Here is a 57,671-nt window from a genome sequence, read left to right as displayed (position 1 = left end):
GGATAGAGATGGAAATTGGAACCTGCTGATTCGCGATCAAAACAATCAAAATATCATAGCCTATGTTCTGAACAAACGAAATGGTAGTTGGACTGAGAGAGCCCTTACAGATGCAGAGAAAAGGGCTAGATAAATAGCTAGTATACATCTAACAGGATGCGATCGCTCCCTCGAATCTACTATGCAATAGCCAAAAGGATGCGAGAGGGTGCAGGGGGCGATTCTTCTTCTTAATATCATTGATAATTTTAAATTGGAGTATAAATATGAGCGATATTAAGAAAAGATCCGTTCCGATTAGTCACATACTCGCAGCGTTTTTTTTCCCCCCGCTTGGCGTATTTTTGACGGTCGGGCTTGGCGCTCATTTTTGGATAAACCTGGTACTCACATTATTTTTTACCTGGATTCCGGGAGTTATCCACGCTTTTTGGCTGCTTTTTAATCACAATGCCTTAGTTAATAAAAATGAAGCTAAAACTTCTAGTCTTCCTAATCCTAATGAAATAAAATACCCGACTATTGACGAAAGTCAACTAAATGACGATCTAAGTTCAGCAGTAGGAATAGATTATCGAAACCTAAGAAATTTTCTAGCAGTTAAGGATTTTAAATCCGCTAATAAAGAAACTGAATCTATTTTCAAGGAGTTTTTCTTTATAGATATTGGAAGGGTTAGTGTTGACCCTGAGAGACCAAAAAGTATTCCTTGTACAGATATATGCACTATAGATAGACTCTGGGTAAAATATAGTAAAGGATATTTTGGTATTAGCGTTCAAGATGACATTTGGTCTGATATTTTCTTGAGTATGTACCTTAAGGAAAAAGATTTTGCTAATCGAGAAAAACTTGAAAAGACCGACGAACAACTTCGCCAACTTGCTTTGTTTGAAAGTTGGCGTAAATTCAATAACAAATTAGGGTGGAAATCAGACATAAAATATATTTATGATTTTTCAGCACCAAAAGGTCATTTACCAGTCCTATATCATCCTCATAGTAACAGTTGTTACTGTGCTATGACAGTCTTATTTGATCGACTTCGTAAATGTCTTGAGTAGAAAAAAGATACCTAGGCTCCGCAAACAAGTCGCCCAACTTAATCAAATGAATTCTATATAGCAATTTCTGCTCAAGAGTGAGGAAAATGCGATCGCCCTTCATTTTCCGAAGTGTGATCGCCCATCTTTCTTAAGCCTCAAACGGGTTAATTAATGTGAGTTCAGCAATCCACCGAAAATCGTCTATATTTCTTGTAACTAAAGTTATGCCATAAACCAAAGCTGTTGCCGCCATAATAGCATCCCCAAGAGTCATTCTCCTCATCTGTCGCAACGCCACTGCTTGATCAAGTACAGCGTTAGAAATCGGTAAAACCTCCACAACATCAAAAAACTCCTCAAAATACAATCTATAATCTTCAGTTAGTCGGTGATAGCCCAAGACTTCAACGTAACTTATTGCCGATACAACTATGTCATGTTCGCCAATAAACTGCCTAATTTGCGTGTTTTCTGATCGGGAAGCGTAGATAATAATATTACTATCAAGTAGCATTATCCATCCCTACTTGGAAGTGGACGATATCGCGCTTCACTTAATTTATCGACATCGACGCTTATTAGAAGCGGATAATCTCGATCGTGCATCGCGATCTCTGAAAACAAACATCAAATTCTCGAAAGAAGTTGGTTTGCCCAAGAATTAAGGGCATCTGAGAGGATTGTGCCCAGGCAAATGCTAGACGAACTGGTTCCAGATTCCCAATTTGAACATACACAAATACACCCCGCGCCTCAACCCTTGCAAGATTTCCAGTCAATGGCAAGCGGACAGTTTGTTCCTCCCAAATTGCACCCAATTGCACCCCTATGTCATAAGGTAATAGGTTGACCGCAGACCCAGTATCTAGCAGTGCATTCGCGGAGACAGAAAAGCCTGCATGACTCAGAGTGATGGGAATCGTGGGTAATGCTTCATCGTCAGAAAAGGGAAACTCGATTGTACTAGGCATGAGTAGATGCCTCTTGGTCATCCCGAATCATCTGCATCAGAATGTTTGCAGCTTCCGTTGCGTCGTAGGGCGACCAAACCGGATACTCTGATGCAGAAAAAATAACTTGTAATTCAGCCTTTGGGATTTGCACAGCTAGGAGTTTGAAGAGAGATAATTTGTCTGACTGGCTCAGATTGTTCACCAAAGGAATTAACTCAGCGAGAGACATGGTTTAAACTCCCAGACATACGATAATACATTTATCATAAGCGATTGAGCCTCTAGTGCAGCTTGGCAGAAATAACCCACCACTTGAAAAAAGGCAAAAAGCTGAATATACAAGGTTTCTTCCCTTCTGCCTTCTGCCTTATTGCACTGGGAGAGTAGCGATGTACAAAGACCCAATTTTGGAACAGATCCACAAGTACAGAGAAGAAGGCGATCGCACCAAGCGTCTTTAGTTAGTCGATGATAACCTAACACTTCAACGTAACTTATTGCCGATACAACTATGTCATGTTCGCCAATAAACTGCCTAATCTGTGCGTTTTCCAGTTGGGAAGCGTAAATAATAATATTACTATCCAGTAGCATTATTTATCCCTACTTGGAAGTGGACGATCTTGACGTAACTCTCGCTGCCATTTTACCGGATCGCTAATATCAGCACAGACATTACTTGCTGCAATTTTTTCCAATATTTCAACTGTTTTTTGGCGACGAAACTCAGCACTTAGACTCGATCTATCTTCTTGAAAAGTAACGTAAACTCTAATAGGGCGATCGCTCTGTTTGGGAACCTCCCGCGCCCATTCTAAAAGGTTGCCTTTCAATATAGCTTCATATATTCTCTGCATACCATCTCTCAACTATTTTTTTACTATTCTAACTCTTGAATGACTGTTTCGTCCCTGTCTTCCCCAAACGGTGATCGCACATTTCTATCTTCCCCAAAAATGTGATCGCACTCTGATCTTCTCCAAAATGCGATTAAACTTGACCAGGCAAATCCAACGCAATTAATAGAGCTTGATTCAGCAGAAGTATTGCTTCATCACTAAGTATTCCTCGTAAACTCAATAAACGAGATTTAGATAATACCCGTACTTGATCTGCCATAGCTATAGAATCGTTGGTTAATCCACCGTCGGGAGCTTTAATTAATACTTGAGTCGGATAAACTCGTTTACCAGTTTGATAAGTAGTGCAGGGAATAGCTAAAACTACAGGGCTATATGTATTGATTGTAGCTCGACTAACGATAATAACAGGACGGGTTCCTCCTTGTTCAGAACCCTCAACAGGTTCAAGTCGAGCATCATAGACTTCTCCCGGTGTTTATACTGAGGATTCCCCCAATTGCAACGCTTCCCAACTCGCTACCGCAAACTCAGCCTCCATCTGTAGCACTTGAGATTGATACTCTGGATCTTGTGTCATTTCAATCAGTGCTGCATCAATTTCTGATCGTTTATCCTGAGTTTGGGTTGTTACCCGATCGCGCATCAATGCTAACAATACTTCTAAAAGTTTTTGTTGCTCGTCAGGAGTGAGATTTTGAGCCTGACTCAGTACCTCGCTGTAAGTAGACATTATGCTTGATGTTGAGATTTTTTTTGTTGGTTGTTATTATAGCAATTTAGGATGGAGGGAAATGCGATCGCACTTCGTTTTCAAAAATGCGATCACCCTTCTTTTACCTAATCAAATGGATTTAATATACTTTTAAAAGGAAATACAAAAGTATGTTAGGATCTAAGAGGTATAAGTCCTGAAGATTTAACTCCATGACTCAATCACTACCAAAAAAAAGCCCACCTCGCGGCAGAATATTCCCAGAACACACCTTATCACCCGAAGCACTAGCTCGACGCAAAGCTGAACGCGAAGTATTTCATAAGCGTTGTCGAGCAATTTTTGAGCAAGTTCGCCCCGCTCTCATCGCAGAACACTATGGCTGGTATATTGCCATTGAACCTGACAGCGGCGACTATTTCATTGACAAAGATCAAGAAGTAGCTAGTCAAGAAGCACGTCATAAATACCCTGATGCCGTACATTGTATGTTTTGCTTAAATGAAAGTGGAGCTACTGGCAAAATATGATTCAGGGTACTTTTGGAAGTAGGGGTGAATTGTTTTTTGAAATTGATTTGATTACTGCTGATGGCTTAAATCTAACTGTGGAGGCAATGCTAGATACGGGATTTACAGAATTTCTGGCAATTAACAAACAAGATTTAGATGGTCTGGATTGGCAATTCATCCGGCAAAATGAAATGATCACAGCACAAGGAGAAAGCACTTTTGATGTTTATGCTGGCAAAATACTATTAGGTGAACAAGAATTCGAGATTCCAGTTTTTGCAGGTGATGAGATTCCTGAAGTTTTACTCGGTTCGAGATGGTTAACAATTTTGCCGTTAGCGGTGAATTTTTTGGCGGGAGTTCTCACATTGGGGTAATAACTGATTCTGTCAATCGATCTTGACGTAACTCTCGCTGCCATTTCACCGGATCACTAATATCAGCACAGACATTACTTGCTGCAATTTTTTCCAAGCATATCATCTCTCAACTATTTTTTTACTATTCTAACCCTTGAATAATTGTTTCGCCCCTTTCTTCCCCAAAGTGCGATCGCACATTTCTATCTTCCCCAAAATCTGGTAATGGTGCATCAAAATCATTACTTGTCCATATTTCTCCCCGGTGTAGTCCGGCTATTCGAGGTACATTTTGTTGAGAAATAGGAACTAGACGAGCCAACGGGTTATTACCATCTGTCAGTAAAATCTCTGTCCCTTCATTAACCAGGTGTAATAATTCTTGTACACTCATTTGTGCTACACTAATATCTACTATTTTTTGAACTGTGGTCATATTAAGTTACCATATTGTTACTATTATATCTCGATTGTAGTAAGCCCTTTAGGGCTAGGATGCGTGAACGCCTCACTACTTTAATATTTGCGTTCTTGGGGTTCAAATAGGGTAATTTTTACCGGACGATAGGCTAAATCAATACCCACCGGAGAATAATAAGCTAAAGTATGTTTTAGGAAGGTTTCATCATTGCGTTGAGGATAGTCTTCTCGACTATGGGCACCTCGACTTTCCTGACGATTTAAGGCAGAAGTTAAAATCATATTTCCCACGATCATCAGACTTTTTAACTCCAACGCTTCAATTAATTCCGTATTCCAACATTTGCCTTTATCATCTAAATAAATCCGTTGATAACGATTTTGCAATTCTTGAATTTGACTTAACCCTTCTTGCATAATATTATCAGTTCTAAACACACCACAATGAGCCGTCATGGCATCTTGGAACTCTTGGCGCAGTTTCCCAATTCTATAGTCTCCTGACTGATCTAATAACCCTTGTAATTGCGTTTGGGATTCTTTCAAATAACGCTGTTCATCAATTGTTGGTAACTTGCGATTTTGCACAAATTGGGCAATAGCCGCCCCGGTTCTTTTTCCATAAACCACACATTCTAATAAGGAATTACTGCCTAAACGATTGGCTCCATGTACCGACACACAGGCGGCTTCCCCTGCGGCAAATAAGCCATCCACAAAACTATCAATACCGCTTAAAACTTGCCCATTAATATTAGTCGGAATACCTCCCATAGAATAGTGAACTGTTGGACGCACAGGCATGGGTTCCACTGCCGCATCAATCCCTAATAAACGGTGGGCTTCTTCCCAACAAAAGGGAATCCGACTCATGATTTTTTCCCGTCCCAAATGTCGCAAATCTAAATAAACATAGGGCCCCCCCGCACTACCATCGGGGTGAATTCCCCGGCCTGCCCGCAGTTCTAAAGTAATCGCCCGAGAGGTAATATCTCTGGGTGCTAATTCCATCCGACTCGGGGCGTAGGTCGCCATGAACCGTTCCCCATTACTATTAATTAAATAGGCGCCTTCCCCCCGCACAGCCTCGGAAATTAATACCCCCACCGGATATAATCCCGTGGGATGGAACTGGACAAACTCCATATCTTGCAGGGGAACTCCCGCGATCGCCGACATTGCCAACCCGTCCCCCGTTGAAGCGTAATCATTGGAAGTGGTATTAAACGCCCGACCGTACCCCCCGGTGGCGAACATCACCGCCTTAGCCCGCACAACGGTTAACTGTCCGTCATTAATACGGAACATGACCACACCCTTCGCCTGTCCATCTTCTAAGATTAAGCGCAGGACGTACCATTCATCATAAATCTGCACACCATAGCGTCGCAGGTTGTTCACCAGTTCGTGTAAAATCGCATGACCAGTTTTATCGGCGGCGTAACAGGTGCGATTATGGGAATGGCCGCCGAAGGCGCGTTGAGCGATGCGACCATCGGGAAGACGGGAAAATAAGACGCCTAAATGTTCTAAATCAATAATGACATCCGGGGCTTCTTTGGCTAAAATTTCGACGGCATCTTGGTCAGCTAAATAGTCTGAACCCTTGACCGTATCAAAGGCGTGGGCTTCCCAACTATCACTTTCATCAATATTTTTTAAAGTAGCCGCAATACCCCCTTGGGCGGCCACGGAATGGGAGCGGATGGGGTGAGTTTTGGCAACAATGGCTATATTTAAGCTGGGGTTAGTCCGGGCAATTTCTACCGCCGCCCGACATCCTGCCAACCCGCCCCCAACAATAATCACATCATGTTCTAGCATCTTAATCAGTTATCAGTCATCAGTTAAGGAGTTATCAGTTAAGGAGTTATCAGTTAAGGAGTTATCAGTTAAGGAGTTATCAGCATAAGAGTTATCAGCATAAGAGTTAATCAATTAACTGTAAACTTCTTAACTATTAACTGATAACTGGTACGGGCGGGTTCTTTTAGATTTTTGTTAATCACCTAAATTTTGATGAACCCGCCCCTACACTGATAACTGATTTGTTTAGGAAGCCGGAAATTCAGCACGACTGGGTTCGTCTTCAATCAAGGGATCTACGGATAAAATTTCAATATGGTTAAATAAAGTGGTGACGAATGCAAAGAGCAGGAAAGGTAAAGACAGCACAACAATTAGGCCAACCGTCGCTAAAGCATAAATTTGACGGGTTGTACTCCACAGGGCTAGGGAAGTTGCTAAGGCGATAAAGATGACAATTAACCAAACGATGATTTGGCTATAGATATCGCCATAGGTTAGTGTGCATCGAATACGATACTTTTTCAGATCTTGCATTGGTTCTCTCTCGATAATATTACTTTAAACTTCCAGGTTAAAGGATTGATTCAATTTTGGAAAATTTCTCAACATTTTAATCACAGTTGTAATTTAACTTTACATTCTGTCAAACATTCGGCATCGAAAATACTCAATTCTTTATTCTTTCAGGGATTCTTAACATCTAACTTTAATTCTTATTGCTTAAGAGATATGAAATCACTTTACTTTCTTTGCTTTTTGACTTAGCAGAGCAAATTAAAATTTGTTATGGTAAACTCGATGAAGTATAAATCACAAGATTTAGAGAGCCTAGATTGGCAATTCATCAGACAAAATGAAATGAATGGGATTTAGGCTGAATATTATGGATGGGTTGGAATTATTGCAGCGAAAGGCAAAAGGAGAATGGAGTTTTAAAGGGGTGGATTTAAGAGGGGCAGATTTGCAAACTTGTGATCTAAGTAAGTTAGTCTTTATCGGGGCGGACTTGAGTGGGTCAAATCTCAGTTACGCAAATTTAAGTCGAGCTTCGTTGCGCGGGGCCAACTTAATGGGGGCGAATTTGAGTTATGCCATTTTGAAACAAACCAGTTTATATAGCACCCAAATGATGGGGGCAAATCTTTCCCATATTAATCTCAATGGAGCGAATTTAACTCAAGCTAATTTAAGTTATACTAATCTTTATCAAGCAGATTTAAGCGATGCAACTTTATATGAATGTAATTTAGAAAATGCCTGGTTAGTGGGGGCAGATTTACGGGATACCGATTTACACAAAGCCAATTTTAAAGCCGCTAATTTAACCGATGCTAACCTAACCGATGCCATCGGGTTTAATCATGAGGATGCCATGATTTACAATACGATTATGCCCAATGGTCAAGTCCTATTATCAATGTTTTGACACTCCCTGTGCCTAAAGGCGTGGGGATTCTTTGTTCATAGAGCCAACTTGCTCGAACAGGATTTCTCCAGCCCGAGTAGAGGTCGATTCTCCCAAAGCGTTGCTCATGTCTAGCATGAAAGTTCCCGTATGCCCTACGGTACTCAATCCTCGACTAAGGATATTTCTAGCTGCATTTTCATCTCTATCCATGACACAACCGCACCTACAAACATGGGTTCTAGTGGATAGCGTTTTCTTAACAATTTCACCGCAACTAGAGCAATATGAGCTGGTATATTGCGGATTTACCGCTACCGTGACTCTTTCAAATACTTTCCCAAAATATTCAATCCAGACCCGAAACTGATACCAAGATGCGTCATTAATAGACTTAGCTAAACAATGATTTTTTACCAGATTTTTAATTCTCAAATCTTCGTAGGCTATCAAGTCGTTAGACTGAACTACGCACCGTGCTAATTTCACAGCATGGTCTTTACGTTGCCTACTTATTTTGAGGTGGCGTTTCCCTAAAATCTGTCTAGCTTTGCCTCGATTTTTTGAACCTTTGACTTTTCGGGAAATCCGACGTTGTGAACGTTTAAGAACCTTTTGACCTTGACGGAGAAATTTAGGATTCTCAACCGTGACTCCATTTGAATCGGTGTAGTATTCCTTCAAGCCCACATCTAGTCCAATAGTATTTCCAGAAGGTTTTGTATTTTCTTTCCGGTCAACATCGACACAGAATTGAACATACACGCCGTCTGCACGTTTTACTAACCTCACCCGTTTTATTTGGCTAATTTGGTAAAAGTGTAAGTCGCGTGTGCCTTTTAACTTGAGTTCACCAATATTTTTTTTATCGGTAAACTTTATGGATTTTCTGTTATCTGCAAGTTTCCAACCCGTTGATTTATACTCAACAGAACGACAGTTTTTCTGGAATTGGGGATATCCTTTTTTACCAGGAATTGACTTTTTGCAGTTCTCGTAAAAACGACTAATAGCAGACCAGGCTCGTTCAGCACTAGATTGTCTGGCTTGAGAGTTGAGTTCATTAGCAAACGGAAAATTCTTAGCAAGCACGGCGCAATATTTGTTTAAATCGTACTTATCTATTTTTTTATGATCCATCCAATAGCGTAAACAGCTATTGCGGACAAATTGTGCTGTACGAATTGCTTCCTTTACTGCTTCAATCTGACTGGCTTTTCCGTAAGTTTTGAACTCAAACACTAACATTGCCTTACCTCTAGCCTGATTTCTTATCCTATATTTTTGGGCACAAGATTGGTTGATATTGCAACAAAGGTTTACAATAAAAAGCCTAAGTAGAACTTAGGGGTTTTAAACCCATTTTTCCGATAAATTAACCGTTAAGGTTTTTCCATTAACCAACACTTTATCCCCTGTGACTAACTTTCGTCCCCTGCGAGTTTCAACCTCACCATTGACTTCAACATCACCAAATTTAATTAGGATTTTGGCTTGTCCCCCGGTGGAGACTTCACCCATAAATTTTAGAAATTGATCGAGTTTAATGGTTTCAGACATAAATCAAAATCGGTAAACAGTAAACAGTTATAGCAAGAGGCAATAGGGAATAGGCAATCTCGCTATAGGTAAATACTTACTGTGAGCAGCTTTTAGCTTTCAAGAATGTCCTAATAGATGTAGAGACTGCTATATCAGTTATCAGTGTAAGATTTATCAGTGTTTACAGTTAATAAAAAATTAACTGTAAACTTCCTAACTGATAACTGTTTACTGATGACTGATAACTGATTTTATTCGTCTTCGTCCTCGTCGTCTTCGTATTCGTCATCAATTAACTCATCATCGAGGATAGCCGATAATAAAGGATCATCTTCACTATCTTCAAATAGGACTTTGCTGCCTTTGCCGAAACTAGAGGTTGCTGCTTTGGGTTCTGGGGGTAATTCCCGTTCAAAACTGTTATAGACCCGGGCGGTTTTATCATCCAAGACCACATCCCGCAGTTCGTCCTCGTCTTCCTCATCCAAATACAACGTCCCGTTATCGAAGCCATACTCGGCATTACCGGATTCCTCATAGGCATTGAATCCCGTTCCCGCCGGAATCAGGCGTCCGATAATCACGTTTTCCTTGAGACCGCGTAACCAGTCGGATTTGCCCTCAATCGCCGCTTCAGTCAAGACCCGGGTGGTTTCTTGGAAACTAGCCGCCGAGATAAAGCTATCGGTATTTAAGGACGCCTTGGTAATCCCCAATAACACGGGGGTATATTTGGCGGGGGCACTTCCAGTAATCGACATGGCATCATTCACCTGTTCCACCTGGCGCAGTTCCACCAATTCCCCAGGTAACATAGTCGTATCGCCCCCATCATCAATCCGCACCTTAGAGGTCATCTGACGGACAATCACCTCAATATGCTTATCGGAAATATCAATCCCCTGGGACTGATACACCGACTGCACCTCGTTGACCAGGAACGCTTGACACTGGCGGAAACTGCCCAAAGCCGCATCATACATTCCTTCCCCCTGTTCCAGATAATGGTCATAGAACACTTCTAGGATTTCATGGGGATTGCTAGGGCCATCGGTCAGGGTTTGTCCGGCTTCTACTTTGTGACCATCGGAGACAATTGGGGATTGACCCGAACCCAGGGGATAATCCGTAACCGTGCCATCATTTTCAATCACCCGTAGTTCGGTGACGTCATCATCCATCGTCACCTGGGCAGTTCCCGGACGTCGGGCTAAAACGCAGGCTTCCTTGGGTTTGCGGGCTTCTAATAATTCTTCAATTCGGGGCAACCCTTGAATAATATCTCCGGTTTTGGCCCGTTCAAACACCAGCAACACCAAGTTATCCCCCCGTTGTACCAAGTCTCCGTCCTTAACGTGGAGAATGGCACCGGAAGACACCCGATAGGGCCGACCCCGACGCAGGGTAATCTGATTTCCCGTGACCGGGATAGTCCCCTGACCCACGATTTTGTCACCAACGGCAATGACTTGACCGGACTCCGATAGCTTAATCCCTTCAGCAATTTCAATCCCTTCTACCAACAGTTGACCCAATTTCACCGTCGGTTTAACGCCTTCGGGCAACTCAATGGTCATTTGGTCAATATCTCGTACCACTAAACAACGGCGCAGAATTTCCGACCCCGACCGAATCCCCTGAATAATCCCGTCTTCCTTACACATGATTTCCGTGCGGGTGACCACGGCGCCTTTTTCTATTTCATCTCCATCCTTGACCAGTAACCGAGTGCGGGTACTACCCTGGGTGGCATCAGCAATTACATCCCGACGAATTACCAAGGATTCTAAAATCACTAACTGTAACTTCCTGACATCGGGGTCATTCTCATCGGGCAGTAACTCAATATCAGCCGCTAACTGCGGGGCTTCGATGCCAATACTAATCACTAACTGGGTTCGTAGCAGTTCCACCCCTTCCACAGACCGTACCCGTTCCCCATCTTTATAGGTTAAACGTTGCACGGCTCGCAGGACAATAGATTCGTTCAGAGATTCCTGAGAAGGTACAGTAGGATTTTCGGGAACGCTAAACTCCACCACAGGGCGCAACAGCAAGGCTGGGCCTTCGGGAGTTTCCACATATTCCACATAATGCAAGTCCTGAGACACAATTCCCGGAATCACCTCTTGGCCGGGATTGACAATCTGGCCATCAATCGCCATCACCATTTCCGGGTCATCCACCAGATGCAGTTCCCCGGGTTTGATGACGATTTCTCGCAGAATATCATTTTTCTGAGTAACTTCAATCACCCCATTACTCTGACAGAAGATATCCTTAACCACTTCCATCCCCGCTTCCACATACTGTCCATCCTCAGTTAACAGTAGGGAAATATCCTTATTCACCTCATGGCATTCTTCGGGAATCCATAATAAAGTGCCTCCCTGGGTGACTTCATAACCCTGTTTTCCCTTACCCCGTTTGGCGACTTCCACCCCGGCGTATTTAATAATCCCCCCGGTTTTGGTGCGGTAGCTATCATCCATCAGTTCCGCAATCACATCGTGGTTTTCCACTTTGGAACCCGGACTGACTTTGAGCATGAAGCGATGGTTACTATTGGTTTCAATAATATGTTGTTCCCGTCCCTGCATCTGTACTAAGCGAACTAAGGCTTGATCCAGCAATACCGAAGCGGTAATAATCTCAATTTCCCGAGGTAGCTCATCGGGAGCAAACTGTTCCCGAATTCGGACTAATCCCCCATGCTCAGAAACCAGTTTGGTTTGGGCGAGAACGCTTCCTGGATGCACCTGGTCACCATTTTTGACCAATGGTTCCGCCGCCGGGGGCAGGTTATACACTTCTCCTCCGAGAACCCAAATCAGCCCCCCCCGTTGGGCGATGCGGGTCATGTTCCCTTGACGGTCGGTTTTTTCTTCGGGAACCACATCAGCAAATTTGACTTCCCCAGCTAAGTCCGTGGCCACGTCCTTGGTGGCTTTTTCCGTGGTTTTCCGGGCTGTCCGACCCCCAGCGGCAATTTCCGCTAGGATTTCGTCAGCTTTGACCCTTTGGCCTTCTTGAACAATAATCGTTGTTCCTTGGGCGATACTGTGTTTTTCGGTGTTTTTTCCGCCACCTTCGACAATAATCTGGCCGGTGCTTTCCACGATAAAGGCATCATCCCCGTGACGGGTACGGAAGGGACGGACTCGCAGGGATTTGGAGAACTTGACTACCCCATCAATTCGAGCTCGGATCATTCCGGCGGCTTCGGCGGTGAATACCCCTCCAGTGTGGAATGTCCGCATGGTTAACTGGGTTCCGGGTTCGCCGATACTCTGGGCGGCAATAATTCCCACCGCTTCCCCCAGGTTAACGTTATGACCATGGGCTAAACTCCAGCCATAGCAATGTTGACAGACGGAACGATTGGCTTCACAGGTTAGAGGCGATCGCAATAGCACTTCCTCAACCCCGGCTTCCTGAATAGCTAGGGCTAACTCCTCACTCACGGAGTGATTTTTCACCGCCTGTTCTGACTGATATGTGACAATTTCTCCGGTTTCCGGGTGGCGAACATCTTCCCCTAACACCCGGCCCATTAACCGATCTTTGATCGGAATTAACACCCGTTCCCCATCGGTCATACTGCGAGTCCAAATCCCCTTGCTGGTTCCGCAGTCAATTTCCCGCAGGATCACATCCTGGGAAACGTCTACTAAACGGCGGGTTAAATACCCTGAGTCGGCGGTTCGTAGGGCCGTATCTACTAGACCTTTACGCGCCCCATAGGAGGAAATAATATATTCCGTAACGGTTAAGCCTTCCCGGAAGTTGGTTTTAATCGGTAAATCAATAATCTCCCCTTGGGGATCGGCCATTAATCCCCGCATTCCTACTAACTGACGGACTTGGGAAATATTCCCCCGGGCGCCGGAGAAGGCCATCATATAAACGGAGTTCAGGGGGTTACTGGCTTTAAAGTTTTCCACCACCCGATCTTTCAGGGCTTCGGACGTCCCATTCCAAGTATCAATAACTTTTTGGAACCGTTCAACTTCGGTAATTTCCCCTTTAATATAACGGCGTTCTGTATTTCTAATTTCTTCTTCCGCTTCTTCTAATAAGGCTTTTTTGGAAGGGGGAATCTGTAAGTCATCAACACTAATAGAAACCCCGGCTTTTGTGGCATAGGTAAACCCTAATTCCTTTAATTCATCGGCAATTTGGGCGGTACGAGCCGTGCCATAATTCATAAAAGCCCAGGACATGATTTTCTTTAATTGTCCTTTATCAATAACTTGATTCCGAAAGATTTTTTTGTTAGTCATGATGTAAATCAGTTATCAGTTATCAGTTATCAGTTACCAGTGCAAGATTAATCAATGTAGAGACGTTGCATGCAACGTCTCTACACTGATTACTGTATTAGTGTGTCTTGAACGGTTTTATTGAAAATGACACGTCCCGGGGTAGTACGGATATATTGAGCTAGAATATTACCCTCGGAATCTTCTCGAACTCGTCGCATTAGTTTCCCTGTTTTTTTGCCCACATAAGTTTTAGTGATCACTCCAGTTAAGTCGTCTGTATGTTCGACTCCTATCTGTTCTGTTTCATCCGATAAAATCTCCCCATCAAATCGCACCATAACATAGGAATGTAAACCCAAAGCACCCTGTTTATAGGCTAAGATTACGTCTTCTAAATCAGCAAAATAGCGGTGACTTTGATCCTCTAATTTGGGGTTTTCTGCGGTTAAATAATAACATCCCAACACCATATCCTGACTGGGTGTCACAATCGGTCTACCCGTGGCTGGGGATAGGATATTATTCGAGGCTAACATCAATAACCGAGCTTCAGCCTGGGATTCAATCGATAGGGGGACGTGAACAGCCATTTGGTCACCGTCAAAGTCAGCGTTAAAGGCGGGACAAACTAACGGATGCAGTTGAATCGCCCGACCATCGACTAAAATCGGTTCAAAGGCTTGAATCCCTAAACGGTGCAAGGTTGGGGCGCGGTTTAGCATCACCGGATGTCCTTGGATGACTTCTTGTAAGACTTCCCAAATGCTGGCATCATTCCGTTGAATCAGTTTTTTCGCCGCTTTAATATTGTTCACTAATCCTTGACGAATTAGGCGGTTAATTACAAAGGGTTGGAACAATTCAATTGCCATTTCCCGTGGTAAACCGCACTGGTGCATTCTTAATTTTGGCCCCACCACGATAACCGAACGTCCAGAATAATCGACCCGTTTTCCTAATAGGTTTTGACGGAATCGTCCTTGTTTTCCTTCGATAATATCGGAGAGGGATTTTAAGGGTCGATTATTCGCCCCCACCACCGTCCGACCCCGGCGACCGTTATCAATTAAGGCATCAACAGCTTCCTGTAACATCCGTTTTTCGTTACGGATAATAATTTCTGGGGCGAGAATTTCCTGCAACCGGGCTAACCGATTATTTCGGTTAATCACCCGACGATATAGGTCGTTTAAGTCGGAGGTGGCAAATCGACCCCCATCTAACTGCACCATTGGCCGTAAATCGGGAGGAATGACGGGAATCACATTCAAAACCATCCAATCTGGTTTGGAACCTGTCGCCACAAAGTTATCAATTACCCGCAATCGTTTAATTAATTTGGCGCGTTTTTGTCCCTTAGCAACGGCAATTTCTTCGCGTAATCTTTCGGCTTCTTCTTCTAAGGGAATATCTTCGAGCAAACGGGAAATGGCTTCGGCTCCAATTCCGACTTCAATTCCGGTTAAGGTGGAATCCTCACTATAAATTTGGTCTTCAATTTCTAACCAAGTATCTTCAGTTAATAACTGTTTATATGATAGGCCATCATAGTTACCCGGATTTAACACCACATAGGCGTTAAAATAAACAACCTGTTCTACATCCCGCAATGGCATATCTAATAAAATAGCCATATAACTGGGAATCCCTTTCAGATACCAAACATGGGTCACAGGAGCGGCTAGTTTAATAAAACCCATCCGGTGACGACGAACCCGGGATTCTGTTACCTCCACCCCGCAGCGTTCACAGACAATTCCACGATGTCTTACCCGTTTATATTTCCCACAATGACATTCCCAATCCTTTGCCGGGCCAAAAATTCGTTCACAAAATAACCCGTCCATCTCCGGTTTCAGGGTTCTGTAATTAATGGTTTCAGGTTTTGTGACCTCTCCAACCACCTGACCATTCGGTAGGGCTCTTTCTCCCCACTGGCGAATGCGTTCTGGAGAAGCGATTCCAATTTTAACGTAATCAAACCGTTGTTCAATTTTAGCCATTTTATTCAGGGAATAGGGAACAGGGAACGGGGAACAGGGAATAGTAAAGAATTCAACAGTTGGTTAACTTCTCAACTGATAACTCCTCAACTGTTAACTGTTAACTGATGACTGATAACTGATGACTGATAACTGATAACTGTTAACTGATGACTGATAACTGATTACTCGTCTTCTTCGACTGAACTACTTAAATCATAAGTAGGTTTAGCGGGGGCAAAGTTATTGGAGGTGTAGGTCATCCGGGTAGCTGGAATATCAGCCATCAGGTCTACTTCCACATCTCGGCTTCCACCTTCGTCGGTGGTTTCCACTTTATGCACCGCAATATCCAAACACAACGACTGCAACTCTCGCATCAACACCTTGAAGGACTCCGGTGTCCCAGGACGGGGAATGGCTTTACCCTTAACAATAGCGTTGAGGGCTTCGTTGCGTCCCTGCATATCGTCGGATTTGACCGTTAACAACTCCTGCAAGGTATAAGCGGCTCCGAAGGCTTCCAAGGCCCAAACCTCCATTTCTCCAAACCGTTGTCCTCCTTGTTGGGCTTTTCCTCCCAAGGGTTGCTGAGTTACCAAAGAGTAGGGGCCAGTAGACCGGGCGTGAATCTTATCATCAACCAAGTGAACTAGTTTCAACATATAGGCAATCCCCACGGTGACGGGTTGGTCAAAGGGTTCTCCGGTACGACCGTCATAAACAATGCTTTTCCCAGGATAATTTTCGTTAAATAACCAATCTTTCTTGGTTTTATCCCGGGCCTCTTTTAACTTCCCGTGCACGGTTTCCCGAGACATTTCTGGCCCGTGCATTTCATCAAAGGGAACCACTTTGAAGCGTTTTTTCAGGTTTTGACCCGCCCACCCTAATAAACATTCAAAGATTTGGCCGACGTTCATCCGACTGGGTACACCCAAGGGATTCAAGACAATATCCACAGCCCGACCATCGGGGAGATAGGGCATATCCTCAATCGGCAGAATCCGAGACACAATCCCTTTATTCCCGTGGCGTCCGGCCATTTTGTCCCCGACTTGGATTTTGCGTTTTTGCGCCACATAAACCCGCACCACCATATTCGCCCCCGGGGGTAACTCATCCCCCTGTTCCCGGGTGAAGACGCGGACATCCACAACCCGACCTTTTTCTCCATTGGGAACCCGCAGGGAGTTATCCCGTACATCCCGGGCTTTTTCTCCGAAAATTGCCCGCAGTAATTTTTCTTCCGGGGGTTGGTCGGATTCCCCTTTGGGGGTGACTTTCCCGACTAAAATATCCCCTGATTCCACCCAAGCCCCGACTCGAATAATCCCGTTTCCATCGAGTTGGCGTAGGGAGTCTTCCCCGACGTTGGGAATTTCCCGGGTAATTTCTTCCGGGCCGAGTTTGGTTTGTCGGGCTTCAATTTCGTATTTTTCAACGTGGATGGAGGTGTAAATATCCTCTTGGACTAAACGCTCACTAATTAAAATCGCGTCTTCGTAGTTATATCCCTCCCAAGGCATATAAGTCACTAGGATATTATGACCTAAAGCCAGTTCAGCCCCTTCGGTGGAGGAACCATCGGCTAACACCTGACCCGCCACCACCTGATCTCCTTCATAAACCAAGGGGCGCTGGTTTAAACAAGTATCTTGGTTAGAACGTTGATATTTTTGTAACTCATATTCATGTTCTTTGCCCGTGGTATCCATGACCCGGATACAAGACCCGTCAATATAGCTAACTTCCCCATCGGTACGGGAGACAATCACCATCCCGCTATCCCGGGCGGCTTGGGCTTCTAGTCCGGTTCCGACTAAGGGCCGTTGTGGACGGAGCAGGGGGACGGCTTGCCGTTGCATATTAGACCCCATCAAGGCCCGGTTGGCGTCGTCGTGTTCCAAGAAGGGAATCAAGGAGGTGGCGACGGAGACAATCTGTACCGGAGATACGGCGGCATAGTCCACCTGCATGGGAGTTGTGGTGGTGAACTCCTGGCGATAGCGCACCGGCACAATATCCCCTAAAATTGTCCCCTCGGCATCGGTTCTAATATCCCCTGGAGCAACCCGCAGGTCGTCTTCTTCGTCGGCGGTCATGTACACCGCAGGTAAGTCTCGACGGACTTTACCATTTTCGACTTTATTGTAGGGGGTGGCAATAAATCCGTAGGGGTTGACCCTGGCTAAGGTTGCCAAAGACCCAATTAATCCGGCGTTTGGCCCCTCTGGGGTTTCAATCGGACAAATCCGACCGTAGTGGCTGGGGTGAATATCTCGGACAGCAAAACCAGCGCGTTCCCGGGTTAGTCCCCCTGGGCCAAGGGCGGATAAACGGCGTTTATGGGTCAGTTCCGCTAGGGGATTGGTCTGATCCATAAACTGCGATAATTGGGAACTACCGAAGAATTCTTTAATGGCAGCCACTAGGGGTTTGGGGTTGACCAGGGAGGCCGGAGTTAAGGCGTCGGCGTCACTTACGGTCATCCGTTCTCGGATAATTCTTTCTAAGCGGTTTAAACCGACCCGAATTTGGTTTTGCAGCAGTTCGCCCACTGACCGTACCCGACGATTTCCTAAGTGGTCAATGTCATCGGTTTCGCCAATATCAAATTCTAGGTTAATCAAATAATCAATCGCCGAGAGAATATCAACGGAAGTTAACACCCGGGTAGTATCGGGAATGGTCAGCCGCAGTTTCTTATTCAGTTTATAACGTCCGACCCGTCCCAGGTCATAGCGTTTGGCATCAAAGAAGCGGTTATTAAGTAACTGTTCCCCACCAGCTACCGTCGGGGGTTCCCCGGGACGGAGTTTGCGGTACAGTTCCATTAAGGCGTCATCTTCGGTAAATTCCCCTTCCCGTTCAATGGTTTTTTCAAAGTATTCGGGGTGACGCAGGGCATCGAAAATTTCGTTATTGGTGAGTCCCAAGGCTTTTAATAAGACCTGGGCGGATAGTTTGCGGGTTTTATCAATTCTGACCCACACTAGGTCATTTTTATCGGTTTCAAATTTTAACCAGGCGCCTCGGTTGGGAATTAGGGACGCACTATATGTCCGTCGGCCGTTTTTATCAATTTCAGATTTATAATAAACCCCGGGACTTCTCACAATTTGGTTGACGATGACTCGTTCAGCCCCATTGATAATAAAAGTTCCCCGTTCTGTCATTAGGGGTAAGTCCCCAATAAAGACTTCTTGTTCTTTAATTTCTCCAGTTTCTTTATTAATTAAACGAGTCGGAACGTACATTTGAACGGCATAGGTACTATCCCGTCGTTTGGCTTCATCAACGTCATATTTAGGACGTTTAAGTTTATAGTCTTTAGCTAAAAAATGCAGTTCCAGTTTCCCTGTATAGTCGGTAATAGGGGAAAAACTTTCTAATTCTTCAATCAACCCGGCTTCTAAAAACCAACGGAAACTTGACCGTTGAATTTCAATTAAGTCAGGAAGTAAAAAAGTGGGTTCGTTATGGGTTAGACTTGCCATTTATCAGTTATCAGTAATCAGTTATCAGTAATCAGTGATTGAGTTAATTGTTATCAGTTATCAATAATCAGTTATCAGTCATCAGTCATCAGTTAATCGTTAAGAAGTTTACAGTTAATTTATTAACTCCTCAACTGATAACTCCTCAACTGATAACTGTTAACTGTTAACTGATAACTGAAAGAGTTGACAGGCGTTATCGGTGGTTTGTTGAGATAGGGTTTCTAGGGAAATGTCCCGTAGTCGGGCAACGGTTTCGGCAACATGGCGCACAAAGGCGGGTTCGTTCCGTTTTCCCCGTTGGGGAACAGGCGCTAGAAAAGGACAGTCCGTTTCGATTAAAATTCGATCAGACGGAACTAGACGGGCGCATTCCTGAATGGCGATCGCATTTTTAAAGGTCACGGTTCCGCTAAAGCTGATATACAGTCCCAATTCTAAAAACGACTGTTGTTCCTCGGGAGTGCCTCCCCAACAGTGCATGACCCCGGAAACTTTGCCCCGTTGTTGCCAAAATTGCCTTAGTAGAGGAATCATGCTTTCTGTCGCCTCCCGACAATGGATAATCACAGGTTTATGCAAACGATAGGCAATTTCTAGCTGTTCGGTAAAAACCTGGATTTGTTGATCTCGGTTATCGGCTTTATAGAAATCCAGCCCCATTTCCCCAATCGCAACGACTCTATCATCGGATTGGGCAAGTTGGGTAATGGTTTGGGCCGAGGTAGAATCCCAGAGTTTAGCATCCAAGGGATGCAACCCAACAGCAAAGCTGAGTTCCGGGACTTGATTGGCAATTTCCTGTATTTCCTGAAATTCTCCCGGGTGAACACAGGAATGCACCAAACGGACTACTCCCGCCTCTTGCCATCTCTGCCGAATTGCGTCTAAATCCGATGCCAAGGCTTTGAAGTTAATATGGACGTGGGTATCGATCAGTTGCATAGTCCCTTTACTCAGATTGATCAGCAATCAGTGATCAGGATCAAGACGTGCCGATATCGAGCCATGCTGTTAGGCGATTGGCGCGTCCGTAATCAGTTATTGGTTTTTTCGTGCCAGCGTCCTCGCCGACTCCTTTATATTCTTATTAGCTGTTTACTCATAACTGATTACTGATTACCGTTGACTGATCACTGATGAGCTAGGCTGCAACAGTTTGGTGGCGCTTTAAAGCTCTAGCCAAGCGAGATTTTTTCCGAGCACCATTGTTAGGATGCAGCACGCCCTTTTTCACGGCTTTGTCGATTTTACTAAAGGCAGCCGACATTTGTTGATTGACGGCGGTGAGATTATCGGTTGTAGGGTCAGTCCCGAATTTATCAACAGAGGTCAGACATTTTTTCATTAAAGTCTTGACGGCTGACTTGTAAGATTTATTACGCAACCGATTGCGCTCTGCGATTTCGACTCGTTTGACAGCAGATTTAATATTAGCCATAGGTTCTGATTGAAGAAGACGCAGGTATTCCGATTAGAGATACTAAGTTACAGACATACCAATATAACATTTATTTTGTCAAATTTAACCAAACTTCCTATTCACCTACAGGAAGCATCACAAAAATTATGGACTCCAGTCATTGTAGCAAAAAAAAAGGGTTTAACGCTCTGTTCTTGGTTCAACAAGCCCCGTAACCATCTAGGATAGCTTTTTGTGCTATACTGAACCAGGTATGAATCCCCAGAGTGTTGCCCCAGTGGCTAGAACTCTAAAGTATCGCTTAAGGATACAAAGTCTGGGTATGGACAGGGAAACCAGGGGTAGAGGTTCATCCCGGTTGTCTGTTCCGTATCTGCTTCTGTGTGTGTTTTTTAAGGTTGGCACTCCGAATCACCATGCTGCGAATTATTACTCAGTGGGTTGAAGCACAAGCTGAATTGCGACGGATCTCTGACCGTACCCATGATGACGCGATGATCCATAAAGAAGCAACCGTGCGGGAAGTCTTGCAAACGGTTCGGCGTCAAGGGGATAAGGCACTTCTGCACTATACGGAAGAATTCGATCAAAAAATATTGACATTAGATGAGTTGCGGGTGAGTGGTTCGGAGTTGGACGCAGCTTACCAGCAAGTATCGAAGGAATTGTTGGATGCGATCCAATTTGCCCGCCAACAAATTGAAGCCTTTCACCGCCAGCGCACACCTAAGTCCTGGGTGCAGTTTGGAGAGGATGATATTGTCCTGGGCAAACGGTTTACTCCCGTTGACCGGGCGGGTTTATATGTACCTGGGGGAAAAGCTTCGTACCCCAGTACGGTTTTGATGAATGCGGTTCCGGCTCAGGTAGCCAAGGTTCCCCGAATTGTGATGGTGACTCCCCCAGGGCCAGATTCTAAGGTGAACCCGGCGGTGTTGGTGGCGGCTCAAGAGGCGGGGGTTCAGGAGATTTATCGGGTCGGTGGGGCGCAGGCGATCGCAGCTTTGGCCTATGGTACGGAAACGATCCCGAAGGTGGATGTGATTACTGGCCCGGGCAATATTTATGTCACCTTGGCAAAAAAATTGGTTTATGGCACGGTGGGGATTGATTCCCTGGCTGGGCCATCGGAAGTTCTGATTATTGCTGATGGGGCGGCGAACCCGGTTCATGTGGCGGCGGATTTATTAGCCCAGGCTGAACATGATACCCTGGCGGCGGCAATTTTATTAACAACGGATTCGGCCTTAGCCCGGCAGGTGGTGGCGGAGGTGGAACGACAGTTGGTGAACCATCCCCGACGCACGTTGACGGAAAAAGCGATCGCCCACTATGGGGTGGTGGTGGTTGTCGATTCCTTAGAGGCCGCGGCGGAGTTGTCCAATGAGTTTGCCCCGGAACATTTGGAATTAGAAGTAGCCGAACCCTGGGACTTACTGGAGAAAATTCGCCATGCCGGGGCAATATTTTTGGGTTGTTCGACCCCGGAAGCGGTTGGGGATTATTTAGCTGGCCCTAACCATACTTTACCGACATCGGGGGCAGCCCGTTATGCCTCGGCCCTGGGGGTAGAAACGTTTATGAAACATTCGAGTTTAATTCAGTATTCCCCCACGGCTTTACAGAAGGTTGCAGGCGCTATTCAGGTGTTGACGCTGGCTGAGGGTTTACCTTCCCATGGGGACTCGGTAAGGTTGAGAACGGAACCTTCACTGTGAGTGATGGCTGTTAACTTTGAGGTCTTACCTTTAGAATAAGGGTTTGAAGTGGTAGGATTTCAAGGCGCGGTGATTTTCCAGTTGTTTAAAGGAGACGTTTTTGTGCTAAATACGATTTTGGTTGCTGTGGATGATTCACCAACTGCTAAGTTTGTGATTAAGGCGCTGGGTCAACTGCAATTGCAGCCCACAACCAACGTGATCTTCTCTCATGTTGTTCCGACGGTGGAATCGGATTTTGATCTGGTGGCGGATCGGCCCGGCCACCGGACGGATGAATTTCCCTATGGTCATCTGGAAAAGCAACTACGGGTTTATCAAGATCAGTTAGATTGTGAGACGGAAATTGAGATCGTAGCGGGTGATCCGGCGGAAGAAATCATTCGATTGGCCAATATTTATCAGGCGGATCTGATTATTATTGGAAATCGAGGATTAACGGGAGTCAAGCGAATCTTGGAAGGATCGGTGAGTTCTCAGGTGGTTTCAGAGGCGAATTGTTCGGTTTTGGTGGTTAAGGAAATTTAAAGTGAGTGGTAAGTTGCGATCGCCAATCAGTCTTTAAGTATCAATTTATCTAATCTAAATAAGCGCATTAAGCCCCAAACCTGCAACGTTGGAGTTGGCTTTTTGGGCAACTTAATAATAGTAATAAATCCTATTTTAAGTAAAGTAACCAAATATAACGCTAAATATAGCGGAAAATAAGATTTTTGTCAATCCCTGTCACTAAATATGGAATTAGAGTACAGTGGTAAGGCGTCAATTCATTATAGCATTGGGTAAAAATATTGACTATGCAATCAACATCACCATCCCTTACCATCACCCCTAATAAAAATATTAAAGTTATTAAACGAGATGGTAGTCTGGCCCCATTAGATGTCTCTAAAATTCGAGAAGTCGTTAACTGGGCTTGTGAGGGAATGGAGGCGAATCCGATTACCCTAGAAGCGGGACTCACCACCCGTCTGCGCCATGGTGTGACCACCCGAGAAATTCAGGATAATTTAATTAATTGCGCCTTGGAGTTATGCAGCCCCTCCGACCCAAACTGGCGTTATGTGGCGGGAAGACTACAGATTTGGAGTTTATGGAAGGATACCTTAGTCCGTCGGGGTTATGAATACGGCGACTATTGCAGAACGGTTCATAATAAAGTGGAACAGGGACAATATGACGTTCGGATTCTGACCTACACCGCCGAGGAACTTCAAGAAGCCGGCAGTTGGATCAACCCCGAATGGGATAAGGATTATGATTATGCTGGGGCTGTTTTGTTAAATAAACGCTATTTATTAACGGATGAATTACCCCAGGAAGCTCTATTAACCTGTGCATTGCTATTAGCAATTGTGGAAAAACCCGAAAATCGGTTATTTTGGGCTAGAAAGTTTTATCAAGCGATCGCCGGGCGGAAAGTTTCCTTAGCCACCCCAATTTTAGCAAATTTAAGGATTCCTCACGGCTCCTTAAGTAGCTGTTTTATCACGGCAATGGATGATAATTTAGAAAGTATTTTTGACACGATTAAAGATGCCGCTAGAATTTCTAAAAATGGCGGGGGTGTGGGTACAAATGTCAGCCGAGTCCGGGCAACGGGCAGTTGGGTGATGGGGAAACAAAACACCTCGGGGGGTGTGATTCCTTGGATTAAATTATTAAATGATACGGCGATCGCCGTGAATCAAGGCGGACGTCGAGCGGGGGCGATTACGGTGAGTTTAGATGTCTGGCATTTGGACGTTCCTGAATTCCTAGAAATGCAGACGGAAAATGGCGATCAACGTCGCAAAGCCTATGATATTTTTCCTCAATTAGTGATTCCTGATGAGTTCATGCGTCGGGTAATCAGTCGAGAGGATTGGACACTGGTTGATCCCTATGAAGTTAGGGAAAAACTGGGCATTGAATTAGCCACAACTTGGGGGGAATCCTTTGAAAGTGTTTATCAAAAAATAGAAGCCAACTTAGATACGGAAATCACCCTTTATAAAAAGGTTAATGCCCGGGATTTATTTAAGTTGATTATGCGTTCCCAAGTGGAAACCGGAATGCCCTATTTATGGTTTAAGGATACCTCAAATCGGGCAAATCCGAATCAACATGAAGGCTATATTCCCGGGGGGAATTTATGTCAGGAAAGTTGGTCAAATGTCAAGCCCGGAGAGGAAGCCCATACTTGCAATTTAGATTCGTTAAATTTGGCAAATATTGAACAGGAAGAACTGCCCGAAGTCTGTGAAATTGCGGTGCGAATGTTAGATAATACGATTGAAATTACTAACACTCCTTTTGAAGCCAGTAAAAACCATAACCAAAAATATCGGACAATTGGGGTCGGGGCGATGGGATTAGCCGATTGGTTAGCTAAACGTCGCTTAACCTATAACCATTTAACCGAAATTAGTCATCTGTTTGAGGATATTGGTTTTTATTGTACCAAAACCTCTATGGAACTCGCTAAGGAACGGGGGTATTATCCAGCTTTTCAAGGTAGTGCTTGGAGTCAAGGAAAGTTAATTGGGGCGAAATCTGTAGAGTGGTTTTTGCAACACGCAGCCCAGAAAGAACGCTGGCAACAATTGAGTTTAGATATTCAAAAATATGGGATTCGCAATTCTCATATTACCGCGATCGCCCCTAACACATCTTCTTCCTTAGTTCAAGGATGTACCGCTAGTATTTTACCCTGTTATAGTCGTTTTTTCTATGACAAATGGGCAAAAGGAACGGTTCCCATTGCTCCGCCGTTTCTTCAGGATCATTTTTGGTTTTACCCGGAAAATAAAAGCCTAAATCAACAAATTGTTGTTAAGGCGGTGGCGACGGTTCAAAAGTGGATTGATACCGGAATTTCCATGGAATTAATGTTCAATTTGAATGAGGGCGTGTATTTTCCAGATGAACCCGATCGGGCTATCAAAGCTAAGGATATTTTTGATACCTTAATCTTAGCTTGGCAAGAAGGCTGTAAGGCGGTTTATTATGTCAGAACGGTACAGCGTGATAGTTTCAAAGAAGCCGATGATGGCTGCGTTGCTTGCGCTAATTAAAGGCTAACAGGCTAACTTTATAGAACTATGTCATACTGGTGGAGGAAAGTTATCTTAAATTCCTTGACTTTACGAGTATGACTTTAGACTTTGCTTCATCCCCAGCCCGGGACAAAAATGGGCGTAAAAAGCCCTTAACGATGCCGATCAATCCGATTTTCAATCCCAATGGAAATGATGATATTAATCATCGTTCTATTTGGTTTGGGGAAACCACAAATTTAATGCAAGTGCGACCTGAACTGGTCGTTTGAACTGGGACTGCGAAGTCCTCTAGGGATTTCCACCCCTAGCCCTCGTAGAAAAGACTCGCAAGAGTTCGACGACTACCAAAGTAAGCAATGAAATGGTGGGAATGCACGTCCTAAATGTAGCCTGAAGCTGCTAGGGTTAAGCGGTCAAGGAGCTAGAGGGAAAGATGGGAAGGACGAACATGGTCTAAGTTGTTGATTATGCTGCGTGATAGTTTGAGGAGCCAAATTACCCTGATAGGCTCTAACCAAAATGGTAAGGAGGTGGTCTAAATATATTGCATTTATTTAGACGTGGAAACAAAAAGCCTCCCGCAGTAGAGACAGCCGCCCTAACCCATCGAGAAACTTCAAACGATACAACAGGATAAGCCCTACAAAGTCTTAGTCGAGGTCGAAAAACTAAGTAGGCTAATCGTAAGAAAGGCGGAATCCTTTGGAGGGTAAAGGATGAGAGAAAAAGCGAAAGCCCTTTTGTAATAAGAGGGATAGGGGTTCAAAATTTGCCCCTGACCGAAAGGAATAGCAGACTTCTCTTGGGTCTTATACGGAAAAGACAATGACAAAAGAAACCAAACGGAGATAAAAGTTAGATGTCAGCGAAACTGATAAATGGAGTCAACGGACAATTAGAGGACTGGAACCAAATAAATTGGAAGAAAGCCCACAAGATTGTTAGGAATTTACGTCAAAGAATTTTCCGTGCCAGAAAACTTGGTCAGTGGAAGCAGCTACGACGGCTGCAAAAACTGTTAATCAGAAACTACGCCAACCTATTGCTAAGTGTCAGACAAATTACTCAGGTTAACACCGGAAAGAAAACTGCGGGAATAGATAAGGAGGTTGTAAATACACCCGCACAGCGAGTAAAACTTGTCCAAGAATGGAAGATGCCAAAAGCAAAAGCCACAAGACGGGTGTATATACCCAAAGCAAATGGCAAGAAACGTCCTCTCGGAATTCCCACCGTAAAGGATAGAGTCGCACAGGCAATAGTCAAAAACTCACTAGAACCAGAATGGGAAGCAGTGTTTGAGCCTAATTCGTACGGATTCAGACCCGGAAGAAGCTGTCAGGATGCTATCGCTCAATGTTTCCAAAGATTAAGCGTGAAAAACAGCAGAGAGACAGACTCTTATATTCTGGACGCGGATATTGAAGGATTTTTCGATAACATTGCCCATGAATCCATTCTGAATATGATTAATTCATTTCCCAAAAAGGAACTAATCAAAGAATGGTTAAAAGCAGGATTCGTCTATGATTGTGTCCACAATCCCACCAATACAGGTACTCCGCAAGGAGGTGTTATAAGTCCACTACTGGCTAACATTGGATTACACGGACTAGAGGAAGTAGTTGAAAGCCTACCAGTCTATCAATACCATGACAATGTAAACAAGAAAACTGGTAAGGTCTATCAACATAAAACTAGGACTACTCTAGGTGTCATTCGATATGCAGATGACTTTGTAATAACATCAAGGGATAAAGAGACACTAGAAAAAGTGCTAATCCAGATTAAGCAATGGTTAGCAGAAAGAGGACTTAATATTAGCGAGGAGAAAACAAGGATAGTACACATAGAGGACGGATTCAATTTCTTGGGGTTTAACGTGCGTCGCTATAAAGGCAAACTATTAATCAAACCTCAGAAAGAAAAGGTCTTAGCTTTTTGTCAGAAAATAGGGGAAACCATATCAATGATGAAAGCTTCGACTCAAGAAGAAGTCATCAAGAAGTTAAATCCAATTCTCCGGGGCTTTGCTAACTACTATAGAGGTGTAGTTAGTAAGGAAGTCTTTGAATATATCTCACATAGAGTATGGCAATACCTTTGGACATGGGCGCGGCGTAGGCATCATGCCAAATCAACAGAATGGGTTAAAAAGAAATACTTCACCCGGTTAAAAGGGAAAGATTGGACATTTATGTGTCAAGGGACTGGTAGGAAAGGAAAGGAAAAAACCTATATCCTATATGACATCAGTAGTACACCCATAGAAAGACACATAAAAATCAAAAGCAATAGCAGTCCAGATGACCCTAACCTTAAAGAATATTGGGAGAACCGCAACACAAACAACGGCAAGAAATACTGGGCAAAAGGTTCTAAATATGAACAAGTAGCCAAAGAACAAGGATGGAAATGCGCCGTTTGCGGAGAACACCTATTCAATGGTGAAAATATCGAAACCCATCATATAGTACCTGTTGCAGAAGGTGGAACGGACGACACCGAAAACCTGATGCACCTGCACAGTGCGTGCCATAAGCAGGTACACAGTAAAACCAAGTTTGAAGGCTTGAAGTAAGGCTTGAGCCGTGTGATTAGTAATAGTCACGCACGGTTCTTAGGGGAGGGGAGAGCGGTGACGCTCGAACCTTACCCGACTTAAATGATGTGCGTTATTCCTGGGCCGTGGGTTTGTATAAACAAATGCGCGAGAATTTCGTGCGACTCGTTTTAGCCTAAAGATGCTCAAACCCTTGTGTTATAAAGCATCGGGACGGTTAGTTCCTGAATAGTTTAGGAATAACTTTTGTATCCATCTAGGTGAGCTTAATTTAAGCAAGTCCTAGCCTCTGAGTGCAAGAGGAAACGCCCTGACATATCCATCTTGGATAGCCCCTACTAAGGCGACTGATTATCAATTTAGTAAAGCGGGGACAGTTTCAAAACTGATAATTGCTGAAAACAGTTAAGAAGTGGCAGGAACGTCATGGGTAGAACAAACGAAGTACCGTTGAGCCATCGTTATCGCGCAGCAGGGAATATAAGCTTGTGTTATGGACACGCCCTGCGTCGGAAATAACCGACAAGAGTAGAGAAATCCGATATCGAAATTTTCTGGATTTGCACTTCTCATACCTCCGGTGGAAAGGTACGCCCTAAAACGTTCAAACCAATGGATACAAAGGAACGAGATAACCCAATTTCAAGCTCTTAATATCAGGTCGAAATATTAAGAAGTCAGTCAAGACAAAAATCTAGGAAACTAGGCTGAAATTGGGAAGGATGGGATAAGAAGCAAACGCTCACCATGAATTGACATGGAATGCCTAAAAAGGGATGGGGTAATGCCCGAGATAAGCAGACGTATCTCGCAATATGCTGATAGCTAGATTTTGGAAGTAGTAGGTTAAATGTCTAATTCACATTCGGAAATTAAACCCAATAGTGAGGAATGGAGAAACATCGATTGGCGTAAAGTCGAGAGATATGTCTTCCGCTTACAAAAACGAATCTACGCAGCTTCACGAGATGGCGATGTGAAAAAAGTCCGCCAGTTTCAAAGAACACTCATGAGGTCATGGTCAAGCCGAGTCTTAGCGGTACGACGGGTTACTCAAGATAATCAAGGGAAGAAAACAGCAGAAGTGGATGGAGTTAAATCTTTATCCCCAGAAGCTCGTTTACACCTTGCAGGACGACTTCAGATGACAGGGAAAGCCAAACCAACAAAAAGAGTATGGATACCCAAAAGGAATCAAAAAGAAAAACGTCCGTTAGGAATACCCACAATGTACGACCGCGCAGCACAAGCATTGGTTAAATTAGCCCTAGAACCCGAATGGGAGGCGAAATTTGAACCCAATAGCTATGGCTTTAGACCAGGACGTTCTTGTCACGATGCGATGTGTCAAATTAAAAATCACCTAAAGCATGAAGCTAAATATGTACTACATGCAGATATAGCCAAATGCTTCGATAAAATTGACCATCAAAAATTACTCAATAAACTTGGCATGAAAGGTAAAGTCAAGCATCAAATTAAAGCTTGGCTAAAATCTGGAGTTCTCGATAACAGACAATTTCATGAAACCATTGAAGGAACACCACAAGGGGGAGTTATATCGCCCTTACTGGCTAATATCGCCCTTCATGGATTAGAGGAACGACTAAACGAATATATCAAAACTGTTCCTCTAAAGGACTGGAATCAGACGCAAAATAAATGGCTTGTAAAAAGCAAAGAAAGAAGGATAAGTTCATTGGGATTTATCCGATATGCCGATGATTTTGTAGTTCTTCATAAGGAAAAGTTTGTCATTGAGAAATGCCAAGAAATTATTATTGAGTGGCTGAGTGACATTGGTTTAGAACTCAAACCTGAAAAAACCCGTATTTCTCATAGTTTAGAGACAAATTTATTCTCTAATGGGAAAGCTGGGTTTGATTTCCTTGGCTACCATGTACAACAGTACAAAGTTGGTAAACATCATCAACATAAAGCCGGAAATAAAAAGGTTGAATTTAAAACCTACCTGACTCCAACCCAAGACAATCTCAAAGCTCATCAAGAAAAAATCAAGTCAATTATCCTTAAACATGAAAGTAGCCCCCAATCTGTTTTAATTAAAGAATTAAATCCTGTAATTATCGGATGGAGTCGCTATTATTCATTTTCCGATGCTCAAACATTAGGAATTTTTAAAGGGCAAGATAATTTGACTTATCTAAAACTTAGAAGATGGGCTAAGAAAAGATGTAAAACGATAGGGAAGGCTTCAAGAAAATATTGGAAAAGAGATGGCACAAGAAATTGGGTGTTTATATCCAATGAAGCTAAATTATTTTTCCATGTTGACTTTGAAACCACAAGCAATCCTTTAGTTTACAACAAAGTCAAGGGTGATAAAAGTCCTTATGACGGAGATTGGGCTTACTGGAGCGCAAAATTAGGTAAAAACCCTAACGTACCTCAAAGATTAGCAAAAATCTTAAAGTATCAAAAGGGTAAATGTAACCATTGCGGACATTATTTTTACGATGAAGATGTGATTGAAATTGACCATATTACACCTAAATCACAAGGCGGAAAAGATGAATATAAAAATCTTCAAGCCCTTCATCGCCATTGCCATCATCAGAAGACAAGATTGGATAAACAATCTTGTCAGGAAGTCTGATATTTCAGTAAGCGTATTGAGTAGCCGTGTGAGGTGAAAGTCTCATGCACGGTTTCGGAGGAGAGATGGTTAATGGCAACATTACCATCGACTCTAACTGGGTACCTGAAAAATTAGATATTACTCAGGATGTCGTGGATGTGCGATTCGTTTAACCTAAAGTAAGCTGAAAGGTTTATGGGACGGTTAACCCAGTTGTTAAAACTGGTGATAACTGATTACATTTGTGGGTGAAATTCCGTGAATTAAGTCCCACCCCTCAAGTGCTGAGGTGAAAGCATAACCCCTAGTTTGACTGGGTAGCAACCAACAGATTAAAGCGGGGTTAAAAGGTAGAACTACTGGAAGCCAAATCTGGTAACTATCGAGCAAGAAGTCCATGCGTAGCGCAAGCAAAGATGTGTCTAAACCATCGTTACATCTAATGGTGTAATGGCTAAATCAAGACAAAACTTGATTAACACCAAGCCAAAAGGCAAGAATAAGGCATAAGCGATTATCTACTCGACTTATAAGCACCGCCAATAAATCCGGTGGAAAGCATCACGCTAAAGACCTCAAACAAATGTGTAATCGGAACGAAGTAACCCCTATATATCTCTGGAAAAAGGTCGAAAATCCAGTAAGTAGCTAACGAATGATATGTAGGGAAGGGATGGTGTCAAAAGCGAATGCCTTGTTGTAATGACAAGGATATGCTGACAGATGCTCGGTAATTCCAAAGAAATAGAACAAGTAGCAATTTATATGTCTAAAACGCAGAACAATCTGACGGTGGAATGGAACCAAATCAATTGGCGTAAAGCTGAAAGATTGACGTTCAAGTTGCAAAAGCGAATATTTCAAGCGAGTGAACGAGGCGATGTTAAAGCAGTTCGCAAACTTCAAAAGACCCTGATTAGGTCTTGGTCGGCAAAATGTATCGCGGTACGTCGGGTAACACAAGATAACCAAGGTAAAAATACGGCGGGTGTGGACGGAGTAAAATCTCTGAACCCGAAGCAACGTATAAACCTGGTAGGAAAGTTGAAGTTAACCAATAAGGTAAAACCAACTCGTAGAGTTAATATCCCCAAATCTGGAGCAACGGAAACTAGACCACTAGGAATACCCACAATCAACGACCGCGCATTGCAAGCGTTAGTTAAACTAGCGTTAGAACCAGAATGGGAGGCGCTCTTTGAGCCAAACAGTTATGGTTTCAGACCAGGACGTTCCTGTCACGATGCAATCGAAGCAATATATGTCAGTATCAATAAAAAAGCCAAATATGTGCTTGATGCTGATATCTCAAAATGTTTCGATAAAATCAATCACAAAGCATTAATTTCAAAAATACACACATACCCTACATTAAGCCGTTTAGTAAAAACATGGCTCAAGGCAGGGTACTGTGACGGAAAAGAACTTTTTCCTACCCATGATGGTACACCACAAGGAGGGGTAATTTCACCCTTACTTGCGAATATTGCCTTACATGGTATGGAAGAAAGAGTCATGCAATATGCAGAAACTCTGAAAGGGTCAAAAGTAAAAAATCGTCAAGCCCTTAGTTTAATCCGTTACGCTGATGACTTCGTAATAATCCATGAGGATTTAAACGTTGTCAAAAAGTGTCAAGAGATAATCGTTGATTGGTTAAGTGATATGGGATTGGAATTAAAACCAAGTAAAACAAAATTAACCCACACACTCAATGAAATTGATGGAAAAGTCGGGTTTGAGTTCTTAGGATTCTATATACAGCAGTACAAAGTAGGAAACTACAGAGGTGCTTATAGTGCATACGGAATACCACTAGGTTTTAAAACATTAATCACACCCTCTAAAGTCAAAATCAAAACACATCTTGCCAAAATAGCTGAAGTAATAGATACCCATAAAAATGCACCTCAAGCGGCTTTAATTAACAAGCTGAATCCAATTATTAGAGGTTGGTCAAACTATTACTCAACTAAAGTTAGTAAGGAGACTTTCTCAAGAGTTGACCATCTAACTTATGACAAGTTGAGAGCTTGGGCAAGAACGAGGGGGAAAGGGGACATCAATAAAGACAAATACTGGAGAACAGTAGGCGACAAAAATTGGTGTTTCAGTACAGAAGATGGAATAGAACTAATCAAACACGCCAGTACGCCAATCATCAGGCATACAAAGGTTAAAGGTGAAGCTAGTCCATTTGATGGTAACTGGATTTATTGGAGTAAACGAAGAGGCGAATATCCTGAAACTCCTAACAGAGTTTCTAAATTAATCAAAAAACAAAAGGGTATTTGTCCCCACTGTGGTTTGTATTTCACAAGTACAGACATTGTAGAAGTTGACCATATTAAACCAACATCATTAGGTGGTAAAGACATCTATGATAATTTACAACTTCTACACAAACATTGCCACGACATAAAAACGGCTCATGATGGTTCTTTAACGAAAAATAAGCAATTACCAATAGTTGAGAACTATGACAAGAGTCCGTTTTGAATCGTATCCATAACAAGGATGGAATTATCAAGGAGCCGTGTGAGGCGAAAGTTTCATGCACGGTTCTGAAGGAGAGGTCGGAGTGGTAACGCTCCTATCGACTCTAACTATGTTAACTTAACTCCCGATGAACGTTGGGCATTTGATGGAATTTTAAGTTATTTAACCTTCTTAGATTCTGTTCAAACCTGCAATATTCCTCATCTGAAAAGTTGTGTAACTGCTCCAGAAATCAGTCTTTGTATGGCGGAACAAACTTCTCAGGAGGCGATGCACAATCAAAGTTATCAATACATGATTGAAACGATTATTCCATCTGATCGGAGAACCTTTGTTTATGAATTTTGGAAAACCGATAGTGTCTTGCGCGATCGCTGTGAATTCATTGCCGGGATTTATCAACAATATATGGATAATCCCACCCTGGAAAATTACTTTATTTCCCTGTTAGCAGACTATATGTTAGAAGGGATTTACTTCTACAATGGGTTAAATTAGTGGCCCCCTAGCACCGCGAGATGTTAGTGAAAACTCATCAAATTGCTGGAACCCCCTAAAGCCTTTATACCAAAGCGAAATTAGAAATGATTAGCGCGCCAGGTGCGAGAGCAGAAAAAAGTTAAAGGATTGATTGGAAGCCGCAAGGGATCTAATCTTTACAATGGGCAATCAGCAGCCAAGCTCCTCATAAAAGGAGAAGGTTCAACGAACAGAGGGTGAGTATCTTTAACTCAATTCTTTTACTTATTTTGAATTGAGATCAAGATAATGGTATGTTCTAGCCCCTACTGAAAGGATGGGTAGTAGCGTTATCTACTTCTACAATTTAGCTTCACGGATGTTAATGCCGGGATCTGCTGATATTTTCAAAATGATTAATAGGGACGAATTGAGTCATGTTCGGTTATTCCAAAAATTAATTCCCGAAGCCATGGAAGTGTTTACCCACTCCGTTGATCAGATTTATGAAATGTTCAATACCGCCGTTGAACATGAATGTAAATGGACGAATCATATTGTGGGAAATAATATCTTGGGAATCACGGAATATAGTACGGAACAATACACCAAATATCTGGCCAATATTCGGTTACGGTCTATCGGTTTAGAGCCCCTTTATCCCGATAAAAAGTACAGTAAAAGTCCCTATACCCATTTAGAACGCTTCTCGGATACCAAAAAAGAAGCCCATACTAAAGCTAACTTCTTTGAAGCCAGCGTCACCAGCTATGTGATGTCTTCTGGGGTCAGTGGTTGGGACGAAATCTAACCCATCGTAGAGACGTGCCATGGCGCGTCTCTCTTGTGGCTCTGTTGCATTTCTCTACCCCAATCCTAAAATTTGTGTCACCATAGAGAAAATAGCTTTCTAATGGTTTTTGCTCAAACTCCGTATGAATACTATCCGTCCCACAACCGCTGCTCTAATTCCGATAGAAAGACTCAAACATTTAATTAATCAATCCATTACCACCCTAGAAACCCTACTTCAAGACCCAGCAGTTTCTCCGACTGAACGAGCGAATATTGCCTTAAAAATATTAGAAATGTCGGGATGTTCTTCCGTTACTCCCCTGCAAGTTCCACACTCTCCATCCTTACTAGCTTCATCCACAAATTTTAACGCTTCTTCTATTTCCCAACCCGCTACAACCACCGTTGAACTTCTCCCTCCTTCCGCCCCAATTGTAGCGGAGAACAATCTGGAAATTTTACCTGCCAATTATGTGCAGATTGAAAATTTTTTAAAACCTCAAGAACACAAAGAAGCCTTAAAAATTGCTTTCAAACAACCGGATAAATTTGTGGGTTCTAAAACAACTACTCAAGCCAGTAATTATCGAAAATCTTCCATTCTATATGCCACTTTGTTTCCTGATTTCTATGAATTACTGCGTAAAAAACTAATTGCTACAATTCCTTCTATTCTGACTCAGTTAAACCTTTCGCCCTTTACCGTTTCTCAGGTGGAAATGCAACTAACCGCCCATAATGACGGGTGTTTTTATAAAATTCATAATGATTCGGGGAGTCCCGAAACCAATACTCGCATAATTACTTATGTCTATTATTTTTATCAAGAACCTAAAAACTTTTCGGGGGGAAATTTAAGACTGTATGCTACGGAATGGCAAAATGGTTATGCCTTGAATGAAGGGGAATTTATTGATATTGAACCCCATAATAATAGTATTGTTTTTTTTGATAGTCGTTGCAAACATGAGGTCATGCCTGTTAGTTGTCCCTCCCAACGGTTTGAGGATGGACGCTTCACCCTCAATGGTTGGTTTCGGGCAGGCTAACTCAATATTAGATAGTCGCAAAAAGCGATCGCCTAATTTAAAGACTGACCGCTTTTTAAGCCTAGATTGAAAATTGGATTAATTAGGAAAACCACTACAGCGAACACCCTTCTGGAGTATAAAGGTTTAAATATTTTCCTGATATAGCAGTTGCCACATCTATTAGGACATTCTTGAAAGCTAAAAGCTACTTATAGTAAGTATTTACCTATTGCCCATTGCCCATTCCCTATTGCCTCTTGCTATATCCAACCATAGGCTTTTTTATCATCACCTAACGGTTTTCCTAACCACCATAATTGCTGATTAAAGCAACATTCAATTAATTCGACATCAACATGATTTGGGATTTTATAAATTATATTATCAGAAACAGCATTGGGAGATGAACGTACATTAAGATTGGTGTCCGTTGACAAACTAACAGTTGCAAATTCTCGATCAGAAAGTAGAACTAAGGCGTGGGGTTTATAGACATACCAAACCATACTTTTATCTTTGCCACTTCCTAATGATGCAACTAATGTAAGTTTGTAATGATCGGGGTTGTGATCTTCGTAACTACTTAGAATTAAGCGACTCCCGAGCGGAAAATTGATTTTTTGAGCCTCTGTTAAGGTTGAGGAATCAACAGGATGCAATTTTAACAGGGTTGTGTGAGTAATAATTAATCGCATTTTTATTCGGGGTGTAATTTGATTTTGACTTCACCGACGGTTTCATAAATTCGGGAGAATTCTGAGATCCAGATGCTCCATTAATTGAGTTTATGACTTTTAATTATTTTGCTATTCTAGCACGCAGGAAAAAGAATACTTAATCCTTGATCTCAAAAACATACATAGTTATTTGATTTTGTCAATATAAATTACAAATATTTACATTTTGTAATAATCAAAAATATTTCACGAGGGGGATTAAGCCCGGAGTTTTTTGGCAGAAATGCTGCCTAAACTCAGCATAAAATTGCTTAAATCAACAATAAATTGGGATTTGTAGCCACTATTTTGTATTTTTTACACAAAAAACGCATTATGGTATCTTGACAAAAATTCTACATCTTCGGGCTCAACCTGTCAACCCCCTAATTTTTCGTCAAAAATATGAGAATTATTCTCAATAATTTGGCAGTTTACAGTTGTTTACAATTCTGAGTGTTTGAAATTTTAAAATCATCTGTACAGATTTATTATTTTTACTTATTTGTTTTTCCTTGGGGATGGGAGATAATAGAGTTAAAAATAATAGTCGATAATTGAATGTCCGTTTCAAGCTAAAGTAAGAGACGTTGCTCTAGCGGTCAGCATGATTGAAGTTGAAAAGTTGTGTAAAACCTACGGTTCTACTGTAGCGCTGCGGGATGTTTCCTTTGCGGTGGAACCTGGGGCAATCTTAGGATTTTTAGGGCCGAATGGGGCGGGAAAAACCACCACCCTGAGAATTTTATCGGCCTATCTTCCGGCGACCAGTGGAACGGCGAGAATTGCCGGGTTTGATGTGCATGAAAAATCCATGGATGTGCGACAACGGATTGGTTATTTGCCGGAAAATCCGCCGTTGTATCCCGATATGACCGTGGAAAGTTATTTGTATTTTGTCGCCCAGATTAAACAAGTTTCGGCGGGCGATCGCCAAACCAATGTAGAAACGGCGATGAGAAAATGCGGATTATGGGACAGGCGAAAATCCCTGATTAAAAAATTATCGAAAGGCTACCGTCAACGGGTGGGAATTGCTCAAGCCATTGTCCATGATCCACCTGTAATTGTATTAGATGAACCCACGGTCGGGTTAGACCCGCGACAAATTATTGAAGTCCGCAATTTAATTAAGAGTTTAGCCGGGAGTCATACGATTATTTTGTCAACTCATATTTTACCTGAAGTGAGTATGACCTGTAGCCAAGTGGCGATTATTAATCGAGGTGAAATTGTGGCAACGGGGACACCGGAAACCCTGATGGAACAGTTGACAGGAGGTTCGGGATATGAAGTAGAACTCGACGCAGAAATAGAGGCGGAAAAATTAGCCAGGTTGAAACAGATATCGGGGGTAAAGGTTATTGAAAAAGTGGGTAATTTAGGGGAGTCCAACCGAGGGATATGGCGATTGGGTTGTGAACGGGATCAAGAACCCGCATCGGAAATTTTAGCGATGTTACTGGCATCGGATTTGAAAGTCTATGAACTGCGGCGGACTCGTGCGAGTTTGGAAGATGTATTTTTAGAGTTAACCACCCAAACTCAGCCCGAAAAAACAGAGTTGCTAACAACAACAGACTCCCAGACCATAGAAGATATAGAAACCGAGGAAAATATTAGTTCGGAATTGGGGAATGAGGAATCTAAAAATATAGAAGATACTGATTCTCAACCTAAAAATTCAACATTAGATCGGGAGGAAGAATAATTATGCTAATAATTTTGAACAATATTATGGCAATTTATCGTAAGGAATTACAGGGGTATTTTGCCTCTCCCTTAGCCTATGCCATTGCCGGAGTGTTTTGGCTAATTACCGGATACTTTTTTATTGCGATTTTATTAGGGCCAGAAGGGTTAATTCAACAGGTTGCCTACCGAGATCAGATGGGAATAACCGAACCCCCGATTGATTTACCCTATGAATTTTTACAGGTCTATTTGCGCTTGATTGGCACCTTATCGTTATTTGTGTTACCGATGTTGTCCATGGGTTTATATGCAGAAGAACGGAAACTGGGAACTTTGGAATTATTAGCCACTTCTCCCATAACAAATTGGGCAGTAGCCACGGGAAAATTGTTAGGGGTGCTGACGTTTTATGTAACTATGATTTTACCGTTGATGGGATTACAAGTATTAGCCTTGAGTGCCTCTAAACCTCCGGTTTCTCCGGGGTTATTTTTATTAGCTCATTTGGGGTTAATTTTATTGGCGGCGGGAATTTTATCCCTGGGAATGTTTATTTCTTCTCTGACCGATAGTACAATTTTGGCGGCGGTATTTACCTTTGCGCTGGTTTTATTTCTCTGGGTGATTGACTTAATTGGTGGGAGTCTGGGGGGAGTGTTAGGAGAGGGGTTAAAACAATTATCTCTAATTTCTAGTTATACTAACTTTGTGCGAGGAATTGTGGATAGTAGTAGTATAGTCCTGTTAGCTAGTTATATTATTTTAGGGGTATTTCTAACAGCACAGTCCATTGATGCTTTACGTTTCCAACGTTCTTAATCATATGCTCAAAACCCAATTTAAAATCAATCGTCAATTTATACAATTCCTATTCTGGCTTGGCCCTAGTTTGATCGTCATGGGATTATCTGCGGGGGTCGTGATCGGAAGTTGGGAACCGATTCCTTTAATCTTAATTATTGCCGGAGTTGTAATTTTAGGATTATGGTTTTTATTCCAAGCCTATTTTAAACCCCAAGATCAGTCTCAAACTCCCTATTGGACTCGCCGCTCTACCCAAGCCGGAACTAATGCTTTAGCCTCGACGGTTTCTGTATTCCTAATTTTAGGATTAATTAATTTTGTCGCCATTAGAAATAACTTGCGCATTGATTTAACCGAAAATCAACAATTTACCCTATCTCCCCAAACCCAAAACCTCGTTAAAACCATTGAACAACCGGTCAAAGTTTGGGTTTTTGACCGAGGAAAAAATCCCCAAATTCAAGAACTATTAACCAGCTATAAACGCCTTGGAGGGAACAAGTTTCAGTATGAATTTATCGACCCCCAAGCTCAACCCGGACTGGCGCAACAATTTGGGGTACAAGAGTTTGGAGAAATTTATTTACAATCAGGAGAGAAACGACAACGGGTGAGGAAAGAAGCCTTAGAACCCTTAACCGAATTAAAACTAACCAATAATATTGAACAATTATTCAGTAACCGAACTTCTAAAGTTTACTTTATCCAAGGTCATGGAGAGCGACCCCTGAGCGAAGGACAGGGAGGATTATCAGAAGCGGTCAAAAGTTTAACCGAAAAAAATTTTATTGCTGAACCGTTAAATTTAGCCGAACAAACGGCTGTTCCAGTAGATGCGGATGTGATTATTTTGGCGAGTCCCCAACGGAAATTATTTGAAGGAGAAGTTAAGGCCCTAGAAACCTATTTAGATCAAGGAGGTAGTGTTTTATTATTATTAGACCCGCAAACCAATCATGGTTTAGATGAACTCCTAGAAAAATGGGGCGTTAAAGTTGATCCGCGCCTGGCTATTGATGGGTCGGGGGGCGGCCGTTTAGTGGGGTTGGGGCCGACCGTTCCCATTGTGCGAGAATATGGTAAGCATCCGATTACTCAAGATTTTGGGAATGGAATTTCGATTTATCCCTACGCCAGTCCGGTGGAAACCCGCACCATTGATGGCATTACCGAGAGTCCGTTAATTTGGACAAATGATCAAACCTGGGCGGAAAGTGATCTCAAAAGTCCTGAACTCAAGCTGAACCCGGAAGTAGACCGACCTGGCCCCCTTTCCCTCGGTGTTGCTTTGAGTCGTCCCCAGAAACCCGCCGAAAATTCCGCAACTCAACCTGCTCCAGAGAAACCCGAAGCCCGGTTAGTGGTGTTTGGAAATTCCCAATTTGCTACGAATGGATGGTTTAGCCAGCAACTGAATGCCGATGTGTTTCTTAATTCTGTGAGTTGGTTGAGTCAGTCTGACCAAGAGACTTTATCCATTCGTCCGAAATTAGCCACCAGTCGCCGAATTGCTATGACTCCACCTTTAGGACAGGCACTCAGTTGGTTGGCGTTATTGGTTTTACCGTTATTTGGGTTTGGCATGGCGGTGTTTCTATGGTGGAGAAGACGTTAGGTAGAATGGGAATTTTGATTGGGGACGACTGAACCCCAAACACGAATATTAGGAATACGAAACAATATCTCATCTTCTCATTGGTTGGGGGATAGTCCCGGGATATCAACATTTGTAGAAGGGTTAAATTCAACATACAATGATAATAGACTCATGGAACTCAAGATGTTCTATGAGTTGATTCGGCTATTTTCGACCTGCTACCCAACAACCACACATCTTTAAACCGTATTTCTAATCTTGTCTTCCTTGTTGCTACCGGACAATGTTTAGGAATAACACTACTGAATTTTTAATTAATTTCTGCTGCTTACTGTTTAGACATAACAAACAAAGGCACTGGAAGCATTTTTGATGCACATTCTTTGTGTTTTTTTAATTCAGTGGAGATGATAAAATTATGTTGATTTTTCTCTTGTCTTGGGTAGTCAATGGGACTGTTTTTTTACCTGAATATTCTGGAATAATCCCTGATATTGCAAGTCATTCTCGGGTTAAAATAGCTCATTATTCCCCATCTTTGATCATTCTGGCTCAAGTTGGAAAACCCGATGACGATGATCCAATTGTTCCTCCCAATTAAACCCCCATTCATCCCCTGGGGCTGTTTCATTTTCTATAGTGCTACGCATTACAGTAAGGAGGCTGGGGGGTTAGGTCACAGAACTGTAATTGATGAATTCTCCCTACATCTGGGATTAAATCCCCCAATTCCCGCCAGTCCCATTAAATCTAAAACCCACACTCAGGGTTAATTGAAAGTCGCCAAGTCCGGTTAAAACCCGAACCAAAGGTATCATAACTGTGACCTAAACGATAGGGAAAATGTCCCAAGGGAATGGTTTTAGGATCGCCTGTTTCATAGCTCATATCCCGAGGTCTAATGGGCCAGCCCACGGCCTGTTCAAAGGTTTTGTAACGGTCTTCGAGTGTCTCCGAAGAATCGCCCGAGGCTTTGAGAATCTTACCCTGAACACTTAAACCAAACCGCCCACCGGAGTATTTGACCCAAAGCCGATCAACCCCCTGGAGTTCTGAACAGGGAATCTCAGAAATCACCAGGGACGCCGGAATATAAGGGCGATCTTCTATCGGAATTCGATAGGCTTCAAAGAGTTCCAGAGTTTTCCAGTCCGCTTTGATCCATTGACCCGTCGCTAACGCATCAATCACCGCACAATATTTAACCCGATGGGTGGGTGATGGAGGCGACCCCATTCCACACCCCCCCACTCACCCCGTTGCCCGTGGTGGCAGGTAAATGTCCTTGGGGGGCGCGGGGGGAAAAATTCAGTTGTTCATATTTTAGCCACTGGCCCCCTTTGCGCCAACCGACGCGATCGCCAAATTTCTCAGCTATATCGGGGGTATACTCACCGATTATCCCCCCCAGAGATGTCCAAATTTTTTCCTGTTGGCTAAATCCAAAACGACCATCACTATAGTAATTCCACAAGCGATTAATTGTTTGTAAATCCTCACAGGCTAAACCCGACCCATCCTTTTTTCCCAACCAACCTTCTGCTTGTCGGTTACTCAATTTAAGTAAAATCTGAAAGGTTTCTTGATCGGCTTCTTTCCAGCGATTTTCAGTTAACAACTGTTTTAGGGGTTGATAGTTTATATTGGTATAGGAGGTCAAATTAAAGACTGGATCGGGTTTAGGCTGTTGACCCCCAAACTGACAAGCCTGAAAACTCCAAAAGCCTATCAATACCATCAATCGCCAAGTTAAAGATTTTTGTAACATCTTAAGAGTGGTTGTTTGAGGAAGACTAGCTAAAATCAATTCTATAAATTGCGAAAATCATGATATTATTCTAATAATATTGCGGTTTTATATATTATTAGTTAATCCTTGAAAAACCCATAATTTAACTTCCCTCCTAACTCGGATAGAACCTAGCACAGCTTAATCGCAGTCCCAGCGTCGTTGGGTTATTCTTTCCTGGGGTTTCTCTGGTTCTTGCTATCTTTTTTGTTACAATAACTGGGCAGCTTCAATCCAATTTCCCATAAAATATAATGTTATCATGTTTTCACATTCATGATTTTTATTACCCAAAACCCATTACCCCTTAACCCTTAACCCTTATGACATTTTCAACGATTCCTTTAATTGGGCTACGCGCTGATCATTTCCGCCATCCTTTGGATTTACAAGCCACGAATACCTTAAAACAATTTCCCGGTTTAGATTTGTTAGTGCGGCAATTGTTAGGAGGTGTGGGAGAACAGTTTTTTTATTTAGAAAATATTGCTTCTAGTATTTTGGTAAGTGAAAAACAGTTACCCCATTTGCATCAATTATTATTAGACGCTTGCAAAATCTTAGATTTAGAGCCTCCGCAACTGTATATTCGCCAAAATCCTGTTCCCAATGCCTATACCTTTGCCATGCGGGGAAAACAGCCGTTTATTGTAATTCATACCTCCTTAATTGAATTATTAACCCCAGATGAAATTCAAGCGGTGATTGCCCATGAGTTGGGACATTTAAAGTGTGAACATGGGGTTTATTTAACCCTGGCGAATTTAGTGATATTAGCGGCTAATCAATTATCTCCCTGGGGAACAATGTTGACCCAGGGTTTACAGACCCAGTTAATGGAATGGGTACGTTGTGCAGAATTTACTTGTGATCGGGCGGCATTACTGGCTACCCAAAATCCTAGAATAGTGATGTCGGTATTAATGAAATTGTCGGGAGGCTCTCCCAGTTTAGCCCCGCAACTCAACTTAGATGCCTTTGTCGCCCAAGCTAGAACCTATGATCAAATTAGTAGTACGGAACTGGGAGAACTGCTTAAACAAGCCCAAACAGCCCAATTAAGTCATCCCCTGCCGGTGCTACGGGCGAGGGAAATTGATCGTTGGTCAAGTAGTCCGAATTATCAGGACTTGCTAAAAAGAAAGTTTATGGTGTATGATGGTGAAGCCAACCGAAAGGGCGGGTGGCGGAATTGGTAGACGCACCGCACTCAAAATGCGGCGGCTTCGGTCATAAGAGTTCAAGTCTCTTCCCGCCCACTTCAAAGCCTTAAAGAGCTTCACTCTCGTAGTAAGCCCTTTAGGGCTTTATCATTATTTAAAGGTTTTTGTATCCCAATCACCCCATATTAAAATTATTTAAACATGGACATCACCCTAAATCCCGGTGACTTAGCCCCGGACTTTGTTCTACCCGATAGCGATGGCAACCCCGTGGGTCTGAGTGATTTTCGCGGGAAAACGGTGGTTTTATACTTTTACCCCCGGGATAATACCCCGGGATGTACAAAAGAAGCCTGTGGGTTTCGGGATAATTACGGAGAATACCAAGAAAAAAATATAATTGTTTTAGGGATTAGTACGGATAATTCGGCTGCCCATCGTAAATTTATTAATAAATATCAGTTACCCTTTCCTCTATTAGTTGATGAAGGAGGAAAAGTAGCAACTGAATATGGCAGTTACGGACTGAAAAAATTTATGGGGAAAGAATTTATGGGGGTATTTCGTCATACTTTTGTGATTGATACTGAAGGTCTGATAAAAACTATTTATCGCAAAGTTAAACCAGAAACCCATAGCCTAGAAATTCTGCAAACCCTTGATAAACCATAGGATTTTCCTGATTTTGTACTTATGATAGGGATAGGCTGGTTAGTGGCAAAAACTTAAAAACGCCCATATTCTTTGAATTAGAGGAGAAAAAAACACTTTGGTTGTATCATTTGCCAAATATGTTTGGAAGTTTGGACAAACGGTATTAGGGATTATTTTTCGTCATCCTATTCCCGGAACCAGTATTATCCCAATTCTACCCGATGGCAAAATTGTGCTGGTGCGCCGTCGAGATAATGGCAAATGGGCCTTACCCGGAGGCATGGTAGATTGGGGTGAAGATATCCCCACCACAATTAAACGAGAACTGGCAGAGGAAACTGGGTTAGAATTGGTTAAAATTCGCCGTCTAGTGGGGGTCTATTCTGCACCTGATCGAGATCCGCGAGTTCATTCTATTTGTGTTGTCGTCGAAGCGGATGTTCAAGGTAACTTTCAAGTTCAGGACATCCAGGAAATTACGGAGGTCAAAGCCTTTCCTATTACATCTCTCCCCTCCGGTTTCAGCCATGACTGTGAACGACATCTTCAGGACTATTTACAGGGTTTAACCACCTTAGCGTAAGGTTTTGTCCACGATATTAAAAATTTAGGATGTATCAATTATTTCATCACTTCCGAATTCAAGTGTCCCAGGGACAGATTTTCTGGCGTGAAGTCGGTGATGGCCCAGCAATTATTTTTCTCCATGGGTCTTGGACGGATAGCAGTCAATGGGTGCCGTTGATGCAGCATTTAAGCCTGGATCATCATTGTTTTGCACCGGATACCTTGGGATCTGGAGAGTCTCGAACGGTTACAAAAATTCACCCTTCGATTAATTTAGAAGTTGAGTGTTTAGCTGAATATATTCAAACCCTCAAAATTAAAGAAGTTTGTTTAGTCGGTAATGGGTTGGGGGCTTGGATAGCAACCCGTTATGCCTTGAAATATCCCGAAACGGTTAAGGGTTTAGTGGTAATTGCCCCGGAGGGAATAACCTTTAAAAACTATAAAAAAGAATGGGGATGGAAGCGACAATTAGCTGCTCATTTTTCCCCGTTATTTTTGTTTTTGAAACTGATTTATCCCCTAGGGTTTCTATTGGGACAAGGCAAAAAAATGAAGGCTTGGTTTAGCGATCGCCAAATTATGCGGGAGTGGCCGGTTGCCAGTAAACTCTTGTACTGTCGTCGATGGAAGGAAATTCAAGAGGAAATGTTGAATCAACCTCTGGAATTGTTGAAGTTGCCCACTTTGGTTTTACAAGGAGATGAGGATACCGCCACCGCCTTGAACCAGAGTAAAACTTTCTCCGAGATCGCACCGATGGCTCAATATCAGATGATTGAGGGGGGAAAACCGAATTTACCCCTACAAATGCCGGAGGTTATCGCCCAATATATTCGGGAATTTATTACCCATCAGGTTCAGTTTTCAGAGCCGCCATCCCCCGAAATATTAGATCAGGGTCAGCCACAGGATGAATACCCCTATCGGGAAACTGCTTGGTAAAGTAGGAAAGTAACAAATTGCGATCGCCTCCGGTGATCACCATCGCCCCCTGGGGATATTGTTTTTGCCAGGCTTCGATAAAATCGCGTATTCCCGCCAACAGGGTATAAATAATTCCGCTCTGAATTGCCTCTGGGGTTTCCGTAGCCCAGCGTGGTGGCAGTTCGGGGGGAAATTCAATTCCAGGTAAGGCGGCGGTTTTCTGAACCAGGGAAGACCGTTGTAGCCCTAAACCGGGTAAGATAGCCCCTCCCACTAACTTTTGATCGGCATCGGCGGCGGTGAAGGTCAGGGCAGTCCCGGCATCAATCACTAAAATTGGCCATCCATACTTTATTCCCGCTCCTAAGACCGCTAAGGCGCGATCAATACCTAGGGTTGAGTACATTCCGTTCAGGGGAATATCAGCTAAGGTCAAAACCCGAACTTGGGGGAATGTTGCCAAATATTCGGTGGGTTCGCAGACCACTGAAGCAACAATTAAAGGCAAATCATCTTTGAGGGTGGGGAGTGGCTCGGTATTGTCCTCATCCCAAGTCTCTAATACCGTTTTACCTGATAACTTAGCCCAATGTCGCCGAGAATTTCCCAGCATTAACCCTAACCAGGGACGATTTCGGAATGAGTATAATTGAGGGGATTGACACATCTATCTTTAGGAATACTTTCAATTTTATCGAGAATATTGTAAAATATCTTTACATTCAGGTTTCAGGGTTGACAGTGCATCTGCAAACTCTATTTTCATGGATCAGTGACCATCCTGATATTAACCCGCTTAACCCAAAACTTTTTCTTCGCCTCAAGCTAAGAAATATCTGATTTATAAAGTTGATCAAATTTTATTGAATAGTTATTGGGTACAATTTTATGTCTATACTTGATTTAGATTCTCCATACTGTTCATTACCTAAAAATTCTCTTTTTAGCAATTCTGAAAACTTATCATCAGTTACCGCCTCTGAAGGGGATACAGAAGCACACCGGATGCAGTTTTATGATCTAGTCAATCAGATTAATAAAGAAATTATTAGTACGTTGGATTTAGATCAGGTATTGAGTTCTGCTTGTCAACATTTGGGGCGAATTATTAACTGTAGTCGAGTCAGTATTTTAGTTAAAGAATCTCATTCTGACCATGAATTTACCACTAAAAATGAATATAATCAAGGTGAATATTTAAGTCAGTTAGGGATTAAACTCAATGTTGATGATAACCCCCATTTACAAGCCTTATTATCTCAATCTCAACCTTTAGCAGTAACAAAATTTCAAGAATTTCCTGGTTTTGGGGAAACGATAAAAGCCTTAATTGATCAATTAGATATTAAATCTATGTTAGCGGTGGCTGTGCGCTATCAAGGGGAAGTCAAAGGGATTATTGGACTGCATCAATGCAATCATGAACGGGAATGGCAGGACTGGGAAATTCAACTTTTAGAGGGTATTGCTTCTTCCTTAGCGATCGCAATTCATCATGCACAACTCTATCAAGAAAGCCGTGCTAAGGGGGAACAAGAAGCATTATTAAGATTAGTGATTAATCAAATTCGGAGTAGTTTAGATTTGACGGCAATTTTAAACACCGCAGTGGCGGGAGTTCGGCAAGTTCTGAATACAGATCGAGTTGTGATTTATCAGTTTATTAATGGTTGGGAAGGAGAAATTAAAGTAGAGAATTATCGAGTCCCTTGGCCATCAATTTTTGGAGATAAAATTACCGATAATTGCTTTCCCGAACAACATGGGCAACTCTATAAAAATGGACGAGTTCGGGCAATTGATGATATTCATAAATCTGATTTAGATCCCTGTCATCTGAATTTCTTAGATATGTTACAAGTTCGAGCCAATTTAGTTGTCCCGATTATCATGGGAGCAGAAATAGAAGATCATCAACCGCAGATAGATGGTCAACTTTGGGGATTATTAATTGCTCATGAATGCAGTAATCCTCGTTCTTGGAAAAACTGGGAAATTGATGGATTAAAACAACTTGCTGATCAATTAGCGATCGCCATTAAACAAGCACAACTTTATACACAAGTTAAAGAAACAGCTTGCCAATATCAACTCCAAACTCAAGAGTTACAAACCACATTAAAAGAATTAAAAACCACCCAAATTCAATTAATTCAAAGTGAAAAACTATCAAGTTTAGGTCAAATGGTAGCCGGAATTGCCCATGAAATTAATAATCCCAATAACTTTATTTATGCTAACATTTCCCATGCCAGAAATTACGTTCAAAACTTGCTAGAAGTTGTGAACAAATGTCGAGAGTTTAGCCCAGAAGTAGGAGAGTTTTTAAATCAAATTGGTGAGGAAATAGAACTAGATTTTATTAGAGAAGACTTTCCCCAGTTAATTGATTCTATGGAACAGGGAAGTGTGAGAATTCGTTCTATTGTTGACAGCTTAAAAGATTTCTCCCATTTAAACGAATCTGAATGGAAATCCGTTGATTTAACCGAAGGTTTGGACAGTAGTTTGGCTTTGTTGGAACATAGAATGAGTCAAGTTAAAGTTAATAAAAATTATCAAACTATTCCCAAAATTAATTGTTTCCCTAGTCAAATTAATCAAGTATTTTTCCAAATTTTAAGTAATGCGATTGATGCGGTTAAATATTCTACTGAAGGTGGACAAGTGACCCTAACTACAGAAGATCACAGTCCAGATTTTATCAGAATTAAAATTAAGGATAATGGATTGGGAATTCCCGATGAAATTAAATCCCGAATTTTTGATCCATTCTTTACAACAAAACCCGTGGGTCAAGGGACAGGAATGGGACTGGCGATTTGTTATCAAGTGATTGTTAAAGCTCATGGTGGCAAACTAGAAGTTAATAGCAAAGAAAAGCAAGGAACAGAGTTTATTATTGAAATTCCTTGTCCATAACATGATACCATCAGAGGAATCCCCCATGAGGGCTAACCATGAACTATTTGAAATATTATATCAGGCATCTATCTAAAAAAGTACGGTTGCAAACAGTTTTGATTATTCCATTTTTGCTGCAAATTATTCTTGCCGTCGGATTAACCGGGTATTTATCTTATCAGAATGGACAGCAAGCAATTAATGATTTAGTCGCGCAATTACAAGCAGAAATTGCTCATCGAATTAAAGAACGTTTAGATAACTATTTAGCCAGACCTTATTTTTTAAATCAAATTAATGTAGAAGCCATTGAAATGGGGCTTTTGGATCCAAACAACCCGGAAGATTTAGAGCGACATTTTTTTAAACAAATTCAATTATTGAAGTCAGTCCAAGGGATTTATTTTACTAATCCTCAAGGAGAAATTATTTTAGTCCATCACAGTCCTTCTCAGGGGTTTCTTACCTTGATTAGTGAAGATTTCCCCAAACGAGCAGTTTATAAATTAGATCAAAATGGGAATCGAACTAAACGAATTGAAACGGATTTTTATGATGCTAAAATTCGACCTTGGTATCAAAAAGCTATGGAAGCTAATCACACGCAATGGAGTGATATTTATACTTTTTCCAGAGGGGATGTCGGAATTACTTTAATTACTCGTATTTATTATGATAATGGAGAATTTCAAGGATTTATAGGTATTGATTTACTATTAGAATTAATCAGTAATTTTTTACAAAATATTAAGATTAGTCCTGCCACTCAGACTTTTATTTTAGATGCGTCAGGGCAATTAGTTGCGACTTCAACTGGAGAAAAACCCTATATTGAACAAGGAAAAAATAAATTTAGAAAATCGTTAAAAGCCGTTGAAAGTTCTAATAAGTTAACTCAATTAACGGTAAAATACTTAATGCAAACTTTTGGTCAATTTAATCAAATTCAGAAGTTAGAGCAATTAGAATTTAATTGGAATGGACAAAAATATTTTGTGCAAGTGCTTCCCTATAAAGATGATTATGGTCTAAGTTGGTTCGTGGTGGTAGTAATTCCTGAATCGGATTTTATGGAACAGATTCATGGCAATAATCGGACGACTATTTTATTATGTTTAGGTGCTTTAGGATTAGCTACTATTTTTGGAATAATTACCAGTCGTTGGGTAACTAAACCTATTTTTGAACTAAGTCAATCCGCGAATGAATTATCTAAAGGAAACTGGGGAACACCAGTTAAGTGCGAACCAATTTATGAATTAAGAACTTTGGCGAAAGCATTTAATCAAATGCGAATTCAGTTAAAAAAATCTTATCAACAATTAGAAGAATATTCCAAAAGTTTGGAACATAAAGTAGCAGAAAGAACCCATGAATTAGAAGAAGCAAGAGAAGTTGCTGATGCTGCTAATCTGGCTAAGAGTACCTTTTTAGCTAATATAAGTCATGAGTTAAGAACGCCATTACATTCAATTTTAGGATTTAGTCAATTAATGTCACGCGACCCTATTTTTATCAAAAGTTATCAAGAGTTAGGGATTATTAATCGCAGTGCTGAACATCTATTAGAACTGATTAATGATATTTTAGATTTGTCCAAAATAGAAGCGGGTAAAATTATATTAAATGAACAAAGTTTTGACTTTTATCAATTCTTAGACAACTTGGAGGCAATGTTAAAAATTAAGGCGACTTCCAAGGGAATTCAGTTTATTATTCAGCATGATGATGAGGTTCCTCAATTTATTATTAGCGATGAGAAAAAATTACGTCAAGTATTAATTAATTTGCTGGGAAATGCTATTAAATTTACGACAAAAGGTCGAGTCATTTTACGAATAAAAACCATACCACTTTTAGAAAATAAAACAGTTGAAACTACTAAATCTAAACTAGATCTTAATTTTGAAGTAGAAGATACAGGCATAGGAATAAAAACAGAGGAAATTCAGGATTTATTTAACCCGTTTGTCCAAACTGAATCAGGAAAAAAAACTCAACAGGGTACTGGTTTAGGGTTAGCTATTAGTCAAAAAATCGTGCATATACTAGGAGGAAATATCACCGTTAATAGTATCTTTGAAAAGGGGAGTATTTTTCAGTTCACAATAGTAACAACTAAGGCAGAATCTTCTGAAATTTCACACCAACAACCTTTAGGAAAAGTTATTGGTTTATTCCCTAATCAAACTGCTTATAAAATATTAGTAGTCGATAAAGTTTTTGAAAATCGTTTATTAATAAAACAATTGTTAAACTCCATAGGATTTGAAGTTTTTGAAGCCGAAAATGGTTTAGAAGCGATTCAAGTTTGGGAACAATATCAACCTGATTTAATTTGGATGGATATGCGAATGCCTGTGATGGATGGATATACAGCAACTCGCCAGATTAAAGAAAAACCCAAAGGTAAAAATACAGTGATTATTGCTTTAACCGCTAATGTGTTACAGGAGGAAGAACATATTATTTTTGAAGCTGGATGTGACGATATCCTTAGAAAGCCGTTTAAAGAGGCTCAATTGTTTAGTAAAATGGCTAAATATTTGGGGATTAAATATGTTTATGAAAACGAAAATATTCAGGATTCCTCACCTATAAACCCAACTCAATCCTTGACACCAGAAAATTTTAAAGAAATGCCCTTAGCATGGGTAAAACAATTGCATCAGATGGCGCTAAGTGGAGATGATGCCAAGGTAAAAGAGTTGATTCAACAAATCCCTGATTCTCAAGTAGAACTAGCAGAAATTCTGAACATATTAGTCAATGAATTTCGATTAGATACCATTAGTAATATCACAAAAATTATAATTTAATCCCCTTTATTTGTGACAAGAGTATTTTTGTGTTTCCCTATTTCTGGTCGCTTTAAATCTAATTAAATTCGTTTAAAAACTAATACACCATTCTTTTGATATGATAATTTAAAATTGGGTTTTGCTTTTAATTGAGTGGCATATTTTTCCCCTAAATCTTTCGTGTCTGGCCAAGGATGACGTAAATTTAAAATCACATAATCAAATTCTCTTAAATTAAAGTCTGGTGACACTTGATTGAGTAATTTAATAGTTTTACGATGGGTAAAATGGGGGGCAAGTCGGTTATCGGTTAGAACTCCTCCCTTGGTGTGAATTTGGCTGACAGCTTTTTGGGTTGCTGACCAATTATTAATTCTAGTAAAATAGCCTAAAACTTGTGTATGATCTGCCCATAATAAGAATACTAAACTTGACCAAAGTATGATCCATTTCGGTAGTTTTTGATGGGGAATTGTAAATAGATGAGAAGAAGACCCCCCCCGTTCCTCCTTTGCTAAGGGGGGGTGAAAAGATGAAGACTGGTAATCAATTTCTTCCGAGGGTAAAGAGGAGTCAGAGGATACATTTTCACCTGCTTCTTTCCCCTCCATTAGCAAGGGGGGGACGGTGGGGGTCTGAAATTTATTCCATAAACCCCATAAACTATTAGCAAGTCCTGGCTTTTCTGCTGCTAAAGTTTGAATCATAACTAATAATAAAAATGGTAACGCCGGGAGAGAATATTGATAGATTAAACTGCGTTGCATGGGGTCAATGGATAATATATTGAGTAATAAAGTAGGGATGGCGGGAACTAATACAATAAACTTTTGAGGATTTAACCACCAAATCACCCCCACACTAAATTCCAGCAGATAAACAAAGGTATTGATAGAAAATAGTTTCCCTAAAATTAATTGGGGTTTAATAATTGTATTGAAAATCACCCCGAAAACCGAATCCCCTAAATAATCATATCGAGATACTCCGGCGGCTTCTTGACCACTATAAAGAGGAATCATAACCTGAGTTGCAATTAAAAACCAGGTGATTCCTAGCGCTATTGCTATCATTCCATAGAGACGCCGTTGTTCAAAAAATATCAACCAAAATCCAATCGCAATCACAGTTAAAGCTAAAACTGCTTTACAGGCTAATATCCAAATAATTGCTATAATAAACCAGATGATTTTTTTCTGTTTTGCTGCTAAAACTGCTCCAAAAATAGCGGGAACGGCTAAAACATCGGGATGGAAATCAAATAAATTAATATTAAAAATTTCAGGGTAGAGTAGATAAGCGATCGCAACTGCCAAAGATAACCGTTGGTTTAATCCAGCTAATTGAGCTAATTTCCAAGTCAATCCGGCGGCGGAACTCAAACAAATTGCTTGGACTAAAAACAACCAATAAACAGTAGGATAAATCTTATATAATAATGATAAAGGATAAATAGCGATCGCGGCATGATCTCCCAAAAAATGAAACCCTAAAAAAGAAGAAATAGGTTGCCTTCCTATACTAATTAAGTATATAATTTGGTCATAAATGCCTAAGTCATAGGCAGTAGACTGAAATAAAAAATGACGTAAACTACTATAAAAAAATAAAATAACTGTGCCAATTCCCATAACTCTCCAGATAGAAACGGAAAATAGGCTGTTAGTCTCTATCGATGTTGAAGGTTCGGGATGGTCTGGATGGGTTTGCATTTTGTTCAATACTCACAACAAAATTCAGTCTACCTGAGTGTGAATCTTATGAACAGTCGAATCTTTGATTGCACCCGAATCTTTTAACTCATAGATGACATTCCCAAACCGATTTGAGCAGGAATTGGGCAATGGGGATCAACCATCGTACTATGGTTATATCAAATAGTTCTTAAGAAAAGATGAAAGCAATTACACTTCTGGGTTCTACAGGTTCCATCGGGACTCAAACCTTAGACATTGTAGCAGAATATCCCGAACAGTTTCGGATTGTGGGGTTAACCGCCGGACGGAATATTACCCTGTTAGCCCAACAAATTCGCGCCTTTAACCCCAGTATTGTTGCTATTTCTAATCCCGACCAGTTACCCGAATTGAAAGCCCTGATTGCCGACATTGACCCCCAACCCATTTTAATCGCGGGAGAGCAAGGAATTATCGAAGTTGCACGCTATGGGGACTCAGAAGTTGTTGTTACCGGAATCGTCGGTTGTGCGGGATTATTACCCACCATTGCTGCGATTGAAGCCGGAAAAGATATCGCTCTGGCTAATAAAGAAACCTTAATTGCTGGGGGGCCGGTTGTCAACCCTTTAATTGAAAAACATGGAATTAAATTATTACCTGCGGACTCGGAACATTCAGCTATTTTTCAATGTTTACAAGGAGTTCCCCAAGCGGGATTAAGACGAATTATTCTAACAGCTTCTGGGGGTGCTTTTAGAGATTGGCCTGTCGAAAAATTAAAAGAAGTCAAAGTAGCCGATGCCATTACCCATCCTAACTGGTCAATGGGCAAAAAAATCACCGTTGATTCAGCCACAATGATGAACAAAGGTTTAGAAGTAATTGAAGCGCATTTCTTGTTTGGATTAGATTATGATGATATAGAAATTGTGATTCATCCCCAGAGTATTATTCATTCTTTAATTGAATTACAAGATACGTCTGTTTTAGCGCAATTAGGTTGGCCGGATATGCGTTTACCGATTTTATATGCCATGTCTTGGCCAGAACGAATTTATACGAGTTGGGAACGTTTGGATCTGGTTAAAGCCGGAAGTTTAACGTTTAAAGCACCGGATGATCAAAAATATCCTTGTATGTCTTTAGCCTATGCAGCAGGACGGGCAGGAGGTTCAATGCCTGCGGTTTTAAATGCGGCAAATGAACAAGCAGTTGCTTTATTTTTAGAAGAAAAAATTGAGTTTTTAGATATTCCTCGTGTAATTGAATTGACTTGTGATCGTCATCAAATTGATAATCGTCAAGATCCTACATTAGAAGATATTATAGAAGCAGATCGTTGGTCAAGACAAGAAGTAATTACTGCTTCTGAAAAACTTCATCAAAAAATAGCGGTTTAAGTTGTAAAAAAACGACTAATAAGCTTAAATTTGAATGAGTTTATAAATCGACTGAGACTGCAAAAATCTTAGGGTTGAGGCGGGCTTCAATCCTATAAAAAAATCTAGGTTCATTTGATTGAGCGCAGTCTGAATCAGATCAACTGGATCACAACAAAAAAATCCTATTCAGATTCAGGATTTGTATAGGGATCAACATTCGGATCTTTTACAGGTTCAGGATGAAGATTAGTATAGGGTTGTAAATTAGGGTCTGCATTAACATCGGAATCAGATTCAGGATTTGTATAGGGATCAACATTCGGATCTTTTACAGGTTCAGGATGGGGATTGGTATAAGGCTCAGTATTGGGATCTCCATTCGGTTGAGGATGACTAGAAGTAGACATTAGCTTATAACCTCCTTAATTTGAGATGGGTGGATTGTTAATCAGAGTCTAAAAAGTAAATTTTCCTTTCGGGACTTCACTTCTTTAAGTGTATACGAGCGAAGACCCCAAATTATATCATACATAAAGTAACAAAGTGGTGACAATCAAAGGGGAATTTTGCATGACTACGCAGAAGCCTATGTTTTCCAGCACAGCGATCAGTTTAACTTATTTCTAGGTAAAACCTAGAAAGCCCCCATCTGCGGAATGTGGGTTTAAACCCATTTTTCCGATAATACAGCGGTTCCCGCTGTAATGGGATACACTAAAGTAATAACAAAAATATGATTTGTAAATGAAAGCATTCTCAATAGATTTCCGGCAAAAAATAGTGACAGCACATCTGGTGGAAAATCTATCCATTAGAAAAGTAGCAGCTAAATTCTCTGTCAGTAAAAGTTTAGTCCAAAAACTGGTAAAACAACAACGAGTTGATGGAAATTTACAACCCAAGAAACCCGGGAAACCACAGTTTAGCCATCTCAAAAATGCTGAAGCAGATTTAAGAATAATGGTAGCCGACAATCCTGATGCAACTTTACTGGAATTTTGCGAATTATTTGCAGCCAAGACAGGGAATTGGGTCAGTCGAAGTGCTATGTCTGCCTGTTTACAAAAATTAGGATTAAATCGTAAAAAAAAACAATGCGGAGTAGCCAAGCTGCCACAGAAAGAGTTCAAAAGTTAAGATTAGATTACTGGGAAAAAGTCAAAGATATAGATCCTATCAACTTAGTATTTCTGGATGAAACTGGCGTGATGCTAGGATTGGCAAGAACTCATGCCCGCTCACAACGAGGAACAAGAGTATACGATTTAAAACCTTTTTATCGAGGGTCAAAAGTAACGGCTATTGGAGCAATTAGTATTAAAAAAGTCCTAGCATTGATGACGATGGACAATTCCATGGACGGAAAAGCTTTTGAAGTATTTGTTAAGAAATTTTTAGTTCCTGAATTGTGGCCAGGAGCCGTAGTAGTAATGGATAACTTACCAGCCCATAAACTAGCTTCAGTTACAACTATGATTGAAGCTGTTGGTGCTAAAATTCTTTGTTTATCACCCTATTCTCCTGATTTTAACCCCATTGAATTATGGTGGTCTCAACTTAAGTCTTTCTTACGAAGGTTGGCTCCAACTACAGCAGAAATGGTTGATACCCTAATTGCCGTTGCACTCCATTTAGTCAATCCTCAACATTTAAGAAATTGGTTTGCTAATTGCTGTTACTGTACCTCATAACAGCGGGAACCGCTGTATATAGAGCAGTCGCGGTTAACAAAGACTGATTCAGAAAACCTTATCGTGAGGTCTTTTGCCCCTATTGCCCGTTGCCTAGTGCCCGTTGCCTGTTACCTGCTATATATATGTATCTGCGTGTGTCCGAGATTAGACGGTTGACCCCTGTATCGGACAAAAACAATTAAATTTGGATGCCATCATTTGTTCCCTAGGCGAGCTACCCCCAGGAACAAAAAGCTGAACCCCATATAAAGCAAGGATTTGCTGGGCATGAAAAACTTTTTCCCAAAAAGGGTTGACATCTTGAGAAAAGACTGATAGATTTATAAAAGTGTCGAAAAACAAAGACACACCGAACCTGGACAACTAAAGAGTTTGAAAGCCAAGTTAAAACATTCTTAATCTCGTTATTAAAGAATTGATTCTTAATCAGGGAGTTTAACACAAACTTTCTGAAAAAGCAAAAAATTCTAAAACTTTGAGAAACAAGTTTTAGAGCCAAAACAACAGATTCTTCAAAATGGAGAGTTTGATCCTGGCTCAGGATGAACGCTGGCGGTCTGCTTAACACATGCAAGTCGAACGGAATCCCTCGGGATTTAGTGGCGGACGGGTGAGTAACACGTAAGAACCTGCCTCTAGGACGGGGACAACAGTTGGAAACGACTGCTAAACCCGGATGAGCCGAAAGGTAAAAGATTTATCGCCTAGAGAGGGGCTTGCGTCTGATTAGCTAGTTGGTAAGGTAAAGGCTTACCAAGGCGACGATCAGTAGCTGGTCTGAGAGGATGATCAGCCACACTGGGACTGAGACACGGCCCAGACTCCTACGGGAGGCAGCAGTGGGGAATTTTCCGCAATGGGCGAAAGCCTGACGGAGCAAGACCGCGTGGGGGAGGAAGGTTCTTGGATTGTCAACCCCTTTTCTCAGGGAAGAACACAATGACGGTACCTGAGGAAAAAGCATCGGCTAACTCCGTGCCAGCAGCCGCGGTAATACGGGGGATGCAAGCGTTATCCGGAATGATTGGGCGTAAAGAGTCCGTAGGTAGTCAATCAAGTCTGCTGTTAAAGAGCGAGGCTTAACTTCGTAAAGGCAGTGGAAACTGTAAGACTAGAGTGTAGTAGGGGCAGAGGGAATTCCTGGTGTAGCGGTGAAATGCGTAGAGATCAGGAAGAACACCGGTGGCGAAGGCGCTCTGCTGGGCTATAACTGACACTGAGGGACGAAAGCTAGGGGAGCGAATGGGATTAGATACCCCAGTAGTCCTAGCGGTAAACGATGGAAACTAGGTGTGGCCTGTATCGACCCGGGCCGTGCCGAAGCTAACGCGTTAAGTTTCCCGCCTGGGGAGTACGCACGCAAGTGTGAAACTCAAAGGAATTGACGGGGGCCCGCACAAGCGGTGGAGTATGTGGTTTAATTCGATGCAACGCGAAGAACCTTACCAGGACTTGACATCTCTGGAATCCTGCTGAAAGGTGGGAGTGCCGAAAGGAACCAGAAGACAGGTGCTGCATGGCTGTCGTCAGCTCGTGTCGTGAGATGTTGGGTTAAGTCCCGCAACGAGCGCAACCCTCGTCGTTAGTTGCCATCATTAAGTTGGGAACTCTAGCGAGACTGCCGGTGACAAACCGGAGGAAGGTGAGGATGACGTCAAGTCAGCATGGCCCTTACGTCCTGGGCGACACACGTACTACAATGCGAGGGACAGAGAGCAGCCAACCCGCGAGGGAGAGCGAACCTCTTAAACCCTGGCACAGTTCAGATTGCAGGCTGCAACTCGCCTGCATGAAGGAGGAATC

At 41.9% G+C, this 57,671-nt stretch carries 49 protein-coding genes, 1 tRNA gene, 1 rRNA gene and 1 pseudogene (2 of these 52 only partly in view); 30 read left to right on the top strand and 22 right to left on the bottom strand.

Features of this window, described 5'->3' with window-relative positions; genetic code table 11:
- Together AC2D3N_RS01125 and AC2D3N_RS01120 are read left to right on the top strand one after the other, a co-directional pair.
- On the top strand, positions 1-133 hold the 3' portion of the coding sequence (locus AC2D3N_RS01125; RefSeq protein WP_484692531.1) for a hypothetical protein. The gene continues 152 nt to the left of window position 1, outside the view; the window shows 133 of its 285 coding nt (coding positions 153-285); the start codon falls outside the window, past its left edge; it ends in the stop codon at positions 131-133.
- Positions 134-266: 133 nt separating this feature from the next.
- A complete protein-coding gene (locus tag AC2D3N_RS01120) occupies positions 267-1,064 on the top strand; it encodes a YqaE/Pmp3 family membrane protein (protein ID WP_484692530.1) in 798 nt (265 codons plus the stop codon).
- A 130-nt stretch (positions 1,065-1,194) separates the two neighbouring features.
- On the opposite strand, the gene AC2D3N_RS01115 is transcribed toward AC2D3N_RS01120, so the two are convergent.
- The 6 genes and pseudogenes from AC2D3N_RS01115 to AC2D3N_RS01090 form a co-directional block, all read right to left on the bottom strand.
- A complete protein-coding gene (locus AC2D3N_RS01115; RefSeq protein WP_484692529.1) occupies positions 1,195-1,560 on the bottom strand; it encodes a type II toxin-antitoxin system VapC family toxin in 366 nt (121 codons plus the stop codon).
- Between the two features lie 64 nt (positions 1,561-1,624).
- A complete protein-coding gene (locus AC2D3N_RS01110; RefSeq protein WP_484692528.1) occupies positions 1,625-2,017 on the bottom strand; it encodes a pepsin/retropepsin-like aspartic protease family protein in 393 nt (130 codons plus the stop codon).
- Entirely contained in the window at positions 2,010-2,228 is a 219-nt protein-coding gene (locus AC2D3N_RS01105; protein WP_027255377.1) for a hypothetical protein, read from the bottom strand. The genes AC2D3N_RS01110 and AC2D3N_RS01105 overlap by 8 nt, the downstream gene beginning before the upstream one ends.
- 364 nt (positions 2,229-2,592) lie before the next feature.
- On the bottom strand, positions 2,593-2,856 hold the full coding sequence (locus AC2D3N_RS01100) for a hypothetical protein (RefSeq protein WP_484692527.1): 264 nt from the start codon (positions 2,854-2,856) through the stop codon (positions 2,593-2,595).
- A 133-nt stretch (positions 2,857-2,989) separates the two neighbouring features.
- A pseudogene (locus tag AC2D3N_RS01095) lies at positions 2,990-3,322 on the bottom strand (type II toxin-antitoxin system PemK/MazF family toxin); the annotation flags it as partial.
- A 15-nt stretch (positions 3,323-3,337) separates the two neighbouring features.
- Entirely contained in the window at positions 3,338-3,592 is a 255-nt protein-coding gene (locus AC2D3N_RS01090; RefSeq protein WP_484692526.1) for a hypothetical protein, read from the bottom strand.
- A gap of 194 nt (positions 3,593-3,786) precedes the next feature.
- Here AC2D3N_RS01090 and AC2D3N_RS01085 point away from each other — a divergent pair, with 194 nt between their 5' ends.
- Both AC2D3N_RS01085 and AC2D3N_RS01080 read left to right on the top strand, forming a co-directional pair.
- The gene (locus tag AC2D3N_RS01085) at positions 3,787-4,104 is read left to right on the top strand and encodes a hypothetical protein (RefSeq protein ID WP_484692525.1); all 318 of its coding nucleotides are present in this window, start codon (positions 3,787-3,789) and stop codon (positions 4,102-4,104) included.
- Positions 4,101-4,463, top strand: a complete 363-nt coding sequence (locus AC2D3N_RS01080; RefSeq protein ID WP_484692524.1) for an aspartyl protease — start codon at positions 4,101-4,103, stop codon at positions 4,461-4,463. Before AC2D3N_RS01085 ends, AC2D3N_RS01080 begins: the two co-directional genes overlap by 4 nt.
- A gap of 124 nt (positions 4,464-4,587) precedes the next feature.
- Here the strand turns inward: AC2D3N_RS01080 and AC2D3N_RS01075 are convergent, their stop codons facing one another.
- The 3 genes from AC2D3N_RS01075 to AC2D3N_RS01065 all read right to left on the bottom strand — a co-directional run bounded on the left by AC2D3N_RS01075 (position 4,588) and on the right by AC2D3N_RS01065 (position 7,208).
- On the bottom strand, positions 4,588-4,881 hold the full coding sequence (locus AC2D3N_RS01075) for a type II toxin-antitoxin system Phd/YefM family antitoxin (RefSeq protein ID WP_200816787.1): 294 nt from the start codon (positions 4,879-4,881) through the stop codon (positions 4,588-4,590).
- 80 nt (positions 4,882-4,961) lie between these two features.
- Positions 4,962-6,689 (bottom strand): succinate dehydrogenase/fumarate reductase flavoprotein subunit, encoded by a 1,728-nt coding sequence (locus AC2D3N_RS01070; protein WP_484692523.1) that lies wholly within the window; start codon positions 6,687-6,689, stop codon positions 4,962-4,964.
- 228 nt (positions 6,690-6,917) lie between these two features.
- The gene (locus AC2D3N_RS01065) at positions 6,918-7,208 is read right to left on the bottom strand and encodes a hypothetical protein (protein ID WP_079677063.1); all 291 of its coding nucleotides are present in this window, start codon (positions 7,206-7,208) and stop codon (positions 6,918-6,920) included.
- A gap of 349 nt (positions 7,209-7,557) precedes the next feature.
- On the opposite strand from AC2D3N_RS01065, the gene AC2D3N_RS01060 reads away from it, so the two are divergent.
- On the top strand, positions 7,558-8,100 hold the full coding sequence (locus tag AC2D3N_RS01060; RefSeq protein WP_079677062.1) for a pentapeptide repeat-containing protein: 543 nt from the start codon (positions 7,558-7,560) through the stop codon (positions 8,098-8,100).
- Between the two features lie 12 nt (positions 8,101-8,112).
- Here AC2D3N_RS01060 and AC2D3N_RS01055 read toward each other — a convergent pair whose 3' ends face one another.
- From AC2D3N_RS01055 to rpsT, 7 genes are all read right to left on the bottom strand, one after another.
- Positions 8,113-9,327, bottom strand: a complete 1,215-nt coding sequence (locus AC2D3N_RS01055) for an RNA-guided endonuclease InsQ/TnpB family protein (RefSeq protein WP_484692522.1) — start codon at positions 9,325-9,327, stop codon at positions 8,113-8,115.
- 105 nt (positions 9,328-9,432) lie between these two features.
- Complete coding sequence (locus tag AC2D3N_RS01050) at positions 9,433-9,639, bottom strand: RNA-binding S4 domain-containing protein (RefSeq protein ID WP_079677060.1); 207 nt, start codon at positions 9,637-9,639, stop codon at positions 9,433-9,435.
- A gap of 233 nt (positions 9,640-9,872) precedes the next feature.
- Positions 9,873-13,907 (bottom strand): DNA-directed RNA polymerase subunit beta', encoded by a 4,035-nt coding sequence (locus AC2D3N_RS01045; protein ID WP_484693725.1) that lies wholly within the window; start codon positions 13,905-13,907, stop codon positions 9,873-9,875.
- 86 nt (positions 13,908-13,993) lie between these two features.
- Positions 13,994-15,889 carry a DNA-directed RNA polymerase subunit gamma gene (locus AC2D3N_RS01040; RefSeq protein WP_079679893.1) on the bottom strand — a complete coding sequence of 632 codons (1,896 nt, stop codon included), beginning with the start codon at positions 15,887-15,889 and terminating at the stop codon, positions 13,994-13,996.
- A 164-nt stretch (positions 15,890-16,053) separates the two neighbouring features.
- Positions 16,054-19,368, bottom strand: coding sequence for a DNA-directed RNA polymerase subunit beta (gene rpoB, locus AC2D3N_RS01035; RefSeq protein WP_484692521.1), 3,315 nt, complete (start codon positions 19,366-19,368; stop codon positions 16,054-16,056).
- A gap of 159 nt (positions 19,369-19,527) precedes the next feature.
- Positions 19,528-20,313: a TatD family hydrolase gene (locus AC2D3N_RS01030; protein WP_484692520.1), complete on the bottom strand. Its 786-nt coding sequence runs from the start codon at positions 20,311-20,313 to the stop codon at positions 19,528-19,530.
- Between the two features lie 199 nt (positions 20,314-20,512).
- On the bottom strand, positions 20,513-20,809 hold the full coding sequence (gene rpsT / locus AC2D3N_RS01025) for a 30S ribosomal protein S20 (RefSeq protein ID WP_079679896.1): 297 nt from the start codon (positions 20,807-20,809) through the stop codon (positions 20,513-20,515).
- 398 nt (positions 20,810-21,207) lie between these two features.
- Between rpsT and hisD the strand changes: the two genes are divergently transcribed.
- The 10 genes from hisD (at position 21,208) to AC2D3N_RS00975 (ending at position 35,514) form a co-directional block, all read left to right on the top strand.
- Positions 21,208-22,509 carry a histidinol dehydrogenase gene (hisD, locus tag AC2D3N_RS01020; protein ID WP_484692519.1) on the top strand — a complete coding sequence of 434 codons (1,302 nt, stop codon included), beginning with the start codon at positions 21,208-21,210 and terminating at the stop codon, positions 22,507-22,509.
- A gap of 102 nt (positions 22,510-22,611) precedes the next feature.
- Positions 22,612-23,037 (top strand): universal stress protein, encoded by a 426-nt coding sequence (locus AC2D3N_RS01015; protein WP_079679962.1) that lies wholly within the window; start codon positions 22,612-22,614, stop codon positions 23,035-23,037.
- 269 nt (positions 23,038-23,306) lie between these two features.
- Positions 23,307-25,565: a ribonucleoside-diphosphate reductase subunit alpha gene (locus tag AC2D3N_RS01010; RefSeq protein ID WP_484692518.1), complete on the top strand. Its 2,259-nt coding sequence runs from the start codon at positions 23,307-23,309 to the stop codon at positions 25,563-25,565.
- 77 nt (positions 25,566-25,642) lie between these two features.
- Positions 25,643-25,819 carry a hypothetical protein gene (locus tag AC2D3N_RS01005; RefSeq protein ID WP_484692517.1) on the top strand — a complete coding sequence of 59 codons (177 nt, stop codon included), beginning with the start codon at positions 25,643-25,645 and terminating at the stop codon, positions 25,817-25,819.
- Positions 25,820-26,409: 590 nt separating this feature from the next.
- Positions 26,410-28,131: a group II intron reverse transcriptase/maturase gene (ltrA, locus tag AC2D3N_RS01000; RefSeq protein ID WP_484692516.1), complete on the top strand. Its 1,722-nt coding sequence runs from the start codon at positions 26,410-26,412 to the stop codon at positions 28,129-28,131.
- An 832-nt stretch (positions 28,132-28,963) separates the two neighbouring features.
- Positions 28,964-30,730, top strand: a complete 1,767-nt coding sequence (gene ltrA / locus AC2D3N_RS00995) for a group II intron reverse transcriptase/maturase (RefSeq protein ID WP_484692515.1) — start codon at positions 28,964-28,966, stop codon at positions 30,728-30,730.
- A gap of 747 nt (positions 30,731-31,477) precedes the next feature.
- The gene (gene ltrA, locus AC2D3N_RS00990) at positions 31,478-33,211 is read left to right on the top strand and encodes a group II intron reverse transcriptase/maturase (RefSeq protein WP_484693724.1); all 1,734 of its coding nucleotides are present in this window, start codon (positions 31,478-31,480) and stop codon (positions 33,209-33,211) included.
- A 96-nt stretch (positions 33,212-33,307) separates the two neighbouring features.
- Complete coding sequence (locus AC2D3N_RS00985; RefSeq protein WP_369821845.1) at positions 33,308-33,709, top strand: ribonucleotide-diphosphate reductase subunit beta; 402 nt, start codon at positions 33,308-33,310, stop codon at positions 33,707-33,709.
- Positions 33,710-34,007: 298 nt separating this feature from the next.
- Entirely contained in the window at positions 34,008-34,481 is a 474-nt protein-coding gene (locus tag AC2D3N_RS00980) for a ribonucleotide-diphosphate reductase subunit beta (RefSeq protein ID WP_484692514.1), read from the top strand.
- Positions 34,482-34,605: 124 nt separating this feature from the next.
- Complete coding sequence (locus AC2D3N_RS00975; RefSeq protein WP_484692513.1) at positions 34,606-35,514, top strand: 2OG-Fe(II) oxygenase; 909 nt, start codon at positions 34,606-34,608, stop codon at positions 35,512-35,514.
- A gap of 242 nt (positions 35,515-35,756) precedes the next feature.
- On the opposite strand, the gene AC2D3N_RS00970 is transcribed toward AC2D3N_RS00975, so the two are convergent.
- The gene (locus AC2D3N_RS00970) at positions 35,757-36,191 is read right to left on the bottom strand and encodes a hypothetical protein (protein ID WP_484692512.1); all 435 of its coding nucleotides are present in this window, start codon (positions 36,189-36,191) and stop codon (positions 35,757-35,759) included.
- Between the two features lie 628 nt (positions 36,192-36,819).
- On the opposite strand from AC2D3N_RS00970, the gene AC2D3N_RS00965 reads away from it, so the two are divergent.
- From AC2D3N_RS00965 to AC2D3N_RS00950, 4 genes are all read left to right on the top strand, one after another.
- A complete protein-coding gene (locus tag AC2D3N_RS00965; RefSeq protein WP_484692511.1) occupies positions 36,820-37,923 on the top strand; it encodes an ABC transporter ATP-binding protein in 1,104 nt (367 codons plus the stop codon).
- 2 nt (positions 37,924-37,925) lie between these two features.
- Positions 37,926-38,726 (top strand): ABC transporter permease, encoded by an 801-nt coding sequence (locus AC2D3N_RS00960; RefSeq protein WP_484692510.1) that lies wholly within the window; start codon positions 37,926-37,928, stop codon positions 38,724-38,726.
- A 4-nt stretch (positions 38,727-38,730) separates the two neighbouring features.
- Complete coding sequence (locus tag AC2D3N_RS00955) at positions 38,731-40,326, top strand: GldG family protein (protein ID WP_484692509.1); 1,596 nt, start codon at positions 38,731-38,733, stop codon at positions 40,324-40,326.
- 400 nt (positions 40,327-40,726) lie between these two features.
- The gene (locus tag AC2D3N_RS00950; RefSeq protein ID WP_484692508.1) at positions 40,727-40,909 is read left to right on the top strand and encodes a hypothetical protein; all 183 of its coding nucleotides are present in this window, start codon (positions 40,727-40,729) and stop codon (positions 40,907-40,909) included.
- Between the two features lie 149 nt (positions 40,910-41,058).
- On the opposite strand, the gene AC2D3N_RS00945 is transcribed toward AC2D3N_RS00950, so the two are convergent.
- Entirely contained in the window at positions 41,059-41,544 is a 486-nt protein-coding gene (locus AC2D3N_RS00945; RefSeq protein WP_484692507.1) for a GUN4 domain-containing protein, read from the bottom strand.
- On the bottom strand, positions 41,510-42,076 hold the full coding sequence (locus AC2D3N_RS00940) for a GUN4 domain-containing protein (RefSeq protein WP_484692506.1): 567 nt from the start codon (positions 42,074-42,076) through the stop codon (positions 41,510-41,512). Before AC2D3N_RS00940 ends, AC2D3N_RS00945 begins: the two co-directional genes overlap by 35 nt.
- 344 nt (positions 42,077-42,420) lie before the next feature.
- On the opposite strand from AC2D3N_RS00940, the gene AC2D3N_RS00935 reads away from it, so the two are divergent.
- From AC2D3N_RS00935 to AC2D3N_RS00915, 5 genes are all read left to right on the top strand, one after another.
- Positions 42,421-43,296 (top strand): M48 family metallopeptidase, encoded by an 876-nt coding sequence (locus AC2D3N_RS00935; RefSeq protein WP_484692505.1) that lies wholly within the window; start codon positions 42,421-42,423, stop codon positions 43,294-43,296.
- Positions 43,275-43,356 (top strand) — tRNA-Leu (locus tag AC2D3N_RS00930). Before AC2D3N_RS00935 ends, AC2D3N_RS00930 begins: the two co-directional genes overlap by 22 nt.
- A gap of 111 nt (positions 43,357-43,467) precedes the next feature.
- The gene (gene bcp, locus AC2D3N_RS00925) at positions 43,468-43,932 is read left to right on the top strand and encodes a thioredoxin-dependent thiol peroxidase (RefSeq protein WP_079679965.1); all 465 of its coding nucleotides are present in this window, start codon (positions 43,468-43,470) and stop codon (positions 43,930-43,932) included.
- A gap of 97 nt (positions 43,933-44,029) precedes the next feature.
- Complete coding sequence (locus tag AC2D3N_RS00920; protein WP_079679910.1) at positions 44,030-44,497, top strand: NUDIX hydrolase; 468 nt, start codon at positions 44,030-44,032, stop codon at positions 44,495-44,497.
- Between the two features lie 29 nt (positions 44,498-44,526).
- Positions 44,527-45,426 (top strand): alpha/beta fold hydrolase, encoded by a 900-nt coding sequence (locus tag AC2D3N_RS00915; protein ID WP_484692504.1) that lies wholly within the window; start codon positions 44,527-44,529, stop codon positions 45,424-45,426.
- Here the strand turns inward: AC2D3N_RS00915 and AC2D3N_RS00910 are convergent.
- Entirely contained in the window at positions 45,329-46,075 is a 747-nt protein-coding gene (locus AC2D3N_RS00910) for a pantothenate kinase (RefSeq protein ID WP_079679912.1), read from the bottom strand. The two genes, AC2D3N_RS00915 and AC2D3N_RS00910, sit on opposite strands and share 98 nt — an antisense overlap.
- 221 nt (positions 46,076-46,296) lie before the next feature.
- On the opposite strand from AC2D3N_RS00910, the gene AC2D3N_RS00905 reads away from it, so the two are divergent.
- Together AC2D3N_RS00905 and AC2D3N_RS00900 are read left to right on the top strand one after the other, a co-directional pair.
- On the top strand, positions 46,297-48,330 hold the full coding sequence (locus AC2D3N_RS00905; protein ID WP_079679913.1) for a GAF domain-containing sensor histidine kinase: 2,034 nt from the start codon (positions 46,297-46,299) through the stop codon (positions 48,328-48,330).
- 38 nt (positions 48,331-48,368) lie between these two features.
- On the top strand, positions 48,369-51,131 hold the full coding sequence (locus AC2D3N_RS00900) for a response regulator (protein WP_484692503.1): 2,763 nt from the start codon (positions 48,369-48,371) through the stop codon (positions 51,129-51,131).
- Between the two features lie 62 nt (positions 51,132-51,193).
- Here the strand turns inward: AC2D3N_RS00900 and AC2D3N_RS00895 are convergent, their stop codons facing one another.
- Positions 51,194-52,825: a DUF2079 domain-containing protein gene (locus AC2D3N_RS00895; RefSeq protein WP_079679915.1), complete on the bottom strand. Its 1,632-nt coding sequence runs from the start codon at positions 52,823-52,825 to the stop codon at positions 51,194-51,196.
- A 182-nt stretch (positions 52,826-53,007) separates the two neighbouring features.
- Between AC2D3N_RS00895 and AC2D3N_RS00890 the strand changes: the two genes are divergently transcribed.
- Positions 53,008-54,192: a 1-deoxy-D-xylulose-5-phosphate reductoisomerase gene (locus AC2D3N_RS00890; protein WP_484692502.1), complete on the top strand. Its 1,185-nt coding sequence runs from the start codon at positions 53,008-53,010 to the stop codon at positions 54,190-54,192.
- 164 nt (positions 54,193-54,356) lie between these two features.
- Here AC2D3N_RS00890 and AC2D3N_RS00885 read toward each other — a convergent pair whose 3' ends face one another.
- Positions 54,357-54,581, bottom strand: coding sequence for a hypothetical protein (locus AC2D3N_RS00885; protein WP_484692501.1), 225 nt, complete (start codon positions 54,579-54,581; stop codon positions 54,357-54,359).
- Between the two features lie 337 nt (positions 54,582-54,918).
- Here AC2D3N_RS00885 and AC2D3N_RS00880 point away from each other — a divergent pair, with 337 nt between their 5' ends.
- The 3 genes from AC2D3N_RS00880 to AC2D3N_RS00870 all read left to right on the top strand — a co-directional run.
- A complete protein-coding gene (locus AC2D3N_RS00880; protein WP_484692500.1) occupies positions 54,919-55,311 on the top strand; it encodes a helix-turn-helix domain-containing protein in 393 nt (130 codons plus the stop codon).
- Positions 55,269-55,865 carry an IS630 family transposase gene (locus AC2D3N_RS00875; protein WP_484692499.1) on the top strand — a complete coding sequence of 199 codons (597 nt, stop codon included), beginning with the start codon at positions 55,269-55,271 and terminating at the stop codon, positions 55,863-55,865. The genes AC2D3N_RS00880 and AC2D3N_RS00875 overlap by 43 nt, the downstream gene beginning before the upstream one ends.
- 517 nt (positions 55,866-56,382) lie before the next feature.
- A 16S ribosomal RNA gene (locus tag AC2D3N_RS00870) occupies positions 56,383-57,671 on the top strand (it continues 202 nt past the right edge of the window).

The organism is Planktothrix sp. PLAVEN19ND, from assembly GCF_057220675.1.
This window is presented reverse-complemented; position numbering and strand designations above follow the sequence as displayed.

What these genes read in the sequence shown, in the direction of transcription:
- AC2D3N_RS01120 (WP_484692530.1), top strand. Translation starts at nt 267, where the DNA reads ATGAGCGATATTAAGAAAAGATCCGTTCCGATTAGTCACATACTCGCA.
- AC2D3N_RS01115 (WP_484692529.1), bottom strand. Translation starts at nt 1,560, where the DNA reads ATGCTACTTGATAGTAATATTATTATCTACGCTTCCCGATCAGAAAAC.
- AC2D3N_RS01110 (WP_484692528.1), bottom strand. Translation starts at nt 2,017, where the DNA reads ATGCCTAGTACAATCGAGTTTCCCTTTTCTGACGATGAAGCATTACCC.
- AC2D3N_RS01105 (WP_027255377.1), bottom strand. Translation starts at nt 2,228, where the DNA reads ATGTCTCTCGCTGAGTTAATTCCTTTGGTGAACAATCTGAGCCAGTCA.
- AC2D3N_RS01100 (WP_484692527.1), bottom strand. Translation starts at nt 2,856, where the DNA reads ATGCAGAGAATATATGAAGCTATATTGAAAGGCAACCTTTTAGAATGG.
- AC2D3N_RS01090 (WP_484692526.1), bottom strand. Translation starts at nt 3,592, where the DNA reads ATGTCTACTTACAGCGAGGTACTGAGTCAGGCTCAAAATCTCACTCCT.
- AC2D3N_RS01085 (WP_484692525.1), top strand. Translation starts at nt 3,787, where the DNA reads ATGACTCAATCACTACCAAAAAAAAGCCCACCTCGCGGCAGAATATTC.
- AC2D3N_RS01080 (WP_484692524.1), top strand. Translation starts at nt 4,101, where the DNA reads ATGATTCAGGGTACTTTTGGAAGTAGGGGTGAATTGTTTTTTGAAATT.
- AC2D3N_RS01075 (WP_200816787.1), bottom strand. Translation starts at nt 4,881, where the DNA reads ATGACCACAGTTCAAAAAATAGTAGATATTAGTGTAGCACAAATGAGT.
- AC2D3N_RS01070 (WP_484692523.1), bottom strand. Translation starts at nt 6,689, where the DNA reads ATGCTAGAACATGATGTGATTATTGTTGGGGGCGGGTTGGCAGGATGT.
- AC2D3N_RS01065 (WP_079677063.1), bottom strand. Translation starts at nt 7,208, where the DNA reads ATGCAAGATCTGAAAAAGTATCGTATTCGATGCACACTAACCTATGGC.
- AC2D3N_RS01060 (WP_079677062.1), top strand. Translation starts at nt 7,558, where the DNA reads ATGGATGGGTTGGAATTATTGCAGCGAAAGGCAAAAGGAGAATGGAGT.
- AC2D3N_RS01055 (WP_484692522.1), bottom strand. Translation starts at nt 9,327, where the DNA reads ATGTTAGTGTTTGAGTTCAAAACTTACGGAAAAGCCAGTCAGATTGAA.
- AC2D3N_RS01050 (WP_079677060.1), bottom strand. Translation starts at nt 9,639, where the DNA reads ATGTCTGAAACCATTAAACTCGATCAATTTCTAAAATTTATGGGTGAA.
- AC2D3N_RS01040 (WP_079679893.1), bottom strand. Translation starts at nt 15,889, where the DNA reads ATGGCTAAAATTGAACAACGGTTTGATTACGTTAAAATTGGAATCGCT.
- rpoB (WP_484692521.1), bottom strand. Translation starts at nt 19,368, where the DNA reads ATGGCAAGTCTAACCCATAACGAACCCACTTTTTTACTTCCTGACTTA.
- AC2D3N_RS01030 (WP_484692520.1), bottom strand. Translation starts at nt 20,313, where the DNA reads ATGCAACTGATCGATACCCACGTCCATATTAACTTCAAAGCCTTGGCA.
- rpsT (WP_079679896.1), bottom strand. Translation starts at nt 20,809, where the DNA reads ATGGCTAATATTAAATCTGCTGTCAAACGAGTCGAAATCGCAGAGCGC.
- hisD (WP_484692519.1), top strand. Translation starts at nt 21,208, where the DNA reads ATGCTGCGAATTATTACTCAGTGGGTTGAAGCACAAGCTGAATTGCGA.
- AC2D3N_RS01010 (WP_484692518.1), top strand. Translation starts at nt 23,307, where the DNA reads ATGCAATCAACATCACCATCCCTTACCATCACCCCTAATAAAAATATT.
- AC2D3N_RS01005 (WP_484692517.1), top strand. Translation starts at nt 25,643, where the DNA reads ATGACTTTAGACTTTGCTTCATCCCCAGCCCGGGACAAAAATGGGCGT.
- ltrA (WP_484692516.1), top strand. Translation starts at nt 26,410, where the DNA reads ATGTCAGCGAAACTGATAAATGGAGTCAACGGACAATTAGAGGACTGG.
- ltrA (WP_484692515.1), top strand. Translation starts at nt 28,964, where the DNA reads ATGTCTAATTCACATTCGGAAATTAAACCCAATAGTGAGGAATGGAGA.
- ltrA (WP_484693724.1), top strand. Translation starts at nt 31,478, where the DNA reads ATGTCTAAAACGCAGAACAATCTGACGGTGGAATGGAACCAAATCAAT.
- AC2D3N_RS00980 (WP_484692514.1), top strand. Translation starts at nt 34,008, where the DNA reads ATGGGTAGTAGCGTTATCTACTTCTACAATTTAGCTTCACGGATGTTA.
- AC2D3N_RS00975 (WP_484692513.1), top strand. Translation starts at nt 34,606, where the DNA reads ATGAATACTATCCGTCCCACAACCGCTGCTCTAATTCCGATAGAAAGA.
- AC2D3N_RS00970 (WP_484692512.1), bottom strand. Translation starts at nt 36,191, where the DNA reads ATGCGATTAATTATTACTCACACAACCCTGTTAAAATTGCATCCTGTT.
- AC2D3N_RS00965 (WP_484692511.1), top strand. Translation starts at nt 36,820, where the DNA reads ATGATTGAAGTTGAAAAGTTGTGTAAAACCTACGGTTCTACTGTAGCG.
- AC2D3N_RS00960 (WP_484692510.1), top strand. Translation starts at nt 37,926, where the DNA reads ATGCTAATAATTTTGAACAATATTATGGCAATTTATCGTAAGGAATTA.
- AC2D3N_RS00955 (WP_484692509.1), top strand. Translation starts at nt 38,731, where the DNA reads ATGCTCAAAACCCAATTTAAAATCAATCGTCAATTTATACAATTCCTA.
- AC2D3N_RS00950 (WP_484692508.1), top strand. Translation starts at nt 40,727, where the DNA reads ATGTTGATTTTTCTCTTGTCTTGGGTAGTCAATGGGACTGTTTTTTTA.
- AC2D3N_RS00945 (WP_484692507.1), bottom strand. Translation starts at nt 41,544, where the DNA reads ATGGGGTCGCCTCCATCACCCACCCATCGGGTTAAATATTGTGCGGTG.
- AC2D3N_RS00940 (WP_484692506.1), bottom strand. Translation starts at nt 42,076, where the DNA reads ATGTTACAAAAATCTTTAACTTGGCGATTGATGGTATTGATAGGCTTT.
- AC2D3N_RS00935 (WP_484692505.1), top strand. Translation starts at nt 42,421, where the DNA reads ATGACATTTTCAACGATTCCTTTAATTGGGCTACGCGCTGATCATTTC.
- AC2D3N_RS00915 (WP_484692504.1), top strand. Translation starts at nt 44,527, where the DNA reads ATGTATCAATTATTTCATCACTTCCGAATTCAAGTGTCCCAGGGACAG.
- AC2D3N_RS00910 (WP_079679912.1), bottom strand. Translation starts at nt 46,075, where the DNA reads ATGTGTCAATCCCCTCAATTATACTCATTCCGAAATCGTCCCTGGTTA.
- AC2D3N_RS00905 (WP_079679913.1), top strand. Translation starts at nt 46,297, where the DNA reads ATGTCTATACTTGATTTAGATTCTCCATACTGTTCATTACCTAAAAAT.
- AC2D3N_RS00900 (WP_484692503.1), top strand. Translation starts at nt 48,369, where the DNA reads ATGAACTATTTGAAATATTATATCAGGCATCTATCTAAAAAAGTACGG.
- AC2D3N_RS00895 (WP_079679915.1), bottom strand. Translation starts at nt 52,825, where the DNA reads ATGCAAACCCATCCAGACCATCCCGAACCTTCAACATCGATAGAGACT.
- AC2D3N_RS00890 (WP_484692502.1), top strand. Translation starts at nt 53,008, where the DNA reads ATGAAAGCAATTACACTTCTGGGTTCTACAGGTTCCATCGGGACTCAA.
- AC2D3N_RS00885 (WP_484692501.1), bottom strand. Translation starts at nt 54,581, where the DNA reads ATGTCTACTTCTAGTCATCCTCAACCGAATGGAGATCCCAATACTGAG.
- AC2D3N_RS00880 (WP_484692500.1), top strand. Translation starts at nt 54,919, where the DNA reads ATGAAAGCATTCTCAATAGATTTCCGGCAAAAAATAGTGACAGCACAT.
- AC2D3N_RS00875 (WP_484692499.1), top strand. Translation starts at nt 55,269, where the DNA reads ATGCGGAGTAGCCAAGCTGCCACAGAAAGAGTTCAAAAGTTAAGATTA.